General features: G+C 42.1%; 61 protein-coding genes and 1 pseudogene (2 of these 62 cut by a window edge). 54 read left to right on the forward strand and 8 right to left on the reverse strand.

The window, feature by feature from the left end; all coding sequences use genetic code 11:
- Window positions 1–262, forward strand: partial view of a cation:proton antiporter gene (locus MZO41_RS06560; RefSeq protein WP_011100995.1) — the 3' portion only. Its footprint begins 923 nt before the window's first position; only the last 262 of its 1,185 coding nucleotides appear in the window; its start codon lies beyond the left edge, outside the window; its stop codon occupies window positions 260–262.
- A gap of 384 nt (window positions 263–646) precedes the next feature.
- Window positions 647–850, forward strand: coding sequence for a hypothetical protein (locus MZO41_RS06565; RefSeq protein WP_003641969.1), 204 nt, complete (start codon window positions 647–649; stop codon window positions 848–850).
- Window positions 851–1,261: 411 nt separating this feature from the next.
- Here MZO41_RS06565 and MZO41_RS06570 read toward each other — a convergent pair whose 3' ends face one another.
- From MZO41_RS06570 to plnJ, 3 genes are read right to left on the reverse strand one after another with little or no spacing between them, the layout of a single operon-like run.
- Window positions 1,262–1,930: a bacteriocin immunity protein gene (locus MZO41_RS06570; protein WP_003641971.1), complete on the reverse strand. Its 669-nt coding sequence runs from the start codon at window positions 1,928–1,930 to the stop codon at window positions 1,262–1,264.
- A complete protein-coding gene (plnK, locus tag MZO41_RS06575) occupies window positions 1,927–2,100 on the reverse strand; it encodes a two-peptide bacteriocin plantaricin JK subunit PlnK (protein ID WP_003641972.1) in 174 nt (57 codons plus the stop codon). Before plnK ends, MZO41_RS06570 begins: the two co-directional genes overlap by 4 nt.
- A 30-nt stretch (window positions 2,101–2,130) precedes the next feature.
- Entirely contained in the window at window positions 2,131–2,298 is a 168-nt protein-coding gene (gene plnJ / locus MZO41_RS06580; protein ID WP_003641973.1) for a two-peptide bacteriocin plantaricin JK subunit PlnJ, read from the reverse strand.
- Between the two features lie 861 nt (window positions 2,299–3,159).
- On the opposite strand from plnJ, the gene MZO41_RS06585 reads away from it, so the two are divergent.
- The 8 genes from MZO41_RS06585 to MZO41_RS06620 all read left to right on the forward strand — a co-directional run bounded on the left by MZO41_RS06585 (window position 3,160) and on the right by MZO41_RS06620 (window position 9,898).
- Complete coding sequence (locus MZO41_RS06585; protein WP_003641974.1) at window positions 3,160–3,360, forward strand: bacteriocin immunity protein; 201 nt, start codon at window positions 3,160–3,162, stop codon at window positions 3,358–3,360.
- A 127-nt stretch (window positions 3,361–3,487) separates the two neighbouring features.
- Window positions 3,488–3,655, forward strand: a complete 168-nt coding sequence (locus MZO41_RS06590) for a bacteriocin (RefSeq protein ID WP_003641975.1) — start codon at window positions 3,488–3,490, stop codon at window positions 3,653–3,655.
- Window positions 3,656–3,772: 117 nt separating this feature from the next.
- On the forward strand, window positions 3,773–4,972 hold the full coding sequence (locus MZO41_RS06595) for a glycosyltransferase family 2 protein (RefSeq protein ID WP_003641976.1): 1,200 nt from the start codon (window positions 3,773–3,775) through the stop codon (window positions 4,970–4,972).
- Window positions 4,973–5,002: 30 nt separating this feature from the next.
- A complete protein-coding gene (locus MZO41_RS06600) occupies window positions 5,003–5,749 on the forward strand; it encodes a CPBP family intramembrane glutamic endopeptidase (RefSeq protein WP_003641977.1) in 747 nt (248 codons plus the stop codon).
- A gap of 877 nt (window positions 5,750–6,626) precedes the next feature.
- Window positions 6,627–6,773, forward strand: coding sequence for a bacteriocin (locus tag MZO41_RS06605; protein ID WP_003641979.1), 147 nt, complete (start codon window positions 6,627–6,629; stop codon window positions 6,771–6,773).
- A gap of 346 nt (window positions 6,774–7,119) precedes the next feature.
- Window positions 7,120–8,292: a sensor histidine kinase gene (locus tag MZO41_RS06610; RefSeq protein ID WP_223843867.1), complete on the forward strand. Its 1,173-nt coding sequence runs from the start codon at window positions 7,120–7,122 to the stop codon at window positions 8,290–8,292.
- Entirely contained in the window at window positions 8,293–9,036 is a 744-nt protein-coding gene (locus tag MZO41_RS16980) for a LytTR family transcriptional regulator DNA-binding domain-containing protein (protein ID WP_011100999.1), read from the forward strand.
- Between the two features lie 118 nt (window positions 9,037–9,154).
- Entirely contained in the window at window positions 9,155–9,898 is a 744-nt protein-coding gene (locus MZO41_RS06620) for a response regulator transcription factor (protein WP_003641982.1), read from the forward strand.
- Between the two features lie 304 nt (window positions 9,899–10,202).
- Here MZO41_RS06620 and MZO41_RS06625 read toward each other — a convergent pair whose 3' ends face one another.
- The 3 genes from MZO41_RS06625 to plnE all read right to left on the reverse strand — a co-directional run bounded on the left by MZO41_RS06625 (window position 10,203) and on the right by plnE (window position 11,428).
- The gene (locus tag MZO41_RS06625; RefSeq protein ID WP_225351141.1) at window positions 10,203–10,703 is read right to left on the reverse strand and encodes a CPBP family intramembrane glutamic endopeptidase; all 501 of its coding nucleotides are present in this window, start codon (window positions 10,701–10,703) and stop codon (window positions 10,203–10,205) included.
- A gap of 371 nt (window positions 10,704–11,074) precedes the next feature.
- Entirely contained in the window at window positions 11,075–11,233 is a 159-nt protein-coding gene (gene plnF / locus MZO41_RS06630) for a two-peptide bacteriocin plantaricin EF subunit PlnF (RefSeq protein WP_003643811.1), read from the reverse strand.
- 24 nt (window positions 11,234–11,257) lie between these two features.
- A complete protein-coding gene (plnE, locus tag MZO41_RS06635; RefSeq protein WP_003641985.1) occupies window positions 11,258–11,428 on the reverse strand; it encodes a two-peptide bacteriocin plantaricin EF subunit PlnE in 171 nt (56 codons plus the stop codon).
- 266 nt (window positions 11,429–11,694) lie between these two features.
- Here plnE and MZO41_RS06640 point away from each other — a divergent pair.
- The 7 genes and pseudogenes from MZO41_RS06640 to MZO41_RS06670 all read left to right on the forward strand — a co-directional run bounded on the left by MZO41_RS06640 (window position 11,695) and on the right by MZO41_RS06670 (window position 18,641).
- A pseudogene (locus tag MZO41_RS06640) lies at window positions 11,695–13,846 on the forward strand (peptide cleavage/export ABC transporter).
- 15 nt (window positions 13,847–13,861) lie between these two features.
- Window positions 13,862–15,238 carry an HlyD family secretion protein gene (locus MZO41_RS06645; protein WP_003641987.1) on the forward strand — a complete coding sequence of 459 codons (1,377 nt, stop codon included), beginning with the start codon at window positions 13,862–13,864 and terminating at the stop codon, window positions 15,236–15,238.
- 234 nt (window positions 15,239–15,472) lie between these two features.
- Window positions 15,473–16,018, forward strand: coding sequence for a CPBP family intramembrane glutamic endopeptidase (locus MZO41_RS06650; protein WP_003641989.1), 546 nt, complete (start codon window positions 15,473–15,475; stop codon window positions 16,016–16,018).
- Between the two features lie 66 nt (window positions 16,019–16,084).
- Window positions 16,085–16,753 (forward strand): CPBP family intramembrane glutamic endopeptidase, encoded by a 669-nt coding sequence (locus tag MZO41_RS06655; RefSeq protein ID WP_003641990.1) that lies wholly within the window; start codon window positions 16,085–16,087, stop codon window positions 16,751–16,753.
- An 86-nt stretch (window positions 16,754–16,839) separates the two neighbouring features.
- Window positions 16,840–17,520, forward strand: coding sequence for a CPBP family intramembrane glutamic endopeptidase (locus tag MZO41_RS06660; RefSeq protein WP_003641991.1), 681 nt, complete (start codon window positions 16,840–16,842; stop codon window positions 17,518–17,520).
- Between the two features lie 93 nt (window positions 17,521–17,613).
- Window positions 17,614–18,300 carry a CPBP family intramembrane glutamic endopeptidase gene (locus MZO41_RS06665; RefSeq protein ID WP_003641992.1) on the forward strand — a complete coding sequence of 229 codons (687 nt, stop codon included), beginning with the start codon at window positions 17,614–17,616 and terminating at the stop codon, window positions 18,298–18,300.
- A gap of 137 nt (window positions 18,301–18,437) precedes the next feature.
- Window positions 18,438–18,641 carry a hypothetical protein gene (locus MZO41_RS06670; protein WP_003641993.1) on the forward strand — a complete coding sequence of 68 codons (204 nt, stop codon included), beginning with the start codon at window positions 18,438–18,440 and terminating at the stop codon, window positions 18,639–18,641.
- Between the two features lie 94 nt (window positions 18,642–18,735).
- Here the strand turns inward: MZO41_RS06670 and helD are convergent, their stop codons facing one another.
- A complete protein-coding gene (gene helD, locus MZO41_RS06675; protein WP_003641994.1) occupies window positions 18,736–21,045 on the reverse strand; it encodes an RNA polymerase recycling motor HelD in 2,310 nt (769 codons plus the stop codon).
- A gap of 258 nt (window positions 21,046–21,303) precedes the next feature.
- Here helD and MZO41_RS06680 point away from each other — a divergent pair, with 258 nt between their 5' ends.
- The 26 genes from MZO41_RS06680 to ispE all read left to right on the forward strand — a co-directional run bounded on the left by MZO41_RS06680 (window position 21,304) and on the right by ispE (window position 48,544).
- A complete protein-coding gene (locus MZO41_RS06680) occupies window positions 21,304–22,080 on the forward strand; it encodes a carbon-nitrogen family hydrolase (protein WP_003643814.1) in 777 nt (258 codons plus the stop codon).
- A 438-nt stretch (window positions 22,081–22,518) separates the two neighbouring features.
- The gene (gene trpS / locus MZO41_RS06685; protein WP_003643815.1) at window positions 22,519–23,535 is read left to right on the forward strand and encodes a tryptophan--tRNA ligase; all 1,017 of its coding nucleotides are present in this window, start codon (window positions 22,519–22,521) and stop codon (window positions 23,533–23,535) included.
- A gap of 407 nt (window positions 23,536–23,942) precedes the next feature.
- Entirely contained in the window at window positions 23,943–24,653 is a 711-nt protein-coding gene (locus tag MZO41_RS06690; RefSeq protein ID WP_003641997.1) for a GntR family transcriptional regulator, read from the forward strand.
- A gap of 72 nt (window positions 24,654–24,725) precedes the next feature.
- Window positions 24,726–26,087: a PTS sugar transporter subunit IIC gene (locus MZO41_RS06695; RefSeq protein ID WP_003641998.1), complete on the forward strand. Its 1,362-nt coding sequence runs from the start codon at window positions 24,726–24,728 to the stop codon at window positions 26,085–26,087.
- Between the two features lie 6 nt (window positions 26,088–26,093).
- Window positions 26,094–26,282, forward strand: a complete 189-nt coding sequence (locus MZO41_RS06700) for a hypothetical protein (RefSeq protein ID WP_003641999.1) — start codon at window positions 26,094–26,096, stop codon at window positions 26,280–26,282.
- Window positions 26,272–26,694 carry a DUF3284 domain-containing protein gene (locus tag MZO41_RS06705; RefSeq protein WP_003642000.1) on the forward strand — a complete coding sequence of 141 codons (423 nt, stop codon included), beginning with the start codon at window positions 26,272–26,274 and terminating at the stop codon, window positions 26,692–26,694. The genes MZO41_RS06700 and MZO41_RS06705 overlap by 11 nt, the downstream gene beginning before the upstream one ends.
- Before the next feature lie 222 nt (window positions 26,695–26,916).
- Window positions 26,917–28,272, forward strand: coding sequence for a PTS sugar transporter subunit IIC (locus MZO41_RS06710; RefSeq protein ID WP_003643816.1), 1,356 nt, complete (start codon window positions 26,917–26,919; stop codon window positions 28,270–28,272).
- Window positions 28,273–28,289: 17 nt separating this feature from the next.
- Complete coding sequence (locus MZO41_RS06715) at window positions 28,290–29,726, forward strand: 6-phospho-beta-glucosidase (protein ID WP_003642002.1); 1,437 nt, start codon at window positions 28,290–28,292, stop codon at window positions 29,724–29,726.
- 120 nt (window positions 29,727–29,846) lie between these two features.
- Window positions 29,847–30,743 (forward strand): ROK family protein, encoded by an 897-nt coding sequence (locus MZO41_RS06720; RefSeq protein ID WP_003642003.1) that lies wholly within the window; start codon window positions 29,847–29,849, stop codon window positions 30,741–30,743.
- 149 nt (window positions 30,744–30,892) lie between these two features.
- Entirely contained in the window at window positions 30,893–31,639 is a 747-nt protein-coding gene (locus tag MZO41_RS16985) for a MurR/RpiR family transcriptional regulator (RefSeq protein ID WP_003642004.1), read from the forward strand.
- Window positions 31,640–31,751: 112 nt separating this feature from the next.
- Complete coding sequence (locus tag MZO41_RS06730) at window positions 31,752–32,765, forward strand: tRNA dihydrouridine synthase (RefSeq protein WP_128650879.1); 1,014 nt, start codon at window positions 31,752–31,754, stop codon at window positions 32,763–32,765.
- 471 nt (window positions 32,766–33,236) lie between these two features.
- Window positions 33,237–34,352 carry a hypothetical protein gene (locus MZO41_RS06735; RefSeq protein WP_003643819.1) on the forward strand — a complete coding sequence of 372 codons (1,116 nt, stop codon included), beginning with the start codon at window positions 33,237–33,239 and terminating at the stop codon, window positions 34,350–34,352.
- A gap of 4 nt (window positions 34,353–34,356) precedes the next feature.
- Window positions 34,357–35,151: a hypothetical protein gene (locus tag MZO41_RS06740; protein WP_003643820.1), complete on the forward strand. Its 795-nt coding sequence runs from the start codon at window positions 34,357–34,359 to the stop codon at window positions 35,149–35,151.
- Window positions 35,152–35,319: 168 nt separating this feature from the next.
- The gene (locus MZO41_RS06745; protein WP_003642008.1) at window positions 35,320–36,237 is read left to right on the forward strand and encodes a Ppx/GppA family phosphatase; all 918 of its coding nucleotides are present in this window, start codon (window positions 35,320–35,322) and stop codon (window positions 36,235–36,237) included.
- Between the two features lie 45 nt (window positions 36,238–36,282).
- Window positions 36,283–37,557, forward strand: coding sequence for a hydroxymethylglutaryl-CoA reductase, degradative (locus tag MZO41_RS06750; RefSeq protein WP_003642009.1), 1,275 nt, complete (start codon window positions 36,283–36,285; stop codon window positions 37,555–37,557).
- A complete protein-coding gene (locus tag MZO41_RS06755) occupies window positions 37,550–38,509 on the forward strand; it encodes a hypothetical protein (protein ID WP_003642010.1) in 960 nt (319 codons plus the stop codon). The genes MZO41_RS06750 and MZO41_RS06755 overlap by 8 nt, the downstream gene beginning before the upstream one ends.
- 21 nt (window positions 38,510–38,530) lie before the next feature.
- Window positions 38,531–39,235 (forward strand): NAD-dependent protein deacylase, encoded by a 705-nt coding sequence (locus tag MZO41_RS06760; RefSeq protein WP_003642011.1) that lies wholly within the window; start codon window positions 38,531–38,533, stop codon window positions 39,233–39,235.
- On the forward strand, window positions 39,235–40,077 hold the full coding sequence (locus MZO41_RS06765) for a DUF72 domain-containing protein (RefSeq protein WP_003642012.1): 843 nt from the start codon (window positions 39,235–39,237) through the stop codon (window positions 40,075–40,077). Before MZO41_RS06760 ends, MZO41_RS06765 begins: the two co-directional genes overlap by 1 nt.
- A gap of 596 nt (window positions 40,078–40,673) precedes the next feature.
- The gene (locus MZO41_RS06770) at window positions 40,674–41,063 is read left to right on the forward strand and encodes an NUDIX hydrolase (protein ID WP_003646492.1); all 390 of its coding nucleotides are present in this window, start codon (window positions 40,674–40,676) and stop codon (window positions 41,061–41,063) included.
- Between the two features lie 321 nt (window positions 41,064–41,384).
- Window positions 41,385–43,436, forward strand: coding sequence for a methionine--tRNA ligase (gene metG, locus MZO41_RS06775; protein ID WP_003643823.1), 2,052 nt, complete (start codon window positions 41,385–41,387; stop codon window positions 43,434–43,436).
- 232 nt (window positions 43,437–43,668) lie between these two features.
- Window positions 43,669–44,853 (forward strand): multidrug effflux MFS transporter, encoded by a 1,185-nt coding sequence (locus tag MZO41_RS06780; RefSeq protein WP_003642016.1) that lies wholly within the window; start codon window positions 43,669–43,671, stop codon window positions 44,851–44,853.
- A 122-nt stretch (window positions 44,854–44,975) separates the two neighbouring features.
- Window positions 44,976–45,752, forward strand: a complete 777-nt coding sequence (locus tag MZO41_RS06785; RefSeq protein WP_003643825.1) for a TatD family hydrolase — start codon at window positions 44,976–44,978, stop codon at window positions 45,750–45,752.
- The gene (gene rnmV, locus MZO41_RS06790) at window positions 45,739–46,302 is read left to right on the forward strand and encodes a ribonuclease M5 (RefSeq protein WP_022638211.1); all 564 of its coding nucleotides are present in this window, start codon (window positions 45,739–45,741) and stop codon (window positions 46,300–46,302) included. Before MZO41_RS06785 ends, rnmV begins: the two co-directional genes overlap by 14 nt.
- Complete coding sequence (gene rsmA / locus MZO41_RS06795; protein WP_013355188.1) at window positions 46,299–47,189, forward strand: 16S rRNA (adenine(1518)-N(6)/adenine(1519)-N(6))-dimethyltransferase RsmA; 891 nt, start codon at window positions 46,299–46,301, stop codon at window positions 47,187–47,189. The genes rnmV and rsmA overlap by 4 nt, the downstream gene beginning before the upstream one ends.
- A 104-nt stretch (window positions 47,190–47,293) precedes the next feature.
- Window positions 47,294–47,545, forward strand: a complete 252-nt coding sequence (locus MZO41_RS06800) for a Veg family protein (protein WP_003642020.1) — start codon at window positions 47,294–47,296, stop codon at window positions 47,543–47,545.
- 132 nt (window positions 47,546–47,677) lie between these two features.
- Window positions 47,678–48,544: a 4-(cytidine 5'-diphospho)-2-C-methyl-D-erythritol kinase gene (gene ispE, locus MZO41_RS06805; protein WP_003643828.1), complete on the forward strand. Its 867-nt coding sequence runs from the start codon at window positions 47,678–47,680 to the stop codon at window positions 48,542–48,544.
- Window positions 48,545–48,625: 81 nt separating this feature from the next.
- Here ispE and MZO41_RS06810 read toward each other — a convergent pair whose 3' ends face one another.
- Window positions 48,626–48,808, reverse strand: coding sequence for a hypothetical protein (locus MZO41_RS06810; RefSeq protein ID WP_072539267.1), 183 nt, complete (start codon window positions 48,806–48,808; stop codon window positions 48,626–48,628).
- Between the two features lie 45 nt (window positions 48,809–48,853).
- On the opposite strand from MZO41_RS06810, the gene MZO41_RS06815 reads away from it, so the two are divergent.
- The 11 genes from MZO41_RS06815 to MZO41_RS06865 all read left to right on the forward strand — a co-directional run.
- Window positions 48,854–49,798 carry an alpha/beta hydrolase gene (locus tag MZO41_RS06815; RefSeq protein ID WP_003642022.1) on the forward strand — a complete coding sequence of 315 codons (945 nt, stop codon included), beginning with the start codon at window positions 48,854–48,856 and terminating at the stop codon, window positions 49,796–49,798.
- Between the two features lie 266 nt (window positions 49,799–50,064).
- Window positions 50,065–50,763, forward strand: a complete 699-nt coding sequence (locus MZO41_RS06820) for a metal ABC transporter ATP-binding protein (protein ID WP_003642023.1) — start codon at window positions 50,065–50,067, stop codon at window positions 50,761–50,763.
- Window positions 50,756–51,553, forward strand: coding sequence for a metal ABC transporter permease (locus tag MZO41_RS06825; RefSeq protein WP_003646500.1), 798 nt, complete (start codon window positions 50,756–50,758; stop codon window positions 51,551–51,553). The genes MZO41_RS06820 and MZO41_RS06825 overlap by 8 nt, the downstream gene beginning before the upstream one ends.
- A gap of 368 nt (window positions 51,554–51,921) precedes the next feature.
- Window positions 51,922–52,083: a hypothetical protein gene (locus tag MZO41_RS06830; protein ID WP_003642026.1), complete on the forward strand. Its 162-nt coding sequence runs from the start codon at window positions 51,922–51,924 to the stop codon at window positions 52,081–52,083.
- A gap of 426 nt (window positions 52,084–52,509) precedes the next feature.
- Entirely contained in the window at window positions 52,510–52,626 is a 117-nt protein-coding gene (locus MZO41_RS06835; protein ID WP_225443011.1) for a GH-E family nuclease, read from the forward strand.
- A gap of 5 nt (window positions 52,627–52,631) precedes the next feature.
- The gene (locus MZO41_RS06840; RefSeq protein WP_003642028.1) at window positions 52,632–53,174 is read left to right on the forward strand and encodes an ankyrin repeat domain-containing protein; all 543 of its coding nucleotides are present in this window, start codon (window positions 52,632–52,634) and stop codon (window positions 53,172–53,174) included.
- Between the two features lie 14 nt (window positions 53,175–53,188).
- On the forward strand, window positions 53,189–53,452 hold the full coding sequence (locus MZO41_RS06845) for a hypothetical protein (protein WP_003642029.1): 264 nt from the start codon (window positions 53,189–53,191) through the stop codon (window positions 53,450–53,452).
- A 492-nt stretch (window positions 53,453–53,944) separates the two neighbouring features.
- Complete coding sequence (purR, locus tag MZO41_RS06850; RefSeq protein WP_003642030.1) at window positions 53,945–54,781, forward strand: pur operon repressor; 837 nt, start codon at window positions 53,945–53,947, stop codon at window positions 54,779–54,781.
- A gap of 68 nt (window positions 54,782–54,849) precedes the next feature.
- Complete coding sequence (gene glmU, locus MZO41_RS06855; protein WP_003642031.1) at window positions 54,850–56,232, forward strand: bifunctional UDP-N-acetylglucosamine diphosphorylase/glucosamine-1-phosphate N-acetyltransferase GlmU; 1,383 nt, start codon at window positions 54,850–54,852, stop codon at window positions 56,230–56,232.
- A 235-nt stretch (window positions 56,233–56,467) separates the two neighbouring features.
- Window positions 56,468–57,292 (forward strand): serine hydrolase, encoded by an 825-nt coding sequence (locus MZO41_RS06860; protein WP_128650877.1) that lies wholly within the window; start codon window positions 56,468–56,470, stop codon window positions 57,290–57,292.
- A 365-nt stretch (window positions 57,293–57,657) separates the two neighbouring features.
- Window positions 57,658–57,671, forward strand: partial view of a ribose-phosphate diphosphokinase gene (locus MZO41_RS06865; protein ID WP_003643830.1) — the 5' portion only. 967 nt of this gene lie beyond the right edge of the window; the window shows 14 of its 981 coding nt (coding positions 1–14); its start codon is at window positions 57,658–57,660; its stop codon lies beyond the right edge, outside the window.

Genomic DNA, 57,671 nt, shown 5'->3' on the forward strand with positions numbered 1-57,671 from the left:
GGGTTGTGGACTGGGCGCGAAGTTAAATGGGTTCAGTCGCCATAGTAATTACTTAGTCGGTGCCGGTATGATTTCGCGTGGTGAAATGGCATTGATAACGGCACAAATTGGGTTTTCAGCGCACTTACTATCAAACGATTACTATTCGGATATTATTTTGGTCATCATTGTGGTGACGATGATTGCCCCGTTCGTCTTAAAGAATGCCATTCATCGTGCCGGTCAGGTGACTGCAACACATAGCATCATAGAAGAGCATTAACCACATAGATTGGGCGGAAGTTAAGAGCCGCTTGGACGCCGTAGTATGGACTACGGCGTTTTTTTGAACCTGTGTGATTTAACGGAATGAGCGAGGGTGGTACATTAGTGAGTTGACTTACTGTCGTGGTGTTGGTGGTGGGTTGTACGAGAATAGCTAAAAATATGACGGTTGTAGAAATATCGTCCAATAAATCGGGTAGGCGTTATATTAAAAGTGTGGAAGGTAATTAAGAATTGACTGAAGAATCTTGGATTATGCTAAAATGAAAAAGGTAACGGATGGTAAGGATATGGTGGGGAGTAACTATTATAAAAAGAAGACGACGTTGGTTCCGAAAGCTATAATTGGTGGATAGGTGATATCAGAAGGAGCTTGATAAATATGGAAGAAATTATATCTTTTGAATTTTCTAATGGTTCGAAACTTTTAGATAGTAATGTCTATGAATATAAAGTAGGTAAAGAAGGGACTATTAAAATAGACTTTCCAGATAGTAATGGCTTTGTAGCTGTTCATAAAAATAATACTGAAACAGCATATATTAAGGCCCCTTATATGAAATTTTGCACAGGTAGACATGCCTAGAATAGGTTATGTTTAAATTTTTGAAAAACAAAATAATGGCAGATTTATTCGCCAAAATAGCCCAAAACCTCGTTAGGAGATTTTGGGCTATTTTTTCATAGGATGAAAAAGTAAACGTCAGTCTTACATCAACCCCGATTAAATCGACAGATGAATGATGCTTTTACCTTAAGGGGACTATAGCAAACTTACTCGTATTTTTCTTTCTAGCTTTGAATAATCATTTATAATCCGCTATCGCCCAGCAGCCCCATCACTAAGCCCTTGATTAAATGAGCTAATGATTGAAGGATCACTAATCACATAGATTGCGAAAACGACAATAAGCGCTACCAGCAAGCTTCTCACTGGGTATTTCTTAATTATGTTTATTGTTTTATTGAGCATTAACGTGTGCCTTACCTTTTATATTTAAATTAATGTGCCAATAATTAAAACGGCGTCTGAGATCCAATGGACATAGATGCCGCTCCGTAAAGTATTGGCAGATCGCCATGAAGCAGTTATTGGATAACGCGTAATACCGACGATTAAAGGATAAATCCAGTTGAAATGATAATGTGGAAGGTGCAGACACGCAAATACGATGCACCCCAATACATTGATAATCGGCCACGCATATTTTTTTAGTTGTGTTTGCGATAATAAGCGAATCAACGGAAGTGAAATAGAGGCCATTCCGACTTCCTCACCAACTAGTGATACTAGTAGCGTGAAGGCTATCCATACTCTTTCAATTAAAGGATAATCTCGCCCAGTTGAACTAGTTGTCAATGTTGTATTGTGAAATGACAATAAAGCATGCGAATTAATGATAGCTATAACCACAATCGCAGTGACTTCCAGAACAAGCAATAAAAGCACATACTTAACTACTATGCGCCACTTTGGCGAGGGTAACGGTTGAAAAAACAGTTTTAAGTTAGAAAAACCATATAGCATGACTAAACTAATTATTCCGGCTGTAAGCATTGCTAACCAATCAAAATAAATATTAAGAAAGATCGCACCCATATAACCAGCCACAAAGAGCACTAACACTAGCGGGTAATATTTTTCTTTGAAATCAATTTCTATCACTTATTATAATCCCTTGAACCACCAAGCACGGCCCGTTCAACCGCGCCAAACGCATAACCAATAGCGTATCCAATTCCATTTTTACGACTCCGACGGCCACCAGAAATATTCTTTTCAGCGTCAGCAGTTAATTCTTCAAATTCATTTAAAACAGTTAATTTAATTTTCATAATATACGCTCCTTAATTTAAGTCCATTTATTAACGACGGATTGCTCTGCCAGCTTCGCCATCATAAAATCCTTTTCTTAAACTAGACCAGAAATTTTTCCAAGCGCCTCCCCCAACAACCCCGTTCAACTTATTATTAGAAATAGGTGCAAATGCATCTACTACATCCAAATCCTTAATCATTTTGTTCACAGTCATACCTCTCCCTTTACTGTAGCAGTTAAAAATGGTTCTATGCGCTACGTATTTTTAATGCACTTATTAATATACGCTACAATTTAAAAAAAATTATTTTAAATTTGTTATCGTACTATTTAATCGATTTAACGTAACTTGAAAGTTGAATGTCTGACGATCCCATAACATTAATGGGATTATTTTTGCTATGACGAATTGTTAAATTAAGTGCAATATTTTACCAAAGAAAACTTCACTTGGCCTTTTTCATTTCAAGCTCTTACGTGGCGATTATTTAAATCTATGACTAATGTGATAATTCCTTGATTGTTGAGGTCGTTTAAAGTAGTTCTTTTTTGGAAATGTGTTCGCAAATCAAGTCGTTGGTATTTCGTTAGTTTTGCGGTGTGGTGGTCTGGGCGCGAAGTTAAATGGGCTCAGGCGTCATGGTAATTGCTTAGTCGGTTCTAACATGATCTCTCATACACCGGTTATAAAAAAGCTATTCATCTTGCCGGTCAGATGGGCACAACACATCGGACTGGAGAAGAAAATTCAACACCTAGATTTTGGCGGAAATTAATGGCCGCTTGGATACCATAATTTTGAGCCTAGGAGATTGAATGGCGAAGCTAGACTGGAATCTTTGCGTGTTGACTTTAATTGTTGGTTAAACGTCTATTTTCGTGGTATCGATGAATTATTGTACGATAATATCTAAAAATATTACGTTTATAAAAATATCGTACAATGATTCGACTAAGCGGTATATTAAAAGCGTAGAGAGAGTGATATCAAGCAGTTCGATTGAATTGAATGAAAGCGATTTCTTGTGTGTGAGTCTATATTAAAAATAATTGTTGTTTAGAAAGCAGTGGGAAGATGCTTGAAAGAATTACAGGATTTATTATTATATGTTTTGCTATTTGGCAAATTTATACTGCCTATTTAGCATTTAAACAGGTAAAGCAGGTTGGCAACAAAAGTACTTCACCCTTTATTGCGTTGGGTGTCTGGTCAGGATTATCTTTTGGTATTTTGATGGTTGCGTTTGGAATTGCATTGGCATTTAATGCGATTTGATGATATTCACTGAAGGGGGATGTTTGAAATGGAAAATTTAAAGTTGCATTTCAAATGTATATCGTGAAATGCAAACGGGACTTAGATGTTTATCAAAAGTTGAATGCTTTAAGGAGGAAATGCAATTATGAAAAGTTTAGATAAAATTGCCGGGTTAGGTATCGAAATGGCAGAAAAAGATTTGACTACCGTTGAAGGTGGAAAAAACTATTCTAAGACATGGTGGTACAAGAGCCTTACATTGCTGGGAAAGGTAGCAGAGGGAACTTCGAGTGCATGGCATGGTTTAGGTTAAAAATAACAGCTATTAGGAATTAGCAAAATAATGATGGACTAGTCAATAGTGAAATGATTGGTTCATCATTATTTGATTGTATTCAGAAAGAACAATTAGGTGGGACGGTGTTGTATCATGATTAAATTTAAAGAACGGGGAAATGTTTCATTTAGCAATTTCAGGCTGAAGGAGCATCAGTGTGATTATGAACCGATTATTGGATTAATAATGGTTAAAAATCAAGAAAGGCGGATACTGCAAACGCTAGAATCAATTGTGAACATCTGTGATCAAATAATAATGGTTGATACAGGCTCTAGCGATAACACTGTTGCAATTGTAGAAAGTAATTATAACAGTGTGTTAATAAAGCATGTAGACTGGAAAGAAGATTATGCAGCCATGAGAAATAAATGTCTAACCTTTGTTCCAAATGATACTTGGGTTTTGTTTGTAGATTCTGATGAAATATTTTCTAAAGAATATAATTCAGAAGAAATAAAATCCTTTTTATATGAAGTTGATAAAAGATTCCCAAATCAAGACAAAATTTGCACAGTAAAGCAGATGCAACCGGATCGCCCAACATATGTTCGTCCGGAACGTTTTGTAAAGAAAACGGAGACCCTTTATTATTTTGGATATGTGCATGAAGAACCTAGAACTAAAAGAACAGAAAAATTAGTGAAAATTGACACTGATTTAGAACTCATGAACAATGGATTAACAAAGGGAGAATATGCAAAGTTTAATAAGCAACAACGATATGCGATGCTCTTGAAAAAAAACATTGCTTTAGAACCTGATAATCCACGTTGGACAAGCTTAATTTCACCAATTGATATTCAATTAGGGCTGTTTGAACATGACAAGTATGTAGAGAAGCTGAAAAAAGAGATTCTTAAAGATATTCATGGTGATATCACTGAAAATAATGTGAAACAAGGTGAGTATCTTAATTACTTGTTGGAACGATACTGCATTGAGCTAGTGCATTCAGAAAACATGGAACTAGCCAGTAAGTACATTAAGTTTAGTAAAAAGAAATTTCCCTATGACGTAACTTTTATAGTTTTAGAAATGACTATTTTCTTTACGAGTTTAGAACAAGCAAGTTTGAGAGAGCTTAAAAAGATTATCGATTTTACTAACAATACGGATTTTAATATTATTGACAGTGAATCAGAGGGGTCCGAAGATGCACTTAGCGCTGTTGTAATCAAACTTTTACTGTTAGTCGAAAAGTTTGATCAGGCAAAAGCAGTTTATAAAACTATCAGCGATCCAATTGCCAAGGAATTATTGAATGATGAAAAGAAAATTTTAGAATCCTAAGTAGGATGTTCTTAAAGTGGGGATTTTGTATTGAAAAATAACGATATAATAACTAAAATTGCGATTTGTTTTGTTCTTGTACCTATCGTGTTGATAGTTTTACCATATCTAATTAGTCCGATAATTTCCGAAAAGTATGGACAAATGACAGTGGATTTAATTATTTTTTTGGTTGCAATAGTTTTGAGTCAAAATATCTGGCATATAAAGATAAGCTTTTTAAGCTTAAAGAAGCCTTTGAGTCAATTATGCCAGTTAATACCGAGCATTTTATTTTTGTTATTTACTCGATTTAGCACACTTAGCTCAATGTCTTTTCGCTTGATAGATGCACGAATCATACTGACGGTACTATTTATTGCATTGGCAGAAGAAAGTGTGTACAGAGGCCTATTAATTCCGTTAAGCTTAGTTTTCACAAAAAACAAGCAATATACGGCCATTGTTATTAGCGGTGTAGGTTTTGCGTTGGCACACTTGGTCAATATCGTAAATAGTCCCTGGTCGATAGTTATGCTTCAAATGCTGATTGTTTTTGCAAGTGGTCTGCTTTGGGGAACTTTATATTTAAAAACTAACAATTTGTCGCTAACAATTATGTTACATTTCTTAGATGACTTACCGTTGTTCTTAATGAAAGAAACCTCTGAGCTTGTTACACCTACCCGCCCTCAATTAATTTCTGCAATAATGGCGTATCTAATAGTTGTGGGAATAATTGGAATAATAACATTTTTACAAGTTGAGGGATTACATTTATGGAAATTGAAAAAGTGATTTATGAAAGACTATAAATAGTATACAATTTTATTATTACTTAATTATGTGACGTGGTTATTTTTAATGATTTATAAATCTACTAGGGGGATGTGATTGAAAAATTGCATTTCCCTAATTTGATTTTTTAATGTGTTTTGTTAATTGATGCTTTGAAAATCAAAATTGTGCTAACCCTGTTCCTAGAGATAATAAATTTTTTCTGTCGGAATTTAATGTTTATTATAGGCACTCATAAATATAAATTGTTAAATTGGTTGTATTTTGATTTACAATCTCTAATCATTTTTCGTCTAAAACTAAGTTAATGATGAAATTGAGAATTTGTGCTGTTAAGAATGGAGTGAACTAAAATGAAATCCTACAATATGAAATTGAACCGCGATTTTTATAAAGCATATTCTTTTTGGCTAGGGGTGTTAGCTGTGATTGGTCTTGTAGGAGATGTTTTATTAAAGTACAATACCGCGGTTAGCCCGTGGATAATGATATTAATTGCAATCTATTTATTTTTGAGAGCCTTTACAAGTAAGAGAAAATAAATATTATTAACGGTATTTTTGGCATTATTTAAATTTACTTAGAGGAAATGATTTGAACTTGTTCACGAAAAATATATTAATCTAAGTACAGTACTAATGGGAGTTTATCTTGAATTCTTTAGCGCTACACTTAAGTTAATGTTATTTTATCCTCTAAGTATGTTCAAAGTAATCAAGATCTATTCAAAATAGTGACTTTGACATTCATCAAATATTGATTGATAGCATAGTTGGAATTTCATGGTGATTCACGTTTGAATTTAAAAAATGTACGTTAATAGAAATAATTCCTCCGTACTTCAAAAACACATTATCCTAAAAGCGAGGTGATTATTATGAAAATTCAAATTAAAGGTATGAAGCAACTTAGTAATAAGGAAATGCAAAAAATAGTAGGTGGAAAGAGTAGTGCGTATTCTTTGCAGATGGGGGCAACTGCAATTAAACAGGTAAAGAAACTGTTTAAAAAATGGGGATGGTAATTGATTTATTGAATAACTGTTTTTCAAGTTATATTTCGTATAGATGGCGTAAGGTGGGGCATTTTTAAAGAGTCACAACACTTGAAAAGAAGACTATAAAATGATAATTTTGCTGATAAAGTAAACTAATAATCATTATTTTAGAATAGTTAGATAATGATCGAATAAAAAATACTTTAGAGGTAGTAGCTTGGTTGAAATCAGTATCTTCGATAGCGTTATTCAATCGTTTTTCATTTATCTTGGCATTATCTTGGTATATAACTTCATCTTCAGTAATACGAACATTAAAAGAATCATTTATTCGTTGATTTTATTACTAGTGCTGTCCTTAGTAGGAGCTATCTTGGATGACACTACATCGCTAATTTTGGTTTTGGGGGCAATTATTAAGGAAAAGTGCCAACCAAAAATAAATTATTATCATCTAAATGTATTCTTAATGTTGATTTCTAGTCAGATAGTAATTTTAGCTTTGGCTTCTTATTTAAGTAGAGGATTTCTGTATATCTACTTAGATGCCGATAAAATTTCTGGCTTGTCGGAGTATGGTGATTTATTCATTGGTATTGAAATTATTGTGATGTATATTATCGGATTTTTGGTGTTCAATCTTGTGTACAAAATGGTGAGACGATACACAGGCTCGTTTGATATAAGTGATGACGAAAGAATAAATAGGCATCTATTCATTATATTGTTAGCTTTCTTTGGATCAATAGAAATGTTGTTATTTATTAGCAACTTTCAAGGTGTAACAGCTACAATTCAACTAACTTTACTGTTGACATTTGTTTTGATGCTTGGGCTTATTAGTTGGCAAACATTAGAAACGATTAGAGTATATGCTTGGCAAAAAAAGATAGCAGCTGAAAAATTGCAGAATAAGCAATTAAATGATTATCTTAAGAGTGTTGAGCATCAATATCTAGAATTAAGAAAATTTAAACATGATTATAAGAACCTAATTGCTAGTTTAAATACTCAAGATAATATAAGTGAAATTAAGGATTATTTGACCGACTATACCCAGAGCGGAGAATTCAGAGCAAGCCTAAATGACGGTAGCATTGCAAGTGTTCAGCATCTGAAGAATGAGATATTGCGCGGGTTAGTTGTACAGAAGTTTTTTTATGCGAAACAGTGCGGGGTTAAGTTGACGATTGAAATAGCTAACACTGACTTTATTCTCAGTCATGGTGTTACAGTGGCTGTACGTATTATTGGTAATTTATTGGATAATGCCATTGAGCAAGCCCAAAAAATGACTGATAAAATAGTGACAGTAGCTTTTAATGAAATTGATAACACCGCTGAAATTGCCATTAGTAATCCTATCGATTCAGATTTTAATCAGCATCAGATTTTTGAAACTGGTTATTCAACTAAGGGTAGTAATCGTGGCTTAGGTCTGACTAATGTGCGGGATCTTGTTGAACAGCAGAAGGGTTTCTATATGGATATTGAAACCAAGAAAAATTATGTCACAATGACGTTAATTGTTACGGAGGATAAATAAGTGTTTCCAATTTATTTATTAGAAGATAACGAGGCCCAAAGAGTAGAGTATATAAGTATTATAAAGAATATAATCATGATTAAAGAATATGATATGCAGTTGGTGGTGGCGACAGGAGATTTACAAGAGTTAATGAATAATGTTATGAATTCTAAAGAAGGGCTGTTTTTCTTGGATATGGAAATTGGGGAACAAACTCAGGCCGGGTTGAATTTAGCAGATGAAATTCGGCAGCAGTTACCTTGTGCACAAATTGTATTTATTACAACTCATGAAGAGTTATCTTTTTTGACACTGGAGCGGCGGATTGCACCGTTGGATTATATTTTGAAAGAACAAGGCCTTGATGATATTAAGCAAAAAATAGTTAAGGATATTGATGCAACTCAAACTATTCTCAAGACAGAAACTGTGCAGCATAAGGATATTTTAGGTTATAAAATCGGAACGCGTTTCTTTTCAGTTCCTATTAATGATGTTATTATGCTGAGCACTAATAAAGAACGACCGGGTAGTATTAGGCTGACTGCCAAAAATAAAGTGGCAGATTTTCCAGGTAATTTAAATAGTTTTGAAAATAAATACTCACAATTTTTTAGGTGTGATAAAAGTTCATTGGTAAATATAGATTATGTTGATAGTTATGATTATCAAAAAAAAGAGCTTACCATGATAGATAACATTAAGTGCAGTGTTTCGTATAGAAAGTCTCGGGAGCTTAACAAAATATTGAAAAAGAAATAGGAAACTTATCTTTTATAGCCAGGGCAATGAATCGTAGTATCTTGTTTTGAGATAGACTGCTTTTCATGGTAAGAGCAAGCAAACAATTATATTTTTGACAATTTTGGAGGAAGAATGATTGTTTCCAATTTATTTATACGAGGATAATGCTGAGCAAAGAGATAATTATTGTAAGACCGTCAATAATACAATTATGATTAATGAGTTTGCAATGGAGCTTAGGGTTGCAACGGATGATCAAAAAATAATTCTAGCAGATTTGAATCAACAACAAGATGGCCTTTTCTTTTTGGATATGGAAATTGGTGAGGACAAACAGACTGGACTTGAATTAGCCAGTCGAATTCGGGCAACGATACCATTGGCTAAAATAGTTTTCATTACAACACACGATGAGCTATCGTTTGTAACTCTGGAACGGCGGATTGCACCGTTGGATTATATTTTGAAAGACCAGTCTGCTGACCTAATTACGCAAAGGATTATTAAGGACATCAATGTAGTACAGAACGAATTAAAAAAGACTAATAGTCAGCGCAAAGATGTTTTTAACTATAAGTTAGGAACGCGATACTTTTCACTCGCATTAGATGATGTGATTTTGTTGAGTACATCTAAACTGCGTCCGGGCAGCGTACAACTCCATGCTATTAATAAGGTTGCTGAGTTCCCAGGAAATTTAAATGCGCTCGAAGAAAAGTATCCGCAATTTTTCCGATGCGATAAGAGCTCGCTGGTAAATTTAAATCATTTGCGAAGTTTTGACTATAAAGAAAAAGAGTTGTTGCTCGACGGTGAAATTAGGTGTAAGGCTTCGTTTAGAAAGTCGCGGGAATTGAATAAGTTGTTGAGAGACAACTAGTTTTTTAATATTATTTAGAGCTTCTGTCAGTGTTATTTGACAGGGCTCTTTTGTTATGAATATGAAATCTGATTATATAATATAGGCGCTGAAGATAGTTGGAGTAGGGCTCTAATTGTGATCTTATGAGTATTAAAATGACTAAAAAGTAAGCACAGTACTCGATCGTAAAGTATATTAGCATAGCGTTAAGACGTGAAATTTAGCTAGCGATATGACTAGCTCTTAGCGTAACCCAAAACTTCAGAGATAATTGAAATTGTAGTGCTGCAAACAATAATTTATAGGAATTCAGAATGGATGATTACTCGTCTATTTTATCTTCAATATTTAGGATACTCAATAACTTCCAATGCTTAGAGGATAGGATAAACGTAGCAATGCCAATGAATAAAATATTTAGAAAGAGCCCCTTTAGAAGAGCTTCCATTGGCCCGTTAATGGGTGATTGAGTTGGGTCAATACCTTGAGAATAGAAACTAGAAAAATCTATCAACCAATGGACACTAATGGCAGCCAGTAAGCTTCCGGTTTTTAAATAGATTGCTGCAAGTAAAATACCTAACCCAATAACATAGAGAACCTGACACAATACTGACCATACGGGCTGTGATAAAAGGTTGACCAAATGCATAGCCGCAAAAATAAGCGAAGCAGTCATCATCGAAGCGATGGTGGCCTGCAATGTGGCAAATTTTTTAAGGTTTAGTGCTAAAAGCGTTCTGAATATCATGCCACGAAAAGCGTATTCTTCAGTTATCGCTACAATCAACGAAAGTAATAATGAGATTAAAAATTGATACATGTGGTTTCGAAAGAAAATAAGTAGAAATATTATTGCTAGGCTCAAAGGCAGACTATTCTTCTTTAATATTGACATGATATTAACGGGTAGCCAGTGGATAGGTTGCTTAACATATCGCCTATTCAGAATGATTATCGCGATTAATATAATAGATTCAGTTAATATGAATTGAAAGGGTCCGTCTTTTATTCCCATAATATCAGTCAAAGGATTCATTAAAAAGAGCACTATTAGGTAGTAAATAGCTGTGATTATTACTTTTATTAATGGCATAGTTAAAATTCCCCCCATATAAACTAAAAAGGCTGAGCACTGCAGGCCCAGTCATAAATCGAGTGCTTTCTTATAGTGCTTAAACTTGATGGCTTGAACTATCCGTGGATGAATCCTCGGACAGCGCTAATGACCCAGTCGGCAGGCCCAACAGCACTTTTATAATTATTCCGAACGCCACGCGCGCTATAGGCATGGAAAACGCCACCTGAAATAGCATTTAATTCACGGTCACGCAAAACTAGAAATTTTTTCATAATTGTTGATCTCCCCCAAGAAAATTAACGAATACTTTTCAAAATACCACGAATGCCTGCAACTGAACCAATTGCATCAACAACATGTCGAACACTTTTACCAAAGTTATAACCGCCCCGATTAAAACCACCAGATATTTTGGCAAGCTTTTTTTGCGGCAACCTGGAATATTGTAACTTCTCAAACTGTAGCATAAATAATCCCCCTTGTATGATGTTATTTGGAACAAATTTAGTTTAATTTATTTTTTTACCAGATTGTTGAAAAAATTATAAAAGTAAAAAAACGTTCTCTTAACGTCAAATACCAATGTTAGCTAGTTGATGTTTAACCGTTAAGCCTGATGAGGACATTTATCATAAAATTATGTACGTTAATAGATAGTTGGCATACGATAACATTTGTTAGCCCATAATTAAATAGATACCGATACTTAATAATTGGTGAGGGGAGTACAAGTATGCATTGGAGAAACTATGTTGCGCAAGTTGACGAGATGGACTGTGGGGTCGCAGCTTTAGCAATGATTTTGAAAAATTATGGTTCGACAACATCATTGGCCTATCTAAGAAATATTGCTAAAACGAGTTTAGAAGGGACTACGGCATTAGGATTAGTAAAAACGGCCGAAAAGTTAGGTTTTGAAACCAAAGCAATTCAAGCAGATATGAGTCTTTTCGAGGTACAAGATTTACCATTGCCATTCATTGTGCATGTTACCAAAAATGGGGATCTACAGCATTTTTATGTCGTTGTAAAAACCTCGAAAACGCATGTCGTGATTGCTGATCCGGACCCAACAGTTGCGGTTATCAGTATGTCAAAGGAACGGTTTGAAAGCGAATGGTCCGGAGTTGCCCTTTTCTTTGCACCGAAGTCGGAATATAAGCCAGTTAAGCAAGATAAGGGCTCACTATGGGGATTTATTCCAAGCTTATTAAAGCAGCGCCGACTGGTTATTAATATTGTGCTTGCTGCAGTTTTAATCACGATTATTAGTATCTGTGGGTCTTATTTCTTACAAGCGGTGATTGATACTTATATTCCCAATAATATGCACAGTACATTGGCAGTGGTGGCCATTGGTCTAATCGTTTTTTATACCTTTCAGGCTATCTTTACTTATGCCCAGAATTTTTTTATTGGCGGTTTTAGGTCAACGACTTTCGATTGAAATTATTTTAGGCTATATTCGGCACGTCTTTGAATTGCCAATGAGTTTTTTTGCCACTCGGCGGACGGGGGAAATTGTTTCGAGGTTTACGGATGCCAGTAAGATTATTGATGCGTTAGCTAGCACAATTGTTTCGCTGTTTTTAGATGTCAGCATCGTTATTATTATGGGGGCAATCTTGGTAATCCAGAATATGACACTTTTTTGGATTACGTTACTCTCGTTGCCAATCTACGCGGTTGTCATCTTAGCCTTTAATAAATCCTTTGAACGATTGAATCAAAAGGAAATGGAGAGCAATGCTATTTTGAGTTCAGCCATTATTGAGGATCTTCATGGGATTGAAACTGTTAAGGCGCTGAATGGTGAGACGGAACGTTATCAGAAAATTGATTCAGAATTTGTTGATTATCTACGTAAGAGTTTAGCCTATCTTAAAGCGGATACTTTGCAACAGGCATTAAAACTGTTTATACAGTTAGTCTTAGAAGTTGTTGTTCTATGGGTGGGCGCCAATCTCGTCATTCATAATCAGTTATCAGTTGGGGAGCTCATGACATATAATGCTTTATTAGCCTATTTTGTTAATCCACTACAGAATATTATTAATTTGCAGACTAAGCTTCAAAGCGCTAAGGTCGCTAACAACCGGTTAAATGAAGTGTATTTGGTCGCTAGTGAATTTGAGGCGTCACGGCCAATTCATAATGAAAGTCAATTAAATGGTGATATTAAGTTACAAGGGGTCAGCTATCGTTATGGTTACGGTGAAAATGTCTTAGATGATGTTAATTTGACGATTCGACAACATGATAAGGTTGCAATTGTGGGGATGAGTGGCTCTGGCAAGTCCACGTTAGTTAAATTGCTTATTGATTTTTATCAACCAAATAGTGGTGATGTCATATTGAATGGCTTCAACGTTAAGAACATCGATAAGCATACATTGCGGACCCATATTAACTACATCCCGCAGGAACCATACATCTTTTCAGCGACCATTGAAGAAAATTTAAGATTAGGTAATCGCAGCGGTATTACTGAGAAAGATATTGCGAAGGCTTGCCAATTGGCGTTAATTGATACGGATATTAATAAAATGGCCATGCAATACCAAACTAAGCTAGATGAGAATGGTAATACACTATCAGGTGGTCAGCGACAACGATTAACGATTGCGAGAGCGTTATTATCACCCGCTCAAGTCTTGATATTTGATGAGTCGACGAGTGGACTGGATGCAATTACTGAAAAACAATTAATTGATAATTTAGTGGCAATGACTGACAAGACGATTATTTTTATTGCCCACCGGTTGTCGATTGCAAAGCGGACGAATCATATCATCGTTCTGCATGATGGTCGGGTCGCTGAAGAGGGGACCCATGCGGCATTGTTGAATGAACATGGTTACTATTACGACTTGATCAATAGCTGAGGGGGGAACTGAATAATGAGAAAAGACCTGCTCGAAAGTGGCGAGTTTTACGGGATTCGGTTTCAAAATTTTTCAACATTACTAATTATTCCAGTGACGCTATTGTTAATTGGTACGATTCTGTTTTCACTCGTAGCGAAGCGCGAGATTGTTATTAATGGTACCGGAACTGTTCAACCGACCGGAACGGTTCCGGTGATTCAAGCGACTGTCAATAGTGCCATCAAAAAGAATTATTTAGTTGAAGGTGCGCGAGTGAAGAAGGGTCAAAAGCTATTAGTTTATACTAACGTTTTTAATCGCAATAAATTACGCGAAGATAATGTCAGCAAACGGCAATTGCAACGCCAAGTAACAGCCTTGGATCATTTTAAAGATGGCATCAATACTGACAGTGATGTTTTTCCAACGACCGATGAATTTGGGTACCGAGAACTATTGCAAAGTTATTTAAAACAGCGTCAAATCTATTTAACAGAGAATCAAATGTTGGCAGCGAAATCGAGCGCTGCTAGTACTAAGAAAGCCACGCTAACGAAGACCGCGCAACAAGTGGTATCAAATACTAAGACCAATCTGGATGCTTATCAAGCCTTATACAATGCGGTGGCTAATGGTAGCAAGTATGCCAATAGTGCCAAGTATGGGTCTGTTTTTAATGAGTATGTCGCTAAGTCAAAGGAGGCCAACAACGCAAACGATAAAAAAGAAGTTAAATCTGCAACGTTAGCAGACATTCAACAGCAGATAGATACGCTTCAGGATTCGTTGTCCTCAGCTAAAGTGCAGTTAGAAGAATTACAAGACTTTGATGATACGAAGTACAGTGTTGAGACTAACAATACCAAATTAGCCATGTTAAAGAACGATCAGTTAAGCGAAGTCGCTGAGAAACGAATGAAAGCCGAGCAAGATTTACGGACCGTGAAAGCAGATATTGATAGCTTAACGACACAATCAAAATCTTACACGATCAAGGCAACCAAAGCCGGCGTCCTACACGTTGCAGACAATTACCGTGGTGCAAAGTACGTTAGTTCAGGAGCTGAAATCGCTAAAATTTTACCGATAATCAAGCAACAACGGCGAGTGAACGTTAAGCTATATATTTCGACGGCAGATATTTCTTCCGTTAAAGTCAAACAAGCCATTAGATTCAAAGTCACGCGGAACGTACCGAAGCCAATTATTTTGGACGGTGTGGTCACAAAGATTGGGGTCTCACCAGTCGAGGAGAGTAAAGCGACTTTTTATGAAGTGACAGCGGCCGTTCCGATTACAGCCGATCAGGCACAGTTACTACGCTACGGGATGATTGGGCAAACGGCGATTATTACGGGCAAGGTGACTTGGTTTGATTATTATAAAGATAAGGTGCTGGATAATAATTGATGATTGACCATCAGTACTAACTGACTAAATATCACTGTGGTAAAGTAAAGTTATCTAGAAGCACATATATCATACGAAAGAGGTAAGTAATGGCACACTCAAATAAACAATTCATCATTAACCTAGTCATTGCCAGTCTAATCAGCTTAGCATTGGTGAGTTTTAGTATGGCACCGGCGTATCTTTTCCTAATTAAGAATAATTGGCTCATGATCACGATTGGTTTTGTAATCTATGCCTTGGAAGCTTGGGGGCTATATTGGCTTTATCGGCATACAGCACGAGTTAGGCAATTACCAAGTCGCGACGTTGAAGTCCCGGGTGAACATTGCACAATTAGGGACTGTGATTATTGCGATGCTGACAATGGTCGTGCTCATTATTGTTGATCTTAAATTGGGCGCGATGCTAAATATTCCCGAGACCAGCAATTCCAGGTCGTTGGCATGGATGCTCGGTGAAGCACCGCTTCCCATGATTGTTTCGGTCGTGATATTTTCCCCCATCTGTGAGGAATTGATTTTTCGCGGTATCTTTTTCAGCTACGCGTTAACGAATCAGTATAATCACCGTAATTATCAGATGATTGCGGTTGTTATTAATAGCTTAATATTTGCAAGTGTCCATGTTGATGCAAATTGGGAGCCGTGGATTTATTATACGTTAATGGGGAGCATCTTGGGGACAACTTATTTGTTGGCTAAGCGCGATATTAGAATGAATATTCTGGTGCACATGGGGACTAATTTGGCAGTTTTCGCGTTGGCGGCTATGAGTTAACGTTGTGGATAAAAATTAAAACATAAGAATTAGTTTATCCACAGGGGATAACTTGGGAGGCTTGGTATGGTTGCTCGATTGATCAGGGTATTTGGTTATGTGTTAGCGGGTTTAGGGCTATTTATATTCATTCAATTACCGGTGTTAGCGGATGGCTATTGGAATTGGTGGGGTGAACGCCCGCAACAAATCAACATCGGTTATCATTGGGTAGCATTAGTCGTTTTAACCGTTGGTGTTGCGGTCGTACTAGTACGTTGCTATCACCATTATTTTGAGATGCCAGTCCTGTTAGGGCCTTTTTCTTGGTCAATGATGGGGCTGACTGCTTTAGTGGCAGTGGTGGTCGTGGTGATTCAAATGGGGATAAGTGGTCTGCTAGTCAGTCCAACTGAAACACAAAATGATGAAATCATGGCACTGATCCACAGTCCATTGGGGTTATTAACATTAGTGTGCACAAACATCGTTAGCCCCGTACTCGAAGAATTACTTTTCCGTGGAATTGTTCAAAATACGCTGCGACGATACTTGCCAGTATTGGGCGCGATTATACTGACAAACGCAGTATTCGCACTCGGCCATGGTTATCAGTTAGCCAGTACGGTGGGCATCTTCATTACAGGGTGCGGTTTTTCATGGTTAGTACTCAAAACAAAACAACTGAGTACCGCAATGGGATGTCATATACTGGTGAACTGGCTGGTCACACTTATTAACATGATGTGGGGATAAGTTTCAGTTAGTGATATCCGGTCAAACCGCAAGTTGTGGATTAGGTACCATTGGGGATAATTATCAAGAAATGAATGTGAAGGAGCATGGTACATCAAAACGTCAAATTTATTAGTAGATTACTACTTGCCAGTTTATTGGCAGCAATCGTGATGGGTCTTAGTACGGCGCCCATCGATATTTTAACACTCAAGTATAACTGGATAACGGTGGCGATCTTCTTGGTCGTCTACCTGTTTGCAATTTATTTATTCTATCGAATTTATCTGGAATCAGTTACTAATAATCATTTTAAGATTACGAAAATAGCTGCTAAGCCGAGCGCGCGTCAATTAGTGATTACGGTACTGGCAATGGTGGTCATGCTGATTTTGGCAGCGGTGCAAGTTAAATTTGTTAGTGATGCTGTCTATTCAATCGCGGAGAATGTTGCTGACTTGCAAGCATTGTCTCAGCGCTCACCGATATTGATGGCGTTGGCCCTGGGTGTTTTTGCACCGATTTGTGAGGAATTAATTATTCGCGGCAATTTCTTCAGTTATGCGCTGGCGGAACGTTTTGATCAGCCACGATACCAACTAGTTACCGTTATTGTTAACGGCGTGTTGTTTGGTCTACTGCGTGGCGGTTTTAGTTGGGTGCAGTTGTCATACTATACGGTTATGGGTCTCGTACTCGCGGCAACCTACATATTATCTGGCCGGGATATTCGAGTCAACAGTGTCGTGCACGTCACAGCTAATCTGGGCCTCATGCTAATGGCATGAGGCCAGATGGACTTGGCAAGTAACTTGAGTGGGTTGATTTAAAAGCCCGTTAGTGAACATTCTAGTTACGATTGTTTGGATGGAGTGGATGAAATGTTACAGAAGAATTTACGGTTTATTGGTAATTTACTAATTGTGAGTGTGTTGAGTGTCATTATTGTCAATATCAGTTCCTTACCCGTGTATATTTACTTGATTACGGCCAATTGGTTTACACTGTTAGTTAGCTTCAGTTTATATGCCGTGATTATCGTTTTCTTGTACAACATCTATAAGACGACCGCGGAATTGCGGCAATTTGATTTTCGACCGTGGCGAACGCGGCTAAATAAACGGGCCTTGCTACTCATGGTGATCGGCGCAGTCATTATCGTGGCGCTTGCTTTTGGCTATGCTAAGCTGACGGCGGTATGGCACATCACTGAATCGGGTAATGAACGTGCATTAGATTTACTGTTGCGGAAAAATCCGGTAGCGATGACACTCGATGCCGTCATTTTTGGACCAATCGCTGAGGAGCTGAGTTTCAGGGGCTTTTTCTTTAGTTACGTCTTGTCAGACCAATATCTTGACCGGGAGTACCAAGCGGCTACCATTGTTATCAATGGGCTTCTTTTCGGTTATCTGCATAGCGGAAATAGCTTGGTGCCATTAGCATATTACACGCTATTCGGCATGGTGCTGGGGACCATCTACCTATTATCTAAGCATGATATTCGTGTGAATAGCGTGACACATATGTTAGCAAATCTGGGGATACTCTGGTTGGTTCCTAGCTAAAATAGTTACTTTGGATTATGCTAAAGTGAACAAGGTAACAGGTAGTAAGAATATTGTGAATACGGTGATAAAAATACAAAGTTGGTTCTGAAAACTGTAATTGATGGATATGTGATATCAGAAGGAGTTTGGTAAGTATGGATGAAATTATATCGTTTGAATTCTCTAATGGTTCGAAAATTTTAGATAGTAATATCTATGAATATAAAGTAGGTAAAGAAAGCGTTACTAAAATAGACTTGCCGGATAGCAATGGATTTGTGGCTGTTCATAAAGATAATAATAAAACAGAGTATATTAAGGCTCTATATATGAAATTTTGCACAGATAGCCATGTTTAAAAATGGTCAAGCATTAGTTTCGTGATAACGAAAAACGACTGGAAGTAGCTAGCGTAATACCGCTGGGCTACTTCCAGTCGTTTTTTAATTCCAGTTATACTCGTACCTGATGTTCAATCGTAAATAATGTCGGGTCCAACTGGGCAATTAGTGGGGAGACATCACCGATGCTGAGCAATGTCAAGTGGTGCATCGCTCGTGACGCAATCGTATATAAGATGCCAACTGAATCCGCATCGGGATAATTGGTAGCGGAGACATCGTATGCGACCACCGCGTCAAATTCTAACCCCTTTGCAAGGTAGATTGGCATAACAATCACGCCTTGTGGCATGGTACGGTCGCTATCGGCCATCAACGTTGTTACTGTATAGCGCTTCAGGTATTGGTAGACCTGCTTGCTTTCTGCTAAATCTTTAGTTAGTACGGCAACGGTGTTAGTTGCCTTGAGCTGATGTTCAACTTCGCTACGCAGACTGCTGAGAGCGGCGTCTTCGCCATAGCGAATCATGACCTTAGGTAAATCGCCTTTACGTGTGAACGCTTGAATCTGGTCGCCGTCGGGTAATAGCGCTTTAGCAAAGTTCGTAATCTGTTCGGTTGAACGGTAGCTCTTATTCAACGTAATCAAGTTCGCCCGTCGGACATTGAAAGCATCCTTGAGGCGTTCCAGTAATTGCTGTGGTAACTCAATCCCCTTGAATAATGCTTGTTCACTGTCACCTAACAGTGTGAACTTAGCTAGTGGGAACGCGTGCTTGATATATAACAGTTGTGCTAGCGAATAGTCTTGCATCTCATCGACAAAGATATATTGCATCCGCCGGTTCTGACCACTGCCAGTTAGGACATCGCGTAATAACAATAGTGGCGCGCAGTCAACCAGAGCAATCCGATGGTACTCAACGGCGGCCTGGTAAGCGGCAATTCGTTGTTGCCATTGGTCAGACGTCACGGTAGTGGGCCAATCAACTTGCGCTAAGAAATCGTTATATTGTTCATAGGTGTCTAAGAAGTAACCATTATAGATCGCATCGTAGACTTGCCGCAGTCGTTTGGTCACGATTTGCTTACCAATATAGAAGACTTCATCGTCGAGTGATTGAAAATCACCGCGGCGCTTGGAACCTAATAAGTCGTGGTAAGCTTCGTCGCTCAATTGGTCAATGATATCATTGACCCAGTCAGCTTGGGCTTCATCGTCAATGCGATGCTTTAAGCGTTTAATCAAAGTGTTCTTGATTGCTAGGAAACGGTCAGCTGGTTGCATCGCTGCTGGTAAGGCCGTCGCAATCTTTGTAATGACCTCTTTAGCGAAGAAGATTTCGCCATTAAAGACGATGTTGGTGAAGCGTAATTGGTCGGCTGGTAGCTGATGGCAATATTGATCGACTTGGCGCATAAAGTCGGCGCTTTCTTGAAAATCGCGAATTGCCGGTGTCAGTTGTTCACGCTGGCGGTCACTTTCGTAGCGCTCAAAGAGGCTTTCAACGGTTAGGCCTTGAAAACGTGCACTGAGAAATTCGGCAAGCGTGACTTGACGCATATTGCGCTCCCCTAAACTAGGTAAGACTTCGGAGATGTAGTGACTGAATAAGCGGTTGGGCGAGAATAATACCATTTGGTCCGCTTCTAGGGAAGCCCGTGAGTGGTAGAGCAGAAAAGCGATCCGTTGTAAAATGGCGGACGTCTTTCCAGAGCCGGCAACCCCTTGGACAACTAGTAAGTCACTAGTGGTGTCACGAATAATATCGTTCTGTTCTTTTTGAATGGTTGCTACAATATTTTGCATGTAGGCATCATTTTGTTCTCCAAGGACGGCCTGCAAGATTTCGTCACCGACCGTTTCATTCGTGTCGAACATATTCTTGATCTGACCATGATTAATCTGGAATTGGCGTTTCTTGATCAGCTCGGTCGTCTGTTGCCCGGCCGGCGTTTGGTACTGGACCTGGCCCAGAGTACCATTGTAGTAGACTGAGGAAATCGGGGCGCGCCAGTCGTAAACTAAGAAATTCTGTTCAGCGTCGACAAATGAGGCGGTGCCAATGTATAAACGTTCGGCTTCCTCGTCGGGACTATCTTGAATATCAATGCGCCCAAAATAGGGTGAGTTACTAAGATCTTTCAAGACACCGACTTGCCGTTTCAAGATGGCTTCGGATTCCACGGCGCGTTCAACCATTTGCTTTTGTTGTTGCAGTTCCGCGTTCGTTTCAATCCGGTCATCGACTTCAAACGTGTTGACGGAATTATTATCACCATAGTTTTTCTGAATGACATCGGTTTCGTGATGAGCCTTTGCCAGCAAGTCGTCGGTCTGTTGTGCCCGTTCTTTAACTTGCTCGATGACTCGATCAACCCGTTGTTGTTCGCGTTGTTGCTCTTGATCTGATGTTGCCACGTAGAGGGCCTCCCGTCTGATAATCGTCTAAATCGCTTGAACAATTTTAGGCGGGTTTAGGGATGATGTCAATCAAAGCGCCTGCAAATTCACTGATTTATCAGTAATTGTTGTGAAATGTGATTATGAGTGGCACTAAGGCGTGCTAGCCAACGGTGGGCAAGTTCGGCAGCCTTACGATGGCAAGGCTGAAACTTGCAACCTCTGACTATTTATTCTAATATGATTTTAATCATTCTAATAAAGTGGGTGGAACGAATGCGTGTCGCACTAGCACAACTTAATATTCAGTTTGGAGATCCGGATGCCAACTACGAGCAGATTGAAGTGGCCATTCAACGGGCAGCTGAACAAACTGTTGACGTGATCGTCTTACCGGAGATGTGGAATACCGGTTATGCGTTAACTCGCCTGAATGTCTTGGCGGATGATGATGGGCAGCGAACGTTACAATTACTCAGCAAGTTAGCTCGGCAGTGTCGCGTCAACATTGTCGGTGGCTCAGTCGCGGTCGCTCGCGATGGGCATTACTATAATGAGATGTTAGTCGTCGATCGTCAGGGACAGTTACTGAGTCGTTACGATAAAGTCCACCGGTTTGGGTTAATGGCGGAAGATCGTTATATTACCGCTGGTGAGACCGAGAATGTTTTTGAACTCGACGGAACTGTTGCGATGGGGGCAGTTTGTTATGACATTCGTTTCCCAGAATGGCTTCGTAAACAAGCAGCTCGTGGCCCCCAAGTGATTTTTGTCAGTGCTGAGTGGCCGACAGTGCGGCAGATGCAATGGCGGCTATTACTGCAAGCACGTGCGATTGAAAATCAAGCATTCGTGGTTGCGGTTAACCGCGTTGGCAGTGATCCTGATAATCAATTTGGTGGTCAGTCACTAGTTATTGATCCGCTCGGCCAAATTGTGGCTATCGGTGGTGCCCATGCCCAGTTGATTACGGCCGAGCTTGATTTAACACAAGTTGACCAGGTTCGTGGTCAGATTCCAGTGTTTGAAGACCGGCGCCCGGAATTATACTGAAGCGTAAATGGGGACTGGGGCTGGGAGCACTTAACTGAATTTTAATGGTGTTGAAGGAACGCCCGCTTGAATTTCGATGGGCTTAAACGTGGAAATGACGGTCGGTATGATGAAATGGTAGCGGCTAGTTAGCGCGAATGATGCCCAGAATTTATTTTGACACGGTCAGGTATAACCAGTACACTAGAACTAATTAATCGTTGAAGAAAAGAACAGTAAGGCGTCCAATAACAGAGACCTAGCGCGTGCTGAAAGCTGGGGCGGACTAATGAATTGGCTTTTTGGAGATTCGGTGAACACCGGGGACCCACCCTTATCGGTCAATGAGTGGCAGAGACAAGCTTTCTGCAATTTAGGTGGTACCACGGTGATGCGTCCTAATTAACTAGTATTAGTTGATCAGGCGCTTTTTTAGTGCCAATAGAAAGGATGAATACAATGACAAAAAAAGTGATTTTAACGGGTGATCGCCCCACTGGTAAGCTGCATATCGGGCACTATGTCGGTTCATTACGTAACCGGGTCGCATTACAAGATTCTGGGGACTATGACTCATATATTATGATTGCGGATAACCAGGCGTTGACGGATAATGCGCATGATCCCGAAAAAATTCGTAAAAGTTTATTACAAGTTGCGATGGACTACTTGGCAGTGGGAATCGATCCCCAAAAGTCAACGATCTTAGTCCAGTCTCAAATTCCAGCATTAACTGACATGATGAATCAATACTTGAACTTAGTGACGGTAGCGCGCTTGAATCGTAACCCAACTGTGAAGACGGAAATCAAGCAAAAAGCTTTTGGTGAAAGTGTTCCTGCCGGTTTCTTTGTTTATCCAGTCAGTCAGGCCGCTGATATTACGGCTTTCAAGGCGACGACCGTTCCCGTTGGTGACGATCAAGAACCAATGCTCGAACAGACCCGTGAAATCGTACGGAGCTTCAATAAGACTTACCAAACTGACACGTTGGTCGAACCTGAAGGCTACTTCCCACCAAAGGGCTTGGGCCGAATCCCTGGACTTGACGGCAATGCCAAAATGAGTAAATCACTAGGAAATGCGATTTACCTTTCTGACGATGCCGATACTTTGAAGAAGAAAGTCATGTCCATGTATACCGATCCTGATCATATTCATATTGAAGATCCGGGTAAGGTCGAAGGTAACGTGGTCTTCACGTATCTTGATATTTTCGATGAAGACAAGGCCAAGGTCGCAGACTTGAAGGCCGCCTACCAACATGGTGGCTTGGGTGACGTTAAGATTAAACGCTACTTGATGGACGTGTTGGACGGTGTATTGCGGCCAATCCGCGAACGGCGTGCAATTTACGAAGCTGATCCAGCTCAAGTCTTACAAATTTTGAAGGATGGTACAGCGAAAGCGAACGTGGTCGCTGACCAAACGTGGCGTGAGATGCAAGACGCCATTGGAATTAATTATTTTAAATAAATCATGGTAGAAAAAAGTGCAACTGACCGTCGGATGTGTGAAGACGGTGAGTTGCACTTTTTTGTAGACCCTTAATATATGGGGCTTTCCGGTAAATTAATAACGATGGCCCAACGCATCACGGTTGCGAATTAAAAAGAAAAGGCAGACTAAATTGAAAATTAGGCTGATTTCGTTTGCTTTCTTACATGAATGATTGTAAAAAAGTGCTTGTTAAAATAAGTTTTTGGCAAGAAAAGGGGTGGTAAGGAATTCGAAAGCGCTTGCTGTGGCTGCCTTTAGTCATAATATAAATTCATTGGTATAAAATTACGAAAAATAAAGCGTTTTCATATATTCTGTGATAATATAATTTGTGGGCACAAGTTTTACAAGCACCTACTAATTTATCGAAAGGAGGTTTAGTCATGTATCAGGCAATTGCGCAGGCAATCATTAAATCGATAATGGCGGATGAATATCCGACTAAGTTACCAACCGAAAAAGTGTTAATGGCGCAGTACAACGCCAGTCGCAATACGATTCGTAAAGCGATTGATGTGGTCTTCCGGCATGGGTTGTTGCGTCGTGTGCAGGGGAGCGGCAATTTTATTATCAAACAACCGCAGAACACGAAGAAAGTGCTCAACTTATCGATTGGATTTGACCAGTCCGCCATGGTTGAGGGTGGACCATTAGTATCAAAAGTTGTCACGTTTGATAAAGTGACAGCGGATGAAACTTTAGCACAACAAGGGAACATTGCGCTTGGCGACGAGGTTTATCGGGTGGTGCGATTACGTTATTTGAATGACATCTTGTATGACCTGGAAGAGTCTTATTTTCCGCGAACGGTCGTCCCGTTCTTATCGAGTGAGAGCGTGCAGCATTCAATCTTCGCCTTCTTGCGAGAGGCATATGGTATTACGGGGAGCACCACGGAAAACTACGTCCATCAAGTGCGGGTGGACGCGCAACGGGCGGAGTTGATCGGTTGCCCAGATGGTGACAAAACGTTGTGCTTGGAAGCAATCAATTACTTGGCTAATGGGACGGTCTTTAACTTCTCCAGGACGTTCTTCGTCTATCCAGATTTAGAACTCTACTACCATACCGAAAATATTGATTTACAAAACTAGTACGGGGGTGACGCAACAGTTGTGTTGGGTCACTAACTAGCGAAAACCTACATTAGGAGTGAGGGGTATATTATGAATTCATTTATCGAATGGCTTAACAAACACTTAGTGCCAGTTGCGGCCAAGATTGGTGCAGTTCGGTGGTTGATCGCATTACGTGACGCGTTTATAGCAATTATGCCGGCAATGATGGCCGGGTCGATCGCCACGGTTCTGAACGCTTTAGTTCGAGATATTCCAACGAAGTTCGGTTGGATGGGCATTGTTAATTCGATGCAGTGGTTGATTGGAATTAATGCGATGGTTTGGACGGGGACGTTAGCCATCTTAGGTCTGATTTTCTCATTTACATTCGGGTATCAATTGGCAATCCAGTACAAAGTTGAACCAGTTACTGGTGGGATCGTGACACTTGGAACTTTCATCATGAGTTTGCCACAAAACTTTACCGGCACGTTGACGAGTACGTTGAGCAAGGGCGCTACTAAGATTTTGACGGACTCTGGCATGGCGGTTGCTGGCAAAAAGGTGACGGCTTGGGGTTACTTCAACTTCAACACGTACTTTGGTTCGTATGGTTTCTTTACGGTCATGATTTTAGGGGCCATTGCGAGTGCCGTTTACATTGCTTTGATGAAGAAACACATTACAATCAAGATGCCAGATTCTGTGCCACCGGCAGTTGCAAACGCCTTCACTGGGGTTATCCCAGCCGCCGCTGCATTTTATGTCGTTGGGATTATTAACTGGATCTTCAGTAAATTCAACACCACGGTGATTGAATGGATCGCGAAGATTATTCAAGAACCACTATTGAATATGAGTCAAGGGTACGGCGCCGTCCTCTTAATGACGCTGTTAGTTCAAGTTTTCTGGTTCTTCGGGATTCATGGTTCCAATGTCCTGGCACCAATCTTGGACGGAATCTGGTTGACGGCTCAGCTTGCTAATGTTAACGCTTACCAAGCTGGCAAAGCCTTGCCATACGTTTGGACGCGGAACTGTTTTGACTTATATGCATGGATTGGTGGGGCCGGCTCGACCTTACTATTATTAGTAGCGATTTTAGTATTTAGTAAACGAGACGACCAACGTTCAGTGGCTAAGTTGGCGATTGGCCCCGGATTCTTTAATATTAACGAACCCGTGATGTTCGGGATGCCAATTGTACTTGACCCAATCTACTTTATTCCGTTCGTTTTAGCACCAGTTGTGACTGTTTCGATCGCCTACGCTGCTTTATCAGCTGGGTGGGTCGCACCGATTACGAACAATATCGTTTGGTCAATGCCACCGATTATGAACGCCTTAGTTGCCACAATGGACTGGCGGTCAGTGGTCTTACAATTATTTAATGCCGCCGTTGCCTTTGCGATTTACGTGCCATTCGTTAAGGCTGCCAACAAGATTAAACCAGCAGCGATTGGAGAATAGATTGTCATGAAAAGCTTAAAGCAGTGTTTACTCATCGGGATGAACCTTGGATTATTAGCCGTTATCTTAAGTCCCCTGGCCGGAACGACCGGTCAATGGGTGACGCTCGGATTAGGTTTAGCGGTCAGCGCAGCACTTTTCGTCGTTTATCGGCGAGTGGGTCAGATAGAAAGGAGCCACCAGAATGCAGATTAAATTAACTTTGAACGCCCCTGTGGATTATTTATACCAACAGTTGATCGATTCCGCGCGGGCTGATATTCAGCAGCAAACGGGTCGGCCGGCGCCACGGCAGAGCTTACAAGGCTATGAGTATGCCAAACAGTGGTCCAACGGTCTGACCGGTAATTTGAAGATTACCCACGCGCAACCCGGTGTTCGATATGCGTATGAATTAGAAACGCCCCGCGATCATTACGGCGTCGATTATCAATTCGCACCGGACACTGATGGTCACCAAACTGTCTTAGAATATGCCGAAACCTTTTTAGGCAAGGATAAGAAGACGAATGCCAATAATAAGCTTGGCGTGCTATTCTTAGGATGGTTCCGTAAACGCCGCTTTAAGAAGATGATGAATCAGATGGCTGCTAGTTATAATCAATAAGCAGGCTGGATTCAAAAATTGATTTCGTTAGAAGAGTGCTGTAAATCCGTAAGTGGATTTACAGTACTTTTTTGAACAGATATGGTACACAGCGTTTCAGATGTGGTCGTGATACCATCACGATGGAACAAGTGAGCAACTGCATTGTAAGCGCTTTTAAAACGCATGTAGTTCACTTATACTAGCTTTTGTAAGTTAAATCAAAGGGAGGAACAACTTATGATGAACGGTTTTAACGTGTTTATGGAAAAACACATTGTACCATTTGCAGTCAAGTTGAATGAACAGCGACATGTCGCGGCAATCCGTGATGCTTTTATGTACACATTCCCAATTACAATGGCTGCATCGTTAGTTATTTTAATTAATAACTTAGTTTTTTCAAAAACGGGGTTTATTGCACAAATCTTATTTTTACCCAAATTTTTTCCACACTTGGAAAATGCCCAAAAGTTATTAACCTCAGTAACTAACGGAACGATGAATATTTTATCGATTTTTATTGCGTATCTGGTGGCACGGAATTTGGCCAAATATTTTAAAGCTGATGACATGTTAGTAGGGATGACGGGGATTGCCTGCTTCATGATTTTATACTCACCATCAATTATCAAAGACGGTGTAACCTATTTGCCAACGACTTATTTAGGTGCACAAGGGCTGTTTGTTGCAATGATAGTAGGTGGCTTAGTTGGAGAATTTTTACCACGGCTAACGCGCATTAAGAAAATGCAAATCAAAATGCCTGAGATGGTTCCGCCGGCAGTTGCACGGTCTTTCAATGGCTTAATTCCTATCGTTATTATGATTATGCTGTTTTCTATGTTGAACTATGGGTTATCACTAATTTCACCACAAGGAATCAATGATATTATTTATAAATCAATTCAAACACCATTAACCCACATTGGGGTCAACTTATTTGGCGTTATCATTATTGCTATTGTTCAAAATCTTTTGTGGCTTGTCGGTATCCATGGTCCAAACACGTTGAACGCGTTACGATCAATTATTTTTACTGAAGCTGATTTGAAAAACCAAACGTTTATTAACGCTCATGGTACAGCTTGGGGTGTGCCCAACCGTGCAACCTGGAGTGTGTTGAATGATGTCTTCGCCAATATGGGTGGTAGTGGGATGACACTTGGCTTGATTATTGCTATCTTCCTCGTCTCAAGGCGTAAAGATTATCGTGAGATTGCTAAATTGGCATTAGTGCCCGGCCTCTTCAATATTAACGAACCGCTAATGTTCGGTTTACCAATTGTTTTGAATCCAATTATGGCGATTCCATTCGTTCTAACACCAGTGATCAATATCTTGGTTGGCTATACAGTGACAGTTATTTTTAACTGGATACCGACGCCGGCTTTTGGATTGACATGGACAACACCGGGACCACTGATGCCGTTCTTGGGGACTGGTGGCAATTGGCTTGGCCTGATTATTGGATTTGTTTGTTTGGGAATTTCCGTGTTGACGTACATGCCATTTGTACTCGCTGCCAATAAGATGATGGCTGCAGATAGTCAATCTAAACAAGATACGGATACGACGACAGAAACGGTTAAAGCATAGTTTAAAAGGAGTTTAACATGACGATTAAAGGACGAGCGTTTCCAGAAGGGTTCTTATGGGGTGGCGCAGTGGCTGCACATCAACTCGAAGGTGGTTATAAAGAGGGCGGCAAGGGTCTCAGTACGGCAGATATTATGACATTAGGGACGAATGAGCGCCCTCGTGAAATTACGGACGGAGTAGTGGCTGGCAAGTATTATCCTAATCATCAGGCAATTGATTTTTATCATCGTTATCCCGAAGATATTGAATTGTTTGCTGAAATGGGGTTTAAGTGTTTTCGAACATCGATTGCCTGGACGCGGATCTTCCCCAATGGTGATGAAAGCGAACCGAATGAAGCTGGATTACAATTTTATGATGATTTATTTGATGAATGCCTTAAAAATGGGATTCAACCAGTAGTGACACTAGCACACTTTGAAATGCCATATCACTTAGTTAAGCAATACGGTGGGTGGCGTAATCGTAAGCTTATTCAATTCTATTTAAACTTTGCAAAAGTATGTTTTGAACGTTATCGAGATAAAGTAACGTACTGGATGACTTTTAATGAAATCAACAATCAAACTAATTTTGAATCAGACGGTGCCATGTTAACAGATTCTGGAATCATTCATCAACCAGGAGAAAACCGTGAACGCTGGATGTATCAGGCGGCTCACTATGAACTGGTGGCGAGTGCCGCGGCGGTACAGTTAGGCCATCAGATTAATCCAGATTTTCAAATCGGTTGTATGATTGCGATGTGTCCGATCTATCCGCTTACAGCAGCACCAGCAGACGTCTTATTTGCGCAACGAGCGATGCAAACCCGATTTTATTTTGCCGATGTTCATTGCAATGGCACTTACCCACAATGGTTGCGTAATCGTTTTGAGTCGGAGCATTTTAACTTGGACATTACGGCAGAAGATTTGAAAATCTTGCAAGCTGGAACGGTAGATTATATTGGATTTAGCTATTACATGTCGTTTACTGTGAAGGACACAGGAAAGCTAGCTTATAATGAAGAACATGATTTAGTTAAAAATCCATATGTTAAGGCTAGTGATTGGGGCTGGCAAGTTGATCCCGTTGGGTTACGCTATGCTATGAATTGGTTCACGGATCGTTACCATTTGCCACTGTTTATCGTGGAAAACGGTTTAGGCGCAATTGATAAGAAGACGGCAGATAACCAGATACATGACGATTATCGGATTGACTATTTAACGGATCATTTACGACAAATTAAGCTGGCAGTTCTGGAAGATGGGGTTGATTTAATTGGGTATACGCCATGGGGGTGCATTGATTTAGTTGCGGCTAGTACTGGTCAAATGTCCAAACGCTATGGGTTTATCTATGTTGATGAGAACGATGATGGTTCAGGTAGTCTAAAACGTTATAAAAAGGATTCATTTACTTGGTTTCAACATGTGATTGCGACAAATGGTGCCGAAATTGAGTAGTGCGATTTGGGTATGACGATGGTCATTAATTATTGACTAGTGCTTAATTAATGATGTTTGAAATAGTTGTCAATGGCCAGCTTTGATAGCTGGCCATTGGGCGTTTAGGAGGACTGTTAAATGACAATGTATATTGGAATTGATATTGGTGGTACTTCAATCAAGTGCGGCCTAGTTGATGCTCATGGACATATTAGTCGTAAAGTAACACGACCGACTGCCACAGCAAAGGTAGACATTATGGCCGATTTAGTTGCGATGATTCAAGGACTACAAGCAGATGGACAAGTTGCTGGTATTGGAGTTAGCATGCCGGGAGTTGTTCAAAGTGACGGCTTCTTGACGACGGCAGGTGCGGTCACGGCGTTTGAAAAAATTAACTTGCAAGCTGAGTTACATGCACAGACGCAGTTACCGGTCATTATTGAAAATGATGCCAACGCAGCGGCTATTGCTGAGCAATGGCTGGGAGTAGCTCAGAATGTGCCTAATTATTTAAGCTTGGTTCTTGGAACCGGGGTCGGTGGGGCACTGGTTATCAATAATCAGATTTATCGGGGTGCACACGCGCGTTCAGGCGAATTTGGTTGGATGGTTGTTGACGATGATGAGATTGATACTGAAATGGGAACCCTTAATTTCCGGGGTGCAACAGTTATCGGTCTCATACGACGTTATAATCAGTTTAGTGCGATGCCGGTTACTGACGCGCGCGAGATTTTTGACCGAGCAGATGCGGGAGAAGTGCTGGCACAACATGTCTTTCATAGCTACTATTACAGTTTGGCTAAAGGAATCATTAATTTAATGGTTGCTTTTGATCCCGAATTAGTCGTAATTGGTGGTGGCATTAGTGCGAACACGACCTTTATGACTGATTTGAATGCAACGATTGCAGACTTACAGGCTAATCATAATAGTATTAATCATTTGACTTTGGCATCAGTAGTACCAGCTAAATTGCGGAATGATGCTGGGATGATTGGGGCAGTGTATCAGTTGATTAAGCGTGGTTAAAAAGGCGGATCAAACTGGTTTATTAAAATAGGGTGACACGTATTTTAATTTAAAAAATGAAAAAGCTTGAATGCTAGATGTTTTTTAGAAGCGGTTACGCATTTATGGTAATCTAGTGAATAGATTATTAGATAGGGTGGTGGCTAACCGTGGCATTCTTTGGCTATAAGGATATCGATAAGTTATCTGGAGTAGATTTAGCAATTTATCGATTTATTGTGGAGCATGATGAGCAAATCCCGTATATGCGAGTCCGTGAGTTAGCGCGGGGTGCGCACGTTTCTAATTCGTCAGTCATGCGCTTTATTCGTAAAATTGGGTATGATAGTTTTCCAGAATTTAAAGTATCGCTACGCAGTGAAACGCCCATTCAAAAGCCGGATGCTCCAGGTATTCAGTTTGTTCAACCGAGTGCCTTTCCTGCAGATATTACTAAGATTATTCGACTGGCAGCTCAGTTGATGGTCAATGCGGATAATATCGTGTTTGTTGGTATCGGAGCATCAGCGGCGTTGGGCGAGTATGCTTCACGTCAAACGTCATCATTAGGATTTAATAGTTATGTCGTCAAGGATCCTTTCTATCCACTATTACCACAATTACGTAATACTAGTAATAACGTTTTGGTGGCAGTGTCAGTCTCCGGTCAGACGTCTGAGTTGGTTGAAATGCTTAATGACTTTGTGAATAATCCTGAAGTCAATATTATTAGTATTACGAGTAATCTTGAGAGTACGATTGCTCGAATGAGTCGATATGCGTTAACGTATCGGGCGACTGAGGAGCGTATTCATCAATATTATGACTTAACTAGTCAAGTGCCATGCCTTTACATTATTGAGGCACTGTTACGGGAACTTCGTCATCAAGAAGTCGTCCAACACCGGTTTGAGTAAACTTTTAATTTATTTAGCCAGCAAACGTCATTCCTGCAAAGCAGGCATATCAATGCTAAAATTAAAAGCATTCAATCCAAAAGTTAAACTAGTGATAAGGGAGTATGAGAACGTGACAGCAACACCATTCTGGTCGCAAATTGCGGCCCAAGCCAAGGCAGACGGGCGACCATTTTTTACGATGGCCCCGATGGAAGCCGTTAGTAATACTGTTTTTCGGCAAGTCATTAGCCATGCCGCTGCTCCAGATACGTTTTTTAGTGAATTCGTCTATGCTAAGAGTATTACGAACCCGAATACGAAGTTTCCGGTGCATGGTCGTTTGTACGTGGCGGCAGCTGAGTCGCAAAAACCGGTCGTTCAACTGTGGGGTAACGAAGCGGCTGACTTTGCTTCGGCTACAGCTGAACTTCGTGACCGGGGCTTTAAAGCAGTTGATATCAATATGGGCTGCCCGGATGGGACGGTCATCAAAAATCATGGTGGCAGCGATTTGATTCGCAATCCGCAGTGGGCTGAAGACGTGATTGCGGCTGCAAAGACGTCGGGACTGGCCGTTAGTGCGAAGACGCGCTTAGGTTACAGTAAAGTTGCTGAATATCATGACTGGATTGCAACGTTGTTATCGCAACATGTGGCAGTCTTGACCATTCACTTGCGGACCAAACAGGAAATGAGTAAGGTACCCGCACACTTTGAAGTTATCGATGACTTGATTAAAATGCGTGATGCGATCGCCCCGGAAACGTTACTCCAGATTAATGGTGACGTGGCTGATTATCAGGCCGGGGTGGCGTTAGCCAAAGCACATCCTGGATTAGATGGTATCATGATTGGTCGGGGAGTGTTCGCGAATCCGTTTGCGTTTGAGTCCCAGCCCCAATCGCATGATTTGCATGAACTATTGGGTTTACTGAACATGCAGCTCGACTTGTTCGATGACTTTGCCACCCGTTATGACGTGCCACGTTTTCCGTCCTTAAAACGGTTCTTTAAAATCTATGCGCGCCCAGAACTAGGCGCTACTGACCTGCGTAACACGATGATGGATGCCAAGTCAACGGATGATGTACGCAAAATTTTAGCGGCTTATCAAGCCAAAATGCGGGTGACCAATCACAGTTAGTGTCAGCAGCAGACAGGTTGATTAAGGCAGTAATACGTTAATAAACTTCAATCTTATTATATAGAAACATCTCGATATCGGCAGTGAGTGCTAATGTTGGGATGTTTTTGTATCTAAAGGGGTATGACAATTGTATTCAAATTTAGGCCCTTGTTAGGAGTTGGTCCAACAGCTGTTCAATTCGACGTTTTTTTAGAAAAAAACTTAGTCACTTTTAAGTGGAACAGGCGTCAATTGACGTAAATAATGACTGATGGCAATGACTAGCGGAGTAATTACGGACGATTGCCGTGTCTATCTGATTAATGAGGAGGTGCTCAATAACAAGTTTCGGTCACGTGATAGTGTTAATTTTTGCTTGTAGCTCAGCTAATTAGGATGATTGTAACATCATTTAAAACGATTGTAACATTACTGCGTTACAATCGAAGAAAACATGTTACAATCATTTGAATGGAGGGGGCGAAGAATGTGATAAAGCTTGTTAACCAACTAGAACATATTAGTCAAAGTACGGGTATCCCGGTAACTATTGGCGAATCGGTTTCAACGTCGACATTGTCGTTGAGTCGTTCGGATCAAAATAATACGGTGGTTGTGCAGGGGACAATCCTTGATAAGCCGGTCCTTTTTATGTCTTATGGTGGTCAGCGCGATTTGCGGCCACTAGGGCTCTATGCACGAGTTAGTCAGGTAAATCGAGACCCATTGGTGTTTATTTTTCCTCAGCTTTCCGCCAATGAGCGTCACGAATATTTGAAAAACAGAATGCCATTTATGACATCAGATGGTGAAATGTTTTTGCCGTTTATGGGGACACGGTTATTACCTGAAGCCGTGAATGACTCACCTGGAATAGCGGGCAATCCTTTAGCCTCCGCGGCACAACGACTAGCATTAACCATCGTATTAGCACAGTTGATTTTTGAACGTCATCCAGAGAAGGCCAAAGTATGTCCCGAGTTAGCAGCCTTCAGAACGACTGATGACCGTTTCTTGATCAAAAGCGGACAATGCTTTGCATCAACGATTGGCAAGCAAGTTAGCATCAATAATCGAGTTACCTTTAGTCGAGCGGTTAAACCGTTAGTTGCACATGGTTGGCTGAAGTCAATCGGCGAGACTAAGGAGCGCGTCTATACTTGCGAGTTAGATAGCCGCCGTTTTTTTGATCAGATAGCGCCATTCTTAGTGTCGCCAGTTCAATCTGTTGACTTGGTGCAGTTGGCGAAAGCATCAGTTGAATCAGCTAGTAAGAATTTTCTTTATTCCGGCCTTACTGGTTTATCTAAAGTGACGATGATCAGTGATAATCGGAAGCAACAGACAGTTATTATGGACCGTTCTCGACGGCAAACCTTGAGGACAACGGTTGACGCAGATACCGATGAGCGGAAAGTCGCTTGTGAGGTGCAAGTTTCAAAGTATCAGCTCAGCGGTTTTAACACATTGTTTAGACTAATTGCCAATTATCCTAAGAATGTGTTGGATCCCTTTCATTTATACGTACTATTTAGAAATGATATGGACGAGCGGACTCAAGGCGAAGCCGAAGAATTGGTTGATCAAATTTGGAACGGAGCATAAGGTGATGCTATTTCACAAGTTCTTTGACTTTTTCGAAGGCTATGAAGATTGTTACGTTATTATTGGTGGCAATGCTGCCGCAATTTGGTTAGCGCAAGATCATCAGGATTTTAGAGCGACCCAGGATTACGATATGGTCGTCATATTTGAAAATAGTCAACTGGGCTTTTCACAAAAGTTTGATGACTTTATCGAGAAATATGGCTACTTGTGTGCTGAGATAGGGGGTGATGTGAATAAGAAGAAAGTGTATTACCGGTTTGCGTTAGATCCTGCACTTGCGGTCACGGGCGTCCCCCAACAGATTGAATTGTTTTCAAAGATACCATTGCGCTATGAACTTAGATTACCGACAGAGACAATGCCGTTACATTTTGCAACGGGCCCTAGTTTGTCGGCGATTGTATTAAATGATGATTACTATAGCTTGTTGAAGCAATGCCAGCAAAAGATTGGCCATGTTTCTATCTTAAGCGTACCCGGATTGATCTACTTTAAAGCCAAAGCTCATCTTGATATTCGGCAACGGTTAGCAAATGGTGATAAATTACGTCATCGTGCTAATAAGAACAAACATTATAAGGATGTCTGCCGGTTGTGTGATTTGATTATTGAGAATCAAACGTTCGACTCAAAGGTCGTACCAAGGACTTGTCAGAATGATTTAAAAAGTTTTATTCAGCTGGTTGAAGCAGAGCCCGAGCAAATATTCAAAAAACGATTTAAATCAGATCCCGATTTTGACTTAAACCGGGACGAAGTTGTTCGAGTTCTCCGATCGTTACTGCCAACTAGCTAGTCTAATGAACCCAAAATGAACGGCCCTAGTCAAAACACTAGCGTCGTTCATTTTGGGCTTTTTGATATTTTTTGGTGTGCAATCCGGCCCTAGAAGTCACAGTGTTACATCATAAATGTTAGAATAAACCTAACTAATATTTTATAAACGAAAAGTGAGCGTGGTGTTATGAGAAACTTAGCGATTGTGGATTTAGGGTCCAATTCGGCGCGGATGGCGGTCAGTCGGTTGCATGCTAACGGCACTGCTCAAGAAATCAAGCGTGTTAAGGAAGATACGCGTTTGTCGGAAGGAATGGGAACGGCACACGTACTCCAGCCCGCCGCAATTGAGCGAACAATCAAGGCGTTACTCAATTTTCGCCGACTTTATGAAAAAATGCCCAATACGGATGTTATTGGCATCACCACAGCTGCAGTTCGGATGGCACAAAATCAGGCTGAATTTCTCAATCAAGTCAAGCAAGAAGTGGGGCTCGATTTACGAGTCTTATCTGGTGACGATGAGGCCTATTACGATTATCTTGGGGTTGCCAATTCATTGGTCATCCATGATTGCCTAATCTTAGACACGGGTGGCGCAAGTTGTGAACTGATCTTGGTCAAAAATGGCCGCAAACAGCAACTGATCAGCATTCCATTTGGCGCGGTGACATTATCGGAACAATTCGGTCTCGACGACTTAGTGCCGTCTGCGAGTCTATTTCGGGCGCAGATGTTCCTACGTAACCGACTGGCAGATATTTGGTGGTTATCAGAAGCAGTGCACTTCCCAATCATTCTATTGGGTGGTGCCAACCGAACCTTAGCCCGCATTAATCGGCGCCGGCAACAAAAGTTAAAAGTTGAAGATATTCACGGGTATCGTCTGAAGACAGAGACGGTGTTCCACACGTTTTTGGACTTACTGTCACGGTCGAAAAAAGGTCGCCAGGAAATTTCAGGAATGGAATATGATCGTGCGGACATTATTGTTGGTGGAATGTTACCGCTAGTGACGTTATTACAGATGTTGGATAGTGATCGGGTGATCTTTTCTGAAAGTGGTGTTCGTGAGGGAATTATTTCAGAACACCTCAATCAATAGGTCGGTTCGGTAGATGAGTCGAATGGAGAGAATAGGAATGAGAATATGACAGCTGATTTTCGGCACTTTTATCAAAAAAATTGGGCGGAACGCACTGCCATCGTGGCGCAACAGGCCCATTTAACGCCAGCTGAACAGGCGTTATTTAAACAATATTATTTACCACAACATCATGAAATTATTGAGAATTATTTGACGGATTACCCATTACCGATGGGGTTGGCTGTCAACTTAGTCGTCGATGGCGTGGATCACATTGTTCCAATGGTTACTGAGGAACCTTCTGTTATTGCGGCAGCAAGTAATGGCGCTAAAATTGTCAAGCGTGCAGGGGGCTTCACGACCGTCCTTAATCAACGTGAAATGATTGGTCAAATCGTTCTGGAGCAGTTGTCTGATCCGGCTGCAACCGCTGCCGTGATTGAAGCCCACGCTGCAGCATTATTAAAAGTAGCTGATGCGGCCCATCCCAGTTTAAAAAAACGAGGTGGTGGCGCTCGGCGCCTACGTACGCGTGTTCTCGGACAAGGCTATTTATCAATTGACCTATTCGTTGATGTGCAGGCTGCTATGGGGGCCAATATGCTCAATAGTATGTTGGAAGCCGTGGCAAAGTCCATCGGTGTGATGACGAAGCAGGACGCTTTAATGAGTATTCTATCGAATTATGCAACGGCGAGCTTAGTCAAGGCCATTTGTGACATTCCGGTCGGATTATTACAGGCTGGGCGGTATGCCGGCAAACTAGTTGCCCAGAAGATTGCGTCGGCCAGTACGGTCGCTCAGCTTGATCCGTACCGGGCCACGACTCATAATAAAGGTATCATGAACGGTATTGATGCTGTCGCTATTGCTAGTGGCAACGACTGGCGCGCTTTGGAGAGTGGGGCACACGCCTATGCTGTTAAGGACGGTCAATATCGTGGCATGAGTACCTGGACCAGTGATGGTCGGATGCTGCATGGTGAACTGGAATTGCCACTACCGGTTGGCATTGTGGGCGGTTCAATCAAAATTAACGAGTTAGCCCAGTTGAATCAACGAATATTAGGTATTCAAACAGCGGGTGATTTGGAAAGAATTATGGTTGCCATCGGGTTAGCCCAAAATCTAGCCGCTTTACGCGCCTTGGTCACGACTGGTATCCAGCAGGGCCATATGCACCTACAGTTGAAATCGCTCGCGATGGCAGCGGGAGCGACTCCTGAGGAACTCCCCGTTATCTTACAACGACTTGAATTAGCATCTCAACAAGACCTCGCAACCACGCAACAACTCATTGCGGAATTGCGGCAAACAAAGGAAGAGACTGATGACTGAAATTAAATTGAACCAAACTGTTACAGATTTATTAAGTACCGCCAATTCGTTATATCCGGGCAATATTAGTGTTCGTTTTGGTGACACAAAAGCGGGTTACGTCCGCCATGATCAAGCACAACAAGTGTTAGATGATGGTGACCTGACCGTTCGGGTTAGCGATATTACGGCTCCTAATTACACAGCGTCACATGAATTATTACATCTATTATTGTTATTACAAGGCTTTCCACAGATTACCTTTAATTTAACCACGCGTGATCAACAACTGGACGAACAATTGATGGCAATCGCTATGGAACTTTATGACATGGTGAGCCACGTCTTGGTCGTACGCAAACAACGGGAACATAACTTAATCGATGAGCAAATTGAAACGCTATACATGCAAGGTGTGGCGGCCACAATCGAACCGGAACCTGCGGGCAAGGCGGATGCGATGATGACGTTACGGTTATTAACATTGACTGACCTACTCGTTTTCTTTAATGGTGAATTACCAGCTGATGATTTGCAAAAGGTGACAACGGCCTATCCACAAGCTTGGCCGGCTGCACAGAAGCTATACGCCGTAATCAGTCAGAAGCCAGTTGACACCCCGTTCGCGATGCGGCGTGCCGTAGTAAAGCTGTTCAAGGCTTTTGATGATCAGATGACGGCTTGGCATTTACCAGTCCTACACGGAACGGAATTTGTGACCGTTCAGAGTGTGCTCAGTGAACGGCAAGAGCGGCTGGAAGTCCGGCAGTTATTTGACGTTTACCATTCAGATCTATTAGATAAAAATAAACATACCCGAGCGTACATTGGGTTATATAAGAGTGACCGTCAGAATGCGTTTGTCCTACCAGCACCGGCGCAAAAGAAGAGCGATGCCTTTTTCAAAGAGGTGTACGATAAGACGGTCAAAGAATTATTCCAAGAAATGAATCTACCCTATACGTTACGGTAAGCTAAGCAGGGAGATGTCAGAATGAGTGACATTACAGCAGCACAAACAACTTTACAACAAGCTCAGCATATCGTTTTTATGACGGGGGCCGGCGTTTCGACGCCCTCGGGAATTCCTGATTACCGGTCTAAAAATGGACTGTATACCGAACACCATAACGCGGAGTATTATTTAAGCCACGCGTTTTTGGCGGAGCATCCGCTGGAATTTTATCAATATTTACAATCAAATTTATATTATCCAGACGCCCAACCGAATGTGATTCATCAAAAGATGGCGGCACTGACTCGGCAAGGGCGGGCCAGTGTGATTACACAAAATATTGATAATTTATATGGGGTGGCTAAAACGGCTCAGCTCGTTGAATTTCACGGTAATCTCTATCAGGTCTACTGCACCAAGTGTGGTCAGCATGTCGATTGGCATGAGTATTTGAAGTCTCCTTACCATCAGACAGACCATGGCTACTTACGGCCTAACGTGGTGTTGTACGACGAGGGGATTGCGAGTGCCAATATCGAACGGGCAGTTCAATATTTACAGCAGGCTGACCTAGTCGTTATTTGTGGGACCTCGTTTCGGGTGTACCCGTTCGCCGGCCTAATTGACTATCGTAATCCGAAGGCTCAAGTGCTTGCAATCAATGCGGAACCGCTCCAGTTGCCATTTGCATTTACGATGGTGCAACAAGATGCGGTCGACTTCTTCGAGGGGGTGCAGGTCTGATGATAACAATTGGCTTAACAACTTGGACGGAACACCCTAGTTTACTGGGTGGTACTGAAAAGCTGACCTTAACTGAATATTCGGGAGTCCTACCAGTCGTCGAAGTGGACACGCCATTCTATGGTATTCCGAAAGTGACGACGGTCGCGAAGTGGCAAAAGGCCGTCCCTGATAAGTTTCAGTTTATTTTGAAAGCAAATCAGGTGATGACGCTGCATGATACTTATGACGAAGGGGTCTCGATGGATGCGCTAAAGACAGCTTATCGGGAATACCGTGCGATGCTCAAACCGTTAACGCAGCACCAGCAATTAAAAGCGGTGCTCTTCCAATTTCCGCCGTTTTTTGAACGGTCGAACCGCAACTTCCATTACCTACAACGGATGGTCGAGTGGTTACCCGGTGTTCCAATCGCAGTCGAATTTCGTAACCAGAGTTGGTACGAGGAGAGTGTCAAAGATGCGGTCTTTAGTTTTCTGAAGGATCTGGGGATTACCCATGTGATTGTCGATGAGCCGCACGCTTTAAATGATGGCGTTAGTTTCGAGCCGGTCGTAACGAATTCGAAATTGGCACTCTTACGCTTACATGGTCGTAACCAGCAGGGCTGGTCAGCCAAGGGCGCTAACTGGCGTAGCCAACGGACTTTATATCGGTATAGTGATCAAGAACTAGCTGAATTCAAGCAAACGGTGGAACAGTTACAACAGCAGGCGGACGAGGTTTGCGTCATCTTTAATAATAATTCTGGTGGTGACGCGGCCGATAACGCGATGGCACTCAAAGAGTTGCTAGGCGTTTCGTTTGGTGATTTAGGACCGCATCAACTGGACTTGTTTTAAAATGATTTATGAGTGATTGATGTGATACTTTGCTTAATTGAACGAGTTATCAGTTGAATTACTATGTTGGCTCAATACAGTCACTATGACCGTGAACCGTTGAAATTTGGTCGTACGGTTGAATATTCTTTAATTGATGAATCATGACAACTAAAAATGTAGCGGTAGTTCGGACATTCAATAATGTGAGCTGCCGCTACATTTTTTTGCACTTACACCTTAGTTAATCAATATGGCCTTAGCCATCTGATTTGAAAGCGAACGGTTGGGATACATCATTTGGAAGTAAAGTTAGTGTAAAGTCAAGAAGTAGTTTATGTAAATTCCTGTTTAGTTTTGGTAATAATTATCTCGTTGGTCGTGGATACGATGGCTTGGGACTGCCTTAAAACTAGGCAGTTATAAGTACCTTAATTCATGATTCTTAGGTGAATTAGGGTGATTGAGAAAAGTGCGTGATTAAGATACACTGACTTCAGTTCAAGCAACTAAGTAGTTGCCTGCCACTATGTGAGTTGCAGATAGTTATGGCAGGTTGAAGTGTTGTTGAGAATCGAATGTTAGGTCATAACAATATAGATTGGGGCGGATTGGGTATGCAACCGGATATTATTTGCGCAAATGGGGTTTTCTGCGCTGATGGAAAAGTCTTATTAACACGGGAATCAAAAAACACAGCTTATTATTTTCCTGGTGGCAAGGTCGGTGTGGGAGAGACGCTAACACAGACTCTGCAGCGAGAATTAAAAGAAGAGTTGTCATTAGTTGTGTCGCCAGATCGGTTTAAGTGGGCCTTCACCCACCGTGGTACGGCCTATAATCAACCGGGAAAAATAGTCGAGTTAAATTGTTTTTTAGTTGCGGGGAGTGGCGCGCTCAAAGTCGACTCGGAAGTTTATGATTATAAGTGGTGTCGGCCGGACGATAGCCGGATCGCGGAAGTCGTTCGTGAAGCGCTGGCCCGATATTCGTGGGTTGTTGAATAATAATAGATTACCAATAAATGACCGGTTAAAATCAACTCGTGATTTTAATCGGTTATTTTGTGGTGGTTGGTTGGGCCATTTGAAGCATGGTGCACAGTTGACTAGTCTGCCACGATCTTTGCGTGTGGGGAACTCTTTTGTTAGTGTTTCTTAATAAACACAGGAAATATGATACAATATAAGAGATTCTACACATTGGCCCAGCAACATGTTATTTTAGACCAAGACGTGTTGTTTGGACGCGTGTGATTTGTTCATGGATTTTAATCAAAGACATGCTTAACGAGTTAATCATAAACCAGTTTGAAGGGAATTTACGTCATGGCAGAAACAAAACCAACTTATTATATTACGACGCCGATCTACTATCCTTCGGGGAAGTTGCACATCGGTAATTCATACACGACAATTGCGTGTGATACTTTAGCACGTTACAAACGTGCGATGGGTTACGATGTTTACTTCTTAACCGGGACGGATGAACACGGCCTCAAAATTGAAGAAAAAGCAGAAAAATTGAACACTGATCCGAAGTCATACGTTGATGGGATGGCAAAACAAATCAAGGATTTATGGCAATTGCTAGAAATCTCTAATGATAAGTTTATTCGGACCACCGATGATTATCATGAACGCGCGGTCCAAGAAATTTTCGATCGGTTACTTAAAAATGGTGACATCTACTTAGGTGAGTACGAAGGCTGGTACTCCGTTGATGACGAAGAATACTTCACTGAAACGCAGCTGGCTGAAGTTTTCCGTGATGATAACGGCAAGGTTATTGGTGGTAAGGCGCCCAGTGGTCATGAAGTCGAACTTGTTAAAGAACAGTCCTACTTCTTTAAGATGAGTAAGTACGCAGATTGGTTGTTAGATTATTATCAAAGTCATCCTGACTTTATTGAACCAGCTAATCGGATGACCGAAATGATCAATAATTTTATTAAACCAGGTCTGGAAGACTTGGCCGTTTCTCGGACGAGCTTTACTTGGGGTGTCCCTGTCAAGAGTGATCCTAAGCACGTCGTTTACGTGTGGATTGATGCCCTGACAAACTATATTACGGCACTGGGTTACGCAACCGGCGACTCTGAAGACTTGTTTAACAAGTTCTGGCCTGCCGATGTTCAAATGGTTGGTAAAGAAATCGTGCGCTTCCATACGATTTACTGGCCAATTATTTTGCATGCACTCGGGTTACCATTACCTAAGAAGGTTTTTGGTCATGGTTGGTTATTGATGAAGGACGGCAAGATGTCCAAGTCTAAGGGTAACGTGATTTATCCTGAAACATTGGTTGAACGTTACGGCTTGGATGCGCTTCGTTATTATTTAGTTAAAGCCATGCCTTATGGTAACGATGGTTTATTCACACCAGAGGACTTTGTGGCGCGGGTTAACTATGACTTGGCTAATGACTTGGGAAACTTGCTGAACCGGACCATTGCGATGATCAATAAATATGAAGATGGTCAATTACCAGCATTCAAAGCCGGTGTGACTGAATTTGACGCTGACTTAGAAGCCACAGCTGCCACGACTATTAAGAACTTCAACGCTTGCATGGACAGCCTGCATTTATCAGATGCGCTGGCTGAAGTGTGGAAGTTGGTCAGTCGGACGAACAAGTATATTGATGAAACGGCACCTTGGCAATTAGCTAAGAGTGACGATGCGAATGATGCTGATAAGTTAGCCAGTGTGATGGCCCATTTAGCAGCTAGTTTGCGGGTGATTGCTAGTTTGATCAGTCCGGTCATGACGCATGCACCTAAGGAAATCTTTACCCAATTAGGGTTGGACCCAGCAACTTTAGCAATTGCCGACTTACAACTGGCTGATTTGCCGGCTGGCGCACAAGTCGTTGCTAAGGGAACCCCAATCTTCCCACGGGTCGATATGGATGCCGAAGTTGAATTCTTGAAGGGTAAGATGACGAAATCCGACAAACAGAAGGGGCGTAAAGCCATGGAAAACGCGAAACATGAAGCTGAAGTCGAACAAGGCTGGAACCCAGCTGAGACTAATTTGAACCTCACTAAACCAGCGATTACCATTGATGATTTTGACAAGGTCGAATTGAAAGTTGCTGAAGTCATTACGGTGCAGAAATTGAAAGGGGCTGACAAACTCCTACAATTCCGTTTAGATGCAGGAGATGCTGATCATCGCCAAATCCTTTCAGGTATTGCTAAGTGGTATCCAGAACCGGAAGAACTGATTGGCAAGAAGGTTATCATCGTTGGTAACTTAAAGCCACGGAAGCTTCGTGGTGAAATGAGCCAAGGCATGTTACTGTCAGCAGAACACGACGGTCAGGTGCAATTAATTACGGTACCAGATAATATGGTAAACGGATCATTGATTTCGTAAAAACTAAATGTTGAATAAAAAATCGGGCGCACTGACTAGTGAGCTCGATTTTTTATTTGTAATTCAATTGTTATTTTAGTTGTTTTTGACAAATGGGTTAATCTCCCGTACAGTAGTACGAACAAGAAATGAGGTGAGAACATATGAAATATGAACAGATTCTCGTATGCGTCTCCGTAGATGGAAAAGGACGTTTTTCCGAAAATTAATTAAATTTAGGAGACTTAATTAAATGAAAAACGTCCAAAAACAAGTGCCATCATTATTACTGTTAATCACATTAGTGGGTTTTCCACAAATCAGTGAATCAATTTTTACGCCGATCTTGCCAGCGCTCAGTCAGGCAATGCACGTTAGCGCCAGCCACAGCCAGCTAACCATGAGCAGTTATTTTGTGGCTTTTGCAGTTGGGGTGCTCTTCTGGGGGCAATATGCTGACTATCGCGGGCGCCGTGATGCCATGTTAGGTGGATTAGCCTTTTATTTGATTGGTAACTTAGGGTTATATCTGAGCCCGGGCTTTACTTGGTTATTGGTTTGCCGCTTGATCCAAGCTTTCGGTGCTAGTGCTGGTTCGGTTGTGACACAGACTATCATGCGTGAGAGCTTTACGGGTGTTACTGGTGCAAAAATCTTTGCGAAGGTGAGTGCGGCCATGGCACTATCACCCGCTCTCGGGCCACTCATCGGAGGTGGCGTCCAGACTGTGTTCGGCTATCAGCATGTCTTCTCGGTCTTGATCATGATAGCAGTCGTAATACTGTTGTACGCGGGGTGTTGCTTGCCAGAGACTCGACCAGAAACGGTCAAAGTGGCCTCTTGGCGGCAACAAAGCGTTGTCGTTTCACGGTTATTGCACGATCCCGTGGTCTGGTGTTACGGCCTATTGATTAGTGGTATTAATGGTATTTTGTTTAGTTATTACGCTGAAGCGCCGTTTATTTTTGAAACGCACTTCGGCTTTAGTGCTGTGCAATACGGTAGTCTCGGTTTAGTCTTAGCCGCGGCCAGTCTGCTGGGCGCGTTGCTAGTGAATTGGCTTGTCAACTATTGGTCACCAATGCAGGTCGCTTTAAGTGGCTTAGGATTGAGTTTGGTAGCGGCAGTTGGCTTGGTGATGACCGCTGTTGGCAATCACGTCATTGGGATGCTGATTGGGATTTTTCTAGCCTTCTTAGGTCTGAACATCACCCTACCAAACGCGTTGAATCGTGCTTTGATTGGCTATGAAACGGTGATGGGGAGTGCTAGTGGCTGGTTTAGCCTGGGTTATTATCTGCTAGTGAGTGTGCTAACTTACTTAATGAGTTTGCTCCACCACGGCAGTGTCGTGACATTGCCCGTATACATGTTAGGCGTAGTCACGGTGATGACGGTGGTGTACGCGGGGCTGTATTGGCAGCGTGTACGTCATTGATTTTGCTTGAAAGCCTGGGGGAACCCGGGCTTTTTATTTTAGAATTACCGTCTTCTTTTCCGAAAACTTGCGTCCCATGGTAAAATCAACTAAGATAACAAAAGTCGAAAAGGGGTTATTACATGCGGATTTTTGATTCTCATACCCATTTAAATAGTGAAGAATTCATCCAGGAAGTGCCACGTTACTTACAACAAGCGGCTGACCTTGATGTTACGCGGATGGCAATCGTTGGTTCGAATACACAACTGAACGCCGATGCGATTAAACTGGCGGAAACGTATCCTCAGTTGGTCGCGATTGTTGGTTGGCACCCGGAAGATGCCAAAAACTATGATCAGGCAGCTGAAAAGTTGTTGATTGAACAAGTCCAACACCCGAAAGTCGTAGCGTTAGGTGAGATTGGACTGGACTACCATTGGGATACGTCGCCACAAGACGTTCAGCGGCAAGTCTTTGCCCGCCAAGTCGCCATTGCTAAGGAGATGCAATTGCCAATTTCCGTGCACAATCGTGATGCTTTCGAAGATACCTATAAGATCTTGAAAGCAGCTGATATTCGTGACACGGGTGGCGTCATGCATAGTTTTAATGGTGACCCTGAGTGGCTCAAACGGTTCTTGGACTTAGGTATGCATATCTCCTATAGTGGTGTCGCATCATTTAAGAATGCGCGTGAAGTCCATGAATCCGTCAAGCAAACGCCGCTAACACAAATGCTGGTTGAAACGGATGCCCCTTATCTAACACCGGAACCATACCGGGGAAAGCAGAACGAACCCGGTTACACGCGGTACGTTGTTGAAGCAATTGCCAAGTTACGTGAAACGACGCCGGAAATTATAGCGGCCCAAACTTATCAAAATGCAGAGGAATTTTTTAAGATTGAAAAAGATTAAAGAAGTAATTGTGGTTGAAGGGAAAGATGACACGAAACGGCTCGCCCTAGCTGTCGATGCAGATACACTTGAAACGAATGGCTCGGCGATTTCCGAAGCCACCTTAGCCCAGATCAAAACGTTGCAGGCCAGTCGCGGCGTGATCGTGTTCACCGACCCAGACTTTTCCGGTGAACGTATTCGGAAGACGATTTCGGCGGCTGTTCCGGGTGTCAAGCACGCCTTTTTGCCCCGCAAAGCTGGTGTACCAACTAAGGCTGGGGGGAGCCTGGGCGTTGAACACGCGAGCCCAGCGGCGATCCAAGCTGCACTCGCCCATCTATATACGGAGCAAATCGACGAGCCCCAACAGTTAATCAGTCACCATGATTTGATTGCGGCGGGCTTACTAGCTGGTCCCACGGCACGTCAACGACGCGAACAATTGGGTGAACGTTTAGGTATCGGATACGTCAACGGCAAACAGTTGTCCAAACGGTTGCAACTATTTCAAATTCAGCCAGCTGATTTTTGGGCGGCTGTTGACCAACTAACCACAGAGGAGAAATGATGAGTAGAGATTTAGATATTGCGAGTCCCGCCCGCACACGGGCAATTATGCATACGTACGGGTTACAAGTTAAGAAGAGTTTAGGACAGAATTTTTTAACTGATCAGAACGTGTTACACAACATTGTTGCCACTGCTGACATTGGAACCAATGATAACGTGATTGAAATTGGCCCTGGGATCGGGGCACTGACTGAGTATTTGGCACGGGCTGCGCACCACGTCCTGGCCTTTGAAATCGATGATCGGTTACTGCCAATTTTGGATGAGACACTAGCTGATTATGACAATGTAACGGTCGTTAACCAAGATATTTTGAAGGCCGACTTAGCCGCGATGATCAGTGAACATTTAGATAACGAGCGGCCGTTGAAGCTCGTCGCCAATTTACCGTATTATATTACAACGCCTATTCTGATGAACATTTTGGCGGGGGACGTTGCTTTTGAAAATATTGTTGTGATGATGCAAAAGGAAGTTGCCGACCGTTTGGCAGCTGAACCGGGTACGAAGGCGTATGGTGCGTTAACGATTGCTGTGCAGTACCGGATGGCTGCTGAGATGGCGATGGTCGTTCCCCGGACGGTTTTCGTGCCGTCACCGAATGTCGATTCTGCAATCGTGAAATTGACGGCATTGCCACCGCGGACACACGTGCCATTTGACGAAGCAGCTTTTTTCAAGGTCGTTAAAGCGGGCTTTGCGCACCGTCGGAAAAATCTGTGGAATAATTTGCAAAGCCTATTTGGTAAACAACCTGAGACGAAGACGGCCATTCAACAGGCTCTTGATATCGCGACAATTGATCCCAAGATTCGTGCCGAACGGTTGACGGTCGATGAATTTATTACATTGACGGATGCATTACATCAGGCTGACTTACTTTAAGTTATCTATGCTTATAAAATGGTTGCACATTAGAAAACCTTGTGATATAATATTGACTTTTTTGTGAAAAGCTAGTATAGTGTCTTTCATGAGGAGGATTCTCAATGCCAATTTCACTAGCTGCAATTAAAGATAAACTTGACTCACGGATCGGCCAACGCATGAAGGTCGTTGCCCAGGCTGGCCGTAAGAAAACAACTGAACGCCACGGTATCTTGAAAGAAACTTATCGTTCGGTGTTCGTTGTGGATTTAGATCAACAAGAAAACGCATTTGAACGGGTCTCCTACAGTTATACTGATGTTCTGACAAAGAACGTTCAAATCGCTTTTGATGATGAAACAACTGAAGCTTAATTCGCGTCTCGTGAATTCTCAATATTAAGACCCCCAAGCAAGGTCTTTTTATTTTGCCTTGATATTAGTATAATTGTATCAAAGTAAGTCAGCGACCCCGGGTAATCGCGGTCATGGAAGAGGGTGAGACGCGTGCAGATCGTTGAAAAAGCACCGGCCAAAATCAATTTAGGACTGGATACCTTATTTGAACATCCAAATGGGGATAAAGAGTGGGACATGGTGATGACGTCGGTCGATCTGGCCGACTATGTCATGTTAGAATCATTGCATACGAACCGAATCGAAGTGGTCACCGATAGTGGCTTTTTGCCGAATGATCGCCGTAACTTAGCTTTTCAAGCGGTGAGCGTTTTAAAACGGTATTGTCATGTTGATCGGGGTGTCCGTATCAAAATAAGAAAGGCCATTCCGGTAGCGGCTGGTCTAGGAGGCGGCTCATCTGATGCCGCCGCTGTTTTACGGGGCTTGAACCGGATGTGGAATCTCCACTTGGACTTAGCCACGTTAGCACGTTTGGGATTGCAAGTAGATTCAGATGTGCCATACTGTGTCTACAGTCAGACGGCCCACGTGACGGGAAAAGGCGATGTAGTCACCCCGCTACCTAAGTTGCCGCCGATGTGGATTATTCTAGCGAAGCCGAAAGTCAGTGTGTCAACGCCAAATATTTTGCGGCAGGTCAATTACGAGCGCATCGACCAGCATCCCAATATTGAGGCCTTGTTGGCTGGTATTCAACAGCAGGATTTCGCGGAGATTTTTGCGAATATGGGCAACGTTTTAGAGCCAATCACGGCAAAACGCTACCCCGAGATTTTACAGATCAAGCGGCAATTGTTAACGTTTGGGGCGGATGCGGCCCAGATGAGCGGCACCGGACCAACTGTGTTCGGCGTGTGTCGCAAACAATCGCGGGCGCAACGCGTGTATAATTCCTTGAAGGGTTTTTGTCGGGAAGTATACCTTGTGCGGCCAGTTAATTTAAATGAACATTAGACCGTAGTAGTCCGCCGTGATGGTGGGCTTTTTTTATTGGTACGGGGTTAGGTGAGCCGAGTCTCTAATTTACTGCTACGCTTAAACGGTAGCGCTGAGCCATTTGTCATCACGACCTGTGTCCAGCCAGAGATGGTGTAGCAGTGCAATTGGCACCGGAATGCGAGTAGCCGCGGCTTTGCTTGCAGGTTGACACACGAAGATGGTCGTTGCCTTCAACGCATCATCGGTTATTTGGACAACGCAATCTCTTTTTGTAAGCAATTTATGCGCGTTTATGATTAAATAAGGAGTAACGGAGGTGTTCGGATGAAGCAGTCGACAAAATTTGGATTGAAATTGGCGGGCGTCATTGGTGCTGCAACTTATGCGGGAACGTTACTTGGTGGCTTAGCGGCGTATCAAGTCGCGATGCACGTGAGTGACGCACAGAAGCAGCAGGGCCGCGAACGTTCGCGGGCAGAAAACACTGAAATTGAGAATTTTTGGTATTTCAAGCAGCCTAAACAGCAGTGGATGATCCAGTCCTTTGATGGGCTGAACTTAGTGGCAACATATATCCCTAATCCGAAAACAATTGGCCGCTTGGCGATTTTGGCGCATGGTCTAGGACATTCGCGCGAACAAATGATTCCGTATGCGCGCATCTTTATGAGCTTGGGGTATGACGTTTTAATGCCTGATGCCCGGTCATTTGGTGATAGTCAAGGCCATACGATTGGTTATGGTTGGCTAGACCGACTAGATTATGAACGTTGGATTACGATGGCGCTTAGTCAATTAGGTCTGGATATTGACATCGTATTGATGGGAATTTCGATGGGGGCCGCCACGGTCATGGCGACTAGTGGTGAGCCGTTACCGGAGAATGTTAAAGCTATTGTGGAGGATAGCGGTTATGCGGATCTTTATGATGAAGCGAAGTTCAGACTGACTCATAAGTTCCACTTGCCAGCCTATCCGATTATGCCGGTGGCGAATCGCTTAGCACACGTTCGCGCGGGCTATGGGTTTAAGGATGGCCGGATTCTGCAACGGGTGATTGATGGTGGGTTACCGATCTTGATGATTCATGGTTCCAAGGATCAGACGGTGCCTGTCCGCAATGCACATACCTTGTACGACCAGTTACCACAACAAAAGGGCCTGTATATCGACCCCGATGCTGGTCACGTTGAAGCCATCCGAACGCACCCGGATCGCTATCAAGAAGTGTTGGATGAATTCTTGCATGAGCAGGCGGGGTTGGCTTAAGCACCTTAAATTAAAGTAATGATAAACATGAATTGACCGTGTTTTACCGGCTTAACGGTAAAAACGGTCTTTTTTTTGCAATCTCGTCTTAGTGATAAGCGCATTCAACTAGTGGTCAAGGTGTTATTTGATTAGGCCCCGATGATTGCCGCAGCTGGTAATGATTACGGCATTTTGAACTCAGGTATTGACAAATCACCGCATTCAGGTAAACTAAAATAGTAATCATTACGATTTACTTTAATTTAGAAAGTTGGGGTAGTGTTATGACGGAACCGTTAATTGCCGTCCAACACCTTGGAATTGGCTTTCCAAACAACCAGGTGTTTAAAGATTTGAATTTTAACATTGAACAAGGTGACTTTTTGACCGTGATTGGTGAGAATGGGGTGGGGAAAACCACTCTAATTCGCGCCTTGCTTGGCATGCTGAAGCCAACAGCCGGTCAAATTAAGTATTATCCGAATAAAAAAGCCATTAAAATTGGCTACGTGCCCCAATTTCGCAACTTAGACCAGGAGTATCCGTTAACGATTGAGGACTTTGTCGGGCTGAACCTAAAAGGGTGGCAGCCGTGGCTGTCTCGAGCTGAACATCGTCAGGTAGCGACAGCATTAGCCGTGACCAATTTGAAGAAACTCCGTCAGCGACCGCTTGGGATGGCTTCTGGTGGTGAAAAGCAGCGGGCTTACTTAGCACAAGCAATTGTGCAACAACCGCAGCTATTAATTTTAGACGAATCGACGGCTAGTCTGGACAATGAAATGAAGTATGAATTGTTGGACCTCGTTCAGAACTTAAACCAAACTAGCAACATTACCGTCTTCTTTGTGACGCACGACTTGCCATTAGCGAAGCAATACGCCAAACATTATCTGGCCTTAAAGCCCGGCCACCAGCAATTTGGCAATATCGCTGATATGTCAGTAGAGCAATTAAAGGAGGCCACTAATGTCAATGTTTAGCTTAGTATTTATGCGAAACGCCTACTTAGCAGGAACCTTTATTGCAATTATTTGTGGGACGATTGGCGTTTTCGTGATTGCCCGGAACCTCTCATTTCTGACACACACACTGTCTGAAATTGGGTTTGCCGGTGCAGCCTTCGGGATTTTTATGGGCTGGACCGCGTTGAGTGGGATGCTGATTTTTACCGTAATTAGTTCGGTCATCGTGGGGCAGATGAGTGTGAAACAATCACGACGCGAAGCCTCGATTTCTGCAATTTCCGCTCTGTTTATCGGCTTAGGAATTCTATTCCTGTCGTTATCTAATCAAACTTCGAGTTATGCGACGAGCATCCTGTTTGGGAGTGTGATTGGGATTGCCAGTGCGGATGTCATCCGGGTCGCAATCTTATCGGCCATCGTCCTACTCGTGATGTTGGGCTTGTACCGGCCACTCAAATTTGATTCCTTCGATGCGATTGGCGCCCGGGTGAGCGGCTTATGGACGACCGGCATCTCAGTGGTCTTCTTGGTACTCGTTGCGATGAGCGTCAGCGTGGCTGCCCAAATTGTGGGGTCATTACTGATTTTTATCTTACTCACGTTACCAGCAGCGGCAGCGCGATACTTTGTCCATACGGTTAGCAAGATGATTTTTCTAGCGATTGGTTTCGCGTTGATTGGGGTTTGGCTGGGGCTGTACTTGAGTTACGTCACGAATTTACCAGTCAGTTTCTTCATCGCTGCAATCGAGTGTATCTTCTACTTTGCCGCGCTGGGTTATCAGCGACTTCGGGTCGGAAGCTAGTGGAGCTATTCTTGTTCAGCTGTATCACGTTAAAAGTAGGTAGTTTACAGAATTAAGTGGTTCGTTGTGACACGCTAAAATGTTACTAGTCGTTTCTGGAATTCATTGGGAATTCTAGAGCGGCTAGTTTTTTGTTCGTGTTGGGGTTGCAACTTTTCGTTTGCGTGGGGGGCAAGTCACACAAGAAGTCTTCTAAAAGCATAAGTCCAAGGGTAGCGCTGTAATTGCCACACTTAGTCGTAGGACGGGAATCAGTAAAGGTATCATTTCGTTTTTGACGGATATGATTGGGTATAATGATATTTATACCATTATTACGGGGAAAGATGCGCTACTGGTAAGAGGCGTTCTCGTTTGAAGGGTGCGTTTTGGACAGCCTTGAACTTTGTGCCGGTCGGGCAACTAAGCAGGCAATGAAGCGTGCGGCTGAGGAATTGGCCAAACGTAAGCCGGCTAGGAAGACGACCAAGAAAGCAGCCACGAAGTCTCACAAAACTACAAAGACCAAGCATGGGACATCAAAAGTCTAAGCCCAAAAAGACTTCTCATGCGACAAAATACAAGACCAAGAAGCACAACAGAAGCGCTACAATAAGAAAAAAGCTGCGGGCAAGGCAAGAAAAGCTTCTCAGAGAAAACAATCCTCGCAGAATAAAGATAGTCATGGGAAAAAGGAGAAATCTAGCAAGGAGAAATCTTCAAAAGATGGGAAAGATAAAAAGACAAATAATGTCCCATTGGAAAATGGCTCTTATATTAGGAACGGAAAACCTTATGGACGACCAACATTAACCGGGAAGAAAAAACTCGAATTCGAGCGGGAAGTATATAATAGGCAAGCTAAAGATGGAGTGCTTATTGATCGAAATACGAAACAAGTGATACATTGGAAGCCGGGTTAACCCCGAAAAGGAAAGGTCGATTTCGGACATCTACCGGGTAAGTCTTATAAGGAAATGTTCAATCTATATAAAAATAGGAAGATGACATTGAAGGATTTTCAATTTAATCCCAAAAACTCTAGATTAGAAACTCCGTCTGCTAATCGGAGTCATAAATATGAAACGAGGTAAAAAGTGTGCTAGTTTACAATGCTTTTAGTGCGGTAAGAGATGGAACATTTGATCAGTTTAAAAATTATTATTCTGGCAATGTGGATGAGACTGATAAGTTTGAAGGACTTAATTTATTATGCATGGCAATGACAAACGATGACAATCCTGAGGAAAAGTTAAAGATTGTTCATTTCTTGTTACAAGCAGGTATTGATGTTAACTTTGTCACCAAGAGTGAACATCGAAACGCATTACATTATTTTTACAATTGTGTATGGCGTCCAAATCCTAAGTTTGCTATGGAAATTACGAAACTATTAGTCGAGAACGGCATCGATGTAAATAGCGTTGATAAGTATGGACATGTACCACTGTTTTATGCGGTTTTTGATAATGATTTGGATACTAAGGAAAATGAAGAGTTATATTTTTATCTATTAAAGGCGGGCTCAGATTATCGTTTGCGTGATCCATTTGGGAAATCCATTATAGATTATGCACGAGAAACCAACGAGAGGACTGGTTTTTTAGATATTGTAAAAGAGTATGAAAACGGCAAAAAATGATTGCAGGTTGAAAAATGGCAACGATTATAATTATTGGAGTAGTAATTATAGGAATTACGCTGGGATTAGGATACTGGAGTTATTTACTGGGAAAAAGGAATCAATCTAATTTTGTTGGCCCTATTATTCCAGTAGCTTACTTTGCTGTTCGAGCAATCTTAGCTGTGATGACACAAACTACGACACATGGGCTAGTATCGTCATTACTCGGTAGCTTGTTATTCAGTTTGATTTACTATGGCTTATTTGTTGGGGGTAAGCACCGGGCCAATAAGTAACATGAATTAGTCAGATTAAGATAACCGATATTCGACAAGGACTAATTGCCGAGTATCGGTTATTTTATAGAAAAGTTTAGTCGGTAATTTGGTAATTACTGTTGTCTATATCCTATTGTTTGGGGACGACAACGATTCAATAAGCAGAAGCCAATAAAATAAATTGCTTGAAAGCTCAGAACGATTCCAAAATTACTCGTTCTGGGCTTTTTAGGTGTAAGTAGCGACCAATCAATCGAACTTTCTGGACGCTACGTCGTGTGAACGATGGATTCCCCTAGCACATTCCGTATCTACTCCGTTATAAGTTGCCTAAGTTTATTGTTCTCGAATTCGCCAAATATGAGCTGTACAGACAAGATAATTGGCAAACATATTAAGAAATTCCGATGGTTTAGTAAAAAAACGTGAAAAAATTAGCTTATTTCCGAACGTTTGTGTTATCATTTTGCATAGACTTTAAAAATGATGATTTAGGTTGAGGTGGAAGTTATGAAAGTACGTAGAAGCGAACGTTTAATAGATATGACGCGCTATTTGTTGGAACGTCCCCATACATTAGTTTCATTGACATACTTCGCGGAACGGTACGCATCCGCAAAGTCGTCAATCAGTGAAGATTTAACGATTTTGAAGAAAGTGTTTCAGGCCCGGGGAACAGGAATCTTGGAAACCATTCCCGGTGCTGCTGGTGGTGCACGGTTTATTCCTTATATTTTAAAGGAAGAGGCCCAAGAATTTATTGACGAGATGACCACTAAGGTTGCCGACAAGAGTCGGGTGTTACCGGGTGGCTATGTTTATTTATCTGATATTTTAGGCCAACCAGATATTTTGCGCCAAGTGGGTCGGGTGATTGCGACTCAGTACTTGAATCAAAAAATCGACGCTGTTATGACCGTTGCAACTAAAGGAATTCCGATTGCCCAAAGTGTTGCGACTTATTTAAATGTGCCGTTTGTGATTGTCCGCAATGATTCTAAAATTACGGAAGGCTCGACCGTTAGTGTGAACTATGTCTCGGGTTCTTCAGAACGGATCAAGAAGATGGAACTTTCTAAGCGAAGCCTAACGGAAGGCGCCAACGTGCTCATCGTGGATGATTTCATGAAGGGCGGCGGCACAATCAACGGGATGAAGACCTTGATTGAAGAATTTGATGCTAATTTAATTGGCATCACCGTTTTTGCCGAAGCCAGTTTTGTTGGCAATCGTTTAATCGATGACTACACGTCGTTATTACGGGTAACCAACGTAAGTGATAGTGACAAGGCGATTAAAGTCGTTGCTGGTAACTATTTGGAGAAGGTTTTCGGTGCGGAAGTCTAGCCTGGTGTGTTATCCAGACCAGTTTTTTGATATGATGGACTTATCTGAGGACTAAGGAGTAATTTGTAATGACAACCAAAAATGCAATCATCATGGCCGCTGGTAAAGGGACCCGGATGAAATCCAAGCTAGTCAAAGTATTACATCAGGTCTGTGGCAAATCGATGGTCGACCACGTCTTGACCCAAGTTGAAGCCACCCACATGGCAAATATCGTGACCATTGTAGGCCACGGTGCCAAAGATGTGGAAGCAGCATTAGGCGACCGAACTGAGTACGCGGTTCAAACGGAACAATTAGGAACCGGTCACGCAGTATTACAAGCCGAATCGCTCTTAAAAGATGCGGATGGGATGACGCTGATCGTCAGTGGCGACACACCCTTATTTAAAGCTGAAACTTTTGAAGAATTATTTGAATATCATCAAGCTAAGGGTGCCGCTGGCACGATTTTAACGTCCAAGGCACCTAATCCTCAAGGCTACGGCCGGGTTGTTCGCAATCGGTTAGGCATCGTTGAAAAGATTGTAGAACAAAAGGATGCGACTAAGGAAGAACAAGAAATTCATGAAATTAACACGGGAGTCTACTGCTTCGATAATCAGAAGTTGTTTGCCGCCTTACATGAAGTGACCAACGATAATGCACAGGGCGAATATTATTTGACTGACGTGATTCAGATCATGAAGAATCAGGGTGATGTGGTCGCCGCCTATCAAATGGATGATTTTGATGAATCAATGGGGGTAAATACCCGTGCAGCTCTAGCCCAAGCAACCAAAGTGATGCAACAACGGATCAACGCGCAGCATATGGAAAATGGGGTTTCAATTATCAACCCTGACGATACCTATATTGATGCGGGCGTTAAGATTGGTGCTGATACGATTATTGAACCAGGCGTCTTGATCAAGGGCCATACGACAATTGGTGAAGATTGCTTCATCGGCGCGCACTCCGAGATCCATGACATGGTGATTGAAGATCGTGTTCGGGTGACGGCTTCCTTCTTGGAAGATTCCATCATGCACGCTGACAGCAATATTGGCCCGTATAGCCATTTGCGGCCGCAAGCTGAGATTGGTGAACACGTCCATCTTGGTAACTTTGTCGAAGTCAAGAAGGCTAAGATCGGTAATCGGACCAAGGTCGGCCATTTGACTTATGTTGGTGACGCAACGTTAGGTCAAGATATTAACGTTGGTTGTGGTGTGGTCTTCGTTAACTATGACGGAGTCAACAAGCACCACACGAATGTCGGCGATTCCGCCTTTATTGGTAGTAACTCGAACATCATTGCGCCAGTTGAAGTGGCTGACCACTCGTTTATCGCGGCTGGTTCGACCATTACTGATGATGTTAACTTCCATGATATGGCAATTGCCCGGGCACGTCAGACGAACAAGCCTGACTTCTGGGGCCGCTTACCACATGAACCAGAAAACATGTAATTATTATCATTGATAATTGAATTCAGAGACCATCCAAGTGCGTTGTTGCTGGGATGGTCTCTTTTTGTTAGCTCATCGGCGTGACTTGTGGTGTAATAAGGGCTATTTAGCTGCTAAATAGGACAAAGTTGATTTGACTGTGTCAGTTCAGGGCAACTGAGTGATTTTAATTAAGTCACGAAATTGGTATAATTGGCGAGGAGTTTACGGGACGGGGAAGTTTGGAGGCATTTAGATGCAGACGAAGAAGTGGATTCGCGGCCTTATTTGTGGTCTGGCATTGCTTGGCGGTTGGAGCTGGGCATTACCAGTACACGCAACTAGCGTTAAAAGTGAGCAAACAGCCGTTAAAAAAATCGCGCAACGTGATTTGAAATCACTAGGTGGGCGCTGGTCGGTCAAGGTGACCCGATTAGGTCGACGAAAACTAACCGTGCAAACGGGAAATCAGCGCATGACTCGTCAACGTTCTGCTAGTACGATCAAAGTTTATGTTATGCTGACGATTTATCGACGGGTCCAACAACGAAAGTTACGGCTAACACAGCAAGATCAAAATGATTTAAAATTAATGATTCATAATTCCGATAATAACGCGGCTAACCGGTTGATCAAACGTGCGGGGGGCTTCAGGGGCGTTAATGCGGCCATTAAGCATTATCGATTCAAGCAGACGGTTTTACAACGGTATATGCTTGATACGAACGCGCTACGCTGGGGACGCGATAATTACACGTCGGTGGCTGATCTAACTCGTTTTTTAACGCTGACATATCAACATAAGTTATTAGGTAAGACGTATGATAAGAAGATGTTGACCTTACTTAAGGGCTGTCGCAACCACAGCAAGCTACCATACTTAGTTAAACACGCCACGGTCTATAATAAAACTGGCGAATATCCCGATAAGGGTGTCCAAAACGACGCGGCCATTTTTAAGACCAAACAAGGCACTTATAGCATTGTCGTCATGGCCCAGAATGGCAAGCAGTACCAACAATATCAAGGGATGAATCGTTTGGGGCGCGATGTCGTGACTTATTTAAATCAGCACCACTGAGTGTGTTTAGATAACTGAACAGTTTAGTAGATCCCTGTTCGTCAGCCGGTGTGCGCTCTATTCCGACTTCTAGGACTGGTTACTTTTGAACGCGAGAAACGGCAGCGGTCAAGTACCAACTAAGGCAATAACTGGTACAATGCGTGTGTCAGTACCAATTACAACTGATAGCGGTCTCATTAACTAAGATTGTTCGGTAATCGGGGCTCACGAAACTTTAATCTTTAATCACGAAGGGGCTTAGATTGCCGAAAGTCGTGCTTCCAGCCCAGTCTCACGCAATTTTGCCTTGTTGTTGGGACTTGATTTTCACTAGCAAAATGCCTATTATTTAGTAAGTAATAAATTTTCGAATGGAGGAAATTATGTCAGAACAGTA

This window comes from Lactiplantibacillus sp. C232 (assembly GCF_023806725.1).
GTDB lineage: Bacteria > Bacillota > Bacilli > Lactobacillales > Lactobacillaceae > Lactiplantibacillus > Lactiplantibacillus plantarum.

What these genes read in the sequence shown, in the direction of transcription:
- MZO41_RS06565 (WP_003641969.1), top strand. Translation starts at nt 647, where the DNA reads ATGGAAGAAATTATATCTTTTGAATTTTCTAATGGTTCGAAACTTTTA.
- plnK (WP_003641972.1), bottom strand. Translation starts at nt 2,100, where the DNA reads ATGAAAATTAAATTAACTGTTTTAAATGAATTTGAAGAATTAACTGCT.
- plnJ (WP_003641973.1), bottom strand. Translation starts at nt 2,298, where the DNA reads ATGACTGTGAACAAAATGATTAAGGATTTGGATGTAGTAGATGCATTT.
- MZO41_RS06585 (WP_003641974.1), top strand. Translation starts at nt 3,160, where the DNA reads ATGCTTGAAAGAATTACAGGATTTATTATTATATGTTTTGCTATTTGG.
- MZO41_RS06590 (WP_003641975.1), top strand. Translation starts at nt 3,488, where the DNA reads ATGAAAAGTTTAGATAAAATTGCCGGGTTAGGTATCGAAATGGCAGAA.
- MZO41_RS06595 (WP_003641976.1), top strand. Translation starts at nt 3,773, where the DNA reads ATGATTAAATTTAAAGAACGGGGAAATGTTTCATTTAGCAATTTCAGG.
- MZO41_RS06605 (WP_003641979.1), top strand. Translation starts at nt 6,627, where the DNA reads ATGAAAATTCAAATTAAAGGTATGAAGCAACTTAGTAATAAGGAAATG.
- MZO41_RS06625 (WP_225351141.1), bottom strand. Translation starts at nt 10,703, where the DNA reads ATGTATCAATTTTTAATCTCATTATTACTTTCGTTGATTGTAGCGATA.
- plnF (WP_003643811.1), bottom strand. Translation starts at nt 11,233, where the DNA reads ATGAAAAAATTTCTAGTTTTGCGTGACCGTGAATTAAATGCTATTTCA.
- plnE (WP_003641985.1), bottom strand. Translation starts at nt 11,428, where the DNA reads ATGCTACAGTTTGAGAAGTTACAATATTCCAGGTTGCCGCAAAAAAAG.
- MZO41_RS06645 (WP_003641987.1), top strand. Translation starts at nt 13,862, where the DNA reads ATGAGAAAAGACCTGCTCGAAAGTGGCGAGTTTTACGGGATTCGGTTT.
- MZO41_RS06650 (WP_003641989.1), top strand. Translation starts at nt 15,473, where the DNA reads ATGCCTTGGAAGCTTGGGGGCTATATTGGCTTTATCGGCATACAGCAC.
- MZO41_RS06655 (WP_003641990.1), top strand. Translation starts at nt 16,085, where the DNA reads ATGGTTGCTCGATTGATCAGGGTATTTGGTTATGTGTTAGCGGGTTTA.
- MZO41_RS06660 (WP_003641991.1), top strand. Translation starts at nt 16,840, where the DNA reads ATGGTACATCAAAACGTCAAATTTATTAGTAGATTACTACTTGCCAGT.
- MZO41_RS06665 (WP_003641992.1), top strand. Translation starts at nt 17,614, where the DNA reads ATGTTACAGAAGAATTTACGGTTTATTGGTAATTTACTAATTGTGAGT.
- MZO41_RS06670 (WP_003641993.1), top strand. Translation starts at nt 18,438, where the DNA reads ATGGATGAAATTATATCGTTTGAATTCTCTAATGGTTCGAAAATTTTA.
- MZO41_RS06680 (WP_003643814.1), top strand. Translation starts at nt 21,304, where the DNA reads ATGCGTGTCGCACTAGCACAACTTAATATTCAGTTTGGAGATCCGGAT.
- trpS (WP_003643815.1), top strand. Translation starts at nt 22,519, where the DNA reads ATGACAAAAAAAGTGATTTTAACGGGTGATCGCCCCACTGGTAAGCTG.
- MZO41_RS06690 (WP_003641997.1), top strand. Translation starts at nt 23,943, where the DNA reads ATGTATCAGGCAATTGCGCAGGCAATCATTAAATCGATAATGGCGGAT.
- MZO41_RS06695 (WP_003641998.1), top strand. Translation starts at nt 24,726, where the DNA reads ATGAATTCATTTATCGAATGGCTTAACAAACACTTAGTGCCAGTTGCG.
- MZO41_RS06700 (WP_003641999.1), top strand. Translation starts at nt 26,094, where the DNA reads ATGAAAAGCTTAAAGCAGTGTTTACTCATCGGGATGAACCTTGGATTA.
- MZO41_RS06705 (WP_003642000.1), top strand. Translation starts at nt 26,272, where the DNA reads ATGCAGATTAAATTAACTTTGAACGCCCCTGTGGATTATTTATACCAA.
- MZO41_RS06710 (WP_003643816.1), top strand. Translation starts at nt 26,917, where the DNA reads ATGAACGGTTTTAACGTGTTTATGGAAAAACACATTGTACCATTTGCA.
- MZO41_RS06715 (WP_003642002.1), top strand. Translation starts at nt 28,290, where the DNA reads ATGACGATTAAAGGACGAGCGTTTCCAGAAGGGTTCTTATGGGGTGGC.
- MZO41_RS06720 (WP_003642003.1), top strand. Translation starts at nt 29,847, where the DNA reads ATGACAATGTATATTGGAATTGATATTGGTGGTACTTCAATCAAGTGC.
- MZO41_RS06740 (WP_003643820.1), top strand. Translation starts at nt 34,357, where the DNA reads ATGCTATTTCACAAGTTCTTTGACTTTTTCGAAGGCTATGAAGATTGT.
- MZO41_RS06745 (WP_003642008.1), top strand. Translation starts at nt 35,320, where the DNA reads ATGAGAAACTTAGCGATTGTGGATTTAGGGTCCAATTCGGCGCGGATG.
- MZO41_RS06750 (WP_003642009.1), top strand. Translation starts at nt 36,283, where the DNA reads ATGACAGCTGATTTTCGGCACTTTTATCAAAAAAATTGGGCGGAACGC.
- MZO41_RS06755 (WP_003642010.1), top strand. Translation starts at nt 37,550, where the DNA reads ATGACTGAAATTAAATTGAACCAAACTGTTACAGATTTATTAAGTACC.
- MZO41_RS06760 (WP_003642011.1), top strand. Translation starts at nt 38,531, where the DNA reads ATGAGTGACATTACAGCAGCACAAACAACTTTACAACAAGCTCAGCAT.
- MZO41_RS06765 (WP_003642012.1), top strand. Translation starts at nt 39,235, where the DNA reads ATGATAACAATTGGCTTAACAACTTGGACGGAACACCCTAGTTTACTG.
- MZO41_RS06770 (WP_003646492.1), top strand. Translation starts at nt 40,674, where the DNA reads ATGCAACCGGATATTATTTGCGCAAATGGGGTTTTCTGCGCTGATGGA.
- metG (WP_003643823.1), top strand. Translation starts at nt 41,385, where the DNA reads ATGGCAGAAACAAAACCAACTTATTATATTACGACGCCGATCTACTAT.
- MZO41_RS06780 (WP_003642016.1), top strand. Translation starts at nt 43,669, where the DNA reads ATGAAAAACGTCCAAAAACAAGTGCCATCATTATTACTGTTAATCACA.
- MZO41_RS06785 (WP_003643825.1), top strand. Translation starts at nt 44,976, where the DNA reads ATGCGGATTTTTGATTCTCATACCCATTTAAATAGTGAAGAATTCATC.
- rsmA (WP_013355188.1), top strand. Translation starts at nt 46,299, where the DNA reads ATGATGAGTAGAGATTTAGATATTGCGAGTCCCGCCCGCACACGGGCA.
- MZO41_RS06800 (WP_003642020.1), top strand. Translation starts at nt 47,294, where the DNA reads ATGCCAATTTCACTAGCTGCAATTAAAGATAAACTTGACTCACGGATC.
- MZO41_RS06815 (WP_003642022.1), top strand. Translation starts at nt 48,854, where the DNA reads ATGAAGCAGTCGACAAAATTTGGATTGAAATTGGCGGGCGTCATTGGT.
- MZO41_RS06820 (WP_003642023.1), top strand. Translation starts at nt 50,065, where the DNA reads ATGACGGAACCGTTAATTGCCGTCCAACACCTTGGAATTGGCTTTCCA.
- MZO41_RS06825 (WP_003646500.1), top strand. Translation starts at nt 50,756, where the DNA reads ATGTTTAGCTTAGTATTTATGCGAAACGCCTACTTAGCAGGAACCTTT.
- MZO41_RS06835 (WP_225443011.1), top strand. Translation starts at nt 52,510, where the DNA reads ATGTTCAATCTATATAAAAATAGGAAGATGACATTGAAGGATTTTCAA.
- MZO41_RS06845 (WP_003642029.1), top strand. Translation starts at nt 53,189, where the DNA reads ATGGCAACGATTATAATTATTGGAGTAGTAATTATAGGAATTACGCTG.
- purR (WP_003642030.1), top strand. Translation starts at nt 53,945, where the DNA reads ATGAAAGTACGTAGAAGCGAACGTTTAATAGATATGACGCGCTATTTG.
- glmU (WP_003642031.1), top strand. Translation starts at nt 54,850, where the DNA reads ATGACAACCAAAAATGCAATCATCATGGCCGCTGGTAAAGGGACCCGG.
- MZO41_RS06860 (WP_128650877.1), top strand. Translation starts at nt 56,468, where the DNA reads ATGCAGACGAAGAAGTGGATTCGCGGCCTTATTTGTGGTCTGGCATTG.